Source organism: Bosea sp. 685, from assembly GCF_031884435.1.
Taxonomy (GTDB): Bacteria; Pseudomonadota; Alphaproteobacteria; order Rhizobiales; family Beijerinckiaceae; genus Allobosea.
In genome coordinates, this window is record NZ_CP134779.1 from 2,179,714 (window position 1) to 2,237,384 (window position 57,671).

43 protein-coding genes (2 of these 43 only partly in view) are annotated in these 57,671 nt (G+C 65.1%); 19 read left to right on the forward strand and 24 right to left on the reverse strand.

All coding sequences use genetic code 11. The annotated features are described in order from the left end of the window. Nucleotides 1-496 carry the 3' portion of a dienelactone hydrolase family protein gene (locus tag RMR04_RS11760; protein ID WP_311914799.1) on the forward strand. It extends 416 nt beyond the left edge of the window, so the window shows 496 of its 912 coding nt (coding positions 417-912); the start codon falls outside the window, past its left edge; it ends in the stop codon at nucleotides 494-496. A gap of 812 nt (nucleotides 497-1,308) precedes the next feature. Here RMR04_RS11760 and RMR04_RS11765 read toward each other — a convergent pair. Next, the gene (locus RMR04_RS11765) at nucleotides 1,309-2,151 is read right to left on the reverse strand and encodes an arylamine N-acetyltransferase family protein (RefSeq protein ID WP_311914800.1); all 843 of its coding nucleotides are present in this window, start codon (nucleotides 2,149-2,151) and stop codon (nucleotides 1,309-1,311) included. Nucleotides 2,152-2,447: 296 nt separating this feature from the next. On the opposite strand from RMR04_RS11765, the gene RMR04_RS11770 reads away from it, so the two are divergent. The 5 genes from RMR04_RS11770 to RMR04_RS11790 all read left to right on the forward strand — a co-directional run bounded on the left by RMR04_RS11770 (nucleotide 2,448) and on the right by RMR04_RS11790 (nucleotide 6,177). Further along, complete coding sequence (locus RMR04_RS11770) at nucleotides 2,448-2,726, forward strand: PsiF family protein (protein WP_311914801.1); 279 nt, start codon at nucleotides 2,448-2,450, stop codon at nucleotides 2,724-2,726. Between the two features lie 16 nt (nucleotides 2,727-2,742). Further along, nucleotides 2,743-3,168 carry a YidB family protein gene (locus RMR04_RS11775; protein WP_410492258.1) on the forward strand — a complete coding sequence of 142 codons (426 nt, stop codon included), beginning with the start codon at nucleotides 2,743-2,745 and terminating at the stop codon, nucleotides 3,166-3,168. A gap of 1,077 nt (nucleotides 3,169-4,245) precedes the next feature. After that, the gene (locus tag RMR04_RS11780) at nucleotides 4,246-4,695 is read left to right on the forward strand and encodes a hypothetical protein (RefSeq protein ID WP_311914803.1); all 450 of its coding nucleotides are present in this window, start codon (nucleotides 4,246-4,248) and stop codon (nucleotides 4,693-4,695) included. Nucleotides 4,696-4,712: 17 nt separating this feature from the next. Further along, entirely contained in the window at nucleotides 4,713-5,432 is a 720-nt protein-coding gene (locus RMR04_RS11785; protein WP_311914804.1) for a hypothetical protein, read from the forward strand. A 1-nt stretch (nucleotide 5,433) separates the two neighbouring features. Further along, entirely contained in the window at nucleotides 5,434-6,177 is a 744-nt protein-coding gene (locus RMR04_RS11790; RefSeq protein WP_311914805.1) for a hypothetical protein, read from the forward strand. A gap of 64 nt (nucleotides 6,178-6,241) precedes the next feature. Here the strand turns inward: RMR04_RS11790 and uvrA are convergent, their stop codons facing one another. The 3 genes from uvrA to RMR04_RS11805 form a co-directional block, all read right to left on the reverse strand. After that, entirely contained in the window at nucleotides 6,242-9,214 is a 2,973-nt protein-coding gene (gene uvrA, locus RMR04_RS11795) for an excinuclease ABC subunit UvrA (RefSeq protein WP_410492234.1), read from the reverse strand. A gap of 568 nt (nucleotides 9,215-9,782) precedes the next feature. Beyond that, the gene (locus RMR04_RS11800) at nucleotides 9,783-10,964 is read right to left on the reverse strand and encodes an MFS transporter (RefSeq protein WP_311914806.1); all 1,182 of its coding nucleotides are present in this window, start codon (nucleotides 10,962-10,964) and stop codon (nucleotides 9,783-9,785) included. After that, nucleotides 10,961-11,542 (reverse strand): GNAT family N-acetyltransferase, encoded by a 582-nt coding sequence (locus RMR04_RS11805; protein WP_311914807.1) that lies wholly within the window; start codon nucleotides 11,540-11,542, stop codon nucleotides 10,961-10,963. The genes RMR04_RS11800 and RMR04_RS11805 overlap by 4 nt, the downstream gene beginning before the upstream one ends. Before the next feature lie 395 nt (nucleotides 11,543-11,937). Between RMR04_RS11805 and RMR04_RS11810 the strand changes: the two genes are divergently transcribed. The 4 genes from RMR04_RS11810 to RMR04_RS11825 all read left to right on the forward strand — a co-directional run bounded on the left by RMR04_RS11810 (nucleotide 11,938) and on the right by RMR04_RS11825 (nucleotide 16,210). Continuing rightward, nucleotides 11,938-12,885: a LysR family transcriptional regulator gene (locus RMR04_RS11810; RefSeq protein WP_311914808.1), complete on the forward strand. Its 948-nt coding sequence runs from the start codon at nucleotides 11,938-11,940 to the stop codon at nucleotides 12,883-12,885. Between the two features lie 129 nt (nucleotides 12,886-13,014). Further along, on the forward strand, nucleotides 13,015-13,884 hold the full coding sequence (locus RMR04_RS11815; protein ID WP_311914809.1) for a helix-turn-helix domain-containing protein: 870 nt from the start codon (nucleotides 13,015-13,017) through the stop codon (nucleotides 13,882-13,884). A 126-nt stretch (nucleotides 13,885-14,010) separates the two neighbouring features. Beyond that, a complete protein-coding gene (locus RMR04_RS11820) occupies nucleotides 14,011-15,297 on the forward strand; it encodes an MFS transporter (RefSeq protein ID WP_311914810.1) in 1,287 nt (428 codons plus the stop codon). Beyond that, nucleotides 15,290-16,210, forward strand: a complete 921-nt coding sequence (locus RMR04_RS11825) for an amidohydrolase family protein (RefSeq protein WP_311915807.1) — start codon at nucleotides 15,290-15,292, stop codon at nucleotides 16,208-16,210. The genes RMR04_RS11820 and RMR04_RS11825 overlap by 8 nt, the downstream gene beginning before the upstream one ends. A 232-nt stretch (nucleotides 16,211-16,442) precedes the next feature. On the opposite strand, the gene RMR04_RS11830 is transcribed toward RMR04_RS11825, so the two are convergent. Continuing rightward, complete coding sequence (locus RMR04_RS11830) at nucleotides 16,443-17,624, reverse strand: pyridoxal-phosphate-dependent aminotransferase family protein (RefSeq protein WP_311914811.1); 1,182 nt, start codon at nucleotides 17,622-17,624, stop codon at nucleotides 16,443-16,445. Between the two features lie 475 nt (nucleotides 17,625-18,099). Here RMR04_RS11830 and RMR04_RS11835 point away from each other — a divergent pair, with 475 nt between their 5' ends. Further along, nucleotides 18,100-21,381 (forward strand): autotransporter outer membrane beta-barrel domain-containing protein, encoded by a 3,282-nt coding sequence (locus tag RMR04_RS11835; RefSeq protein WP_311914812.1) that lies wholly within the window; start codon nucleotides 18,100-18,102, stop codon nucleotides 21,379-21,381. Between the two features lie 53 nt (nucleotides 21,382-21,434). Here RMR04_RS11835 and RMR04_RS11840 read toward each other — a convergent pair whose 3' ends face one another. The 3 genes from RMR04_RS11840 to RMR04_RS11850 all read right to left on the reverse strand — a co-directional run bounded on the left by RMR04_RS11840 (nucleotide 21,435) and on the right by RMR04_RS11850 (nucleotide 24,319). Further along, nucleotides 21,435-22,574, reverse strand: a complete 1,140-nt coding sequence (locus RMR04_RS11840; RefSeq protein WP_311914813.1) for an ABC transporter substrate-binding protein — start codon at nucleotides 22,572-22,574, stop codon at nucleotides 21,435-21,437. A 188-nt stretch (nucleotides 22,575-22,762) separates the two neighbouring features. Further along, nucleotides 22,763-23,446 carry a GntR family transcriptional regulator gene (locus RMR04_RS11845; RefSeq protein ID WP_311915808.1) on the reverse strand — a complete coding sequence of 228 codons (684 nt, stop codon included), beginning with the start codon at nucleotides 23,444-23,446 and terminating at the stop codon, nucleotides 22,763-22,765. 36 nt (nucleotides 23,447-23,482) lie between these two features. Beyond that, nucleotides 23,483-24,319 (reverse strand): isocitrate lyase/PEP mutase family protein, encoded by an 837-nt coding sequence (locus tag RMR04_RS11850; protein WP_311914814.1) that lies wholly within the window; start codon nucleotides 24,317-24,319, stop codon nucleotides 23,483-23,485. Nucleotides 24,320-24,462: 143 nt separating this feature from the next. Between RMR04_RS11850 and RMR04_RS11855 the strand changes: the two genes are divergently transcribed. Together RMR04_RS11855 and ssb are read left to right on the forward strand one after the other, a co-directional pair. Continuing rightward, a complete protein-coding gene (locus tag RMR04_RS11855) occupies nucleotides 24,463-25,929 on the forward strand; it encodes an FAD-binding oxidoreductase (RefSeq protein WP_410492235.1) in 1,467 nt (488 codons plus the stop codon). Nucleotides 25,930-26,096: 167 nt separating this feature from the next. Next, nucleotides 26,097-26,639 (forward strand): single-stranded DNA-binding protein, encoded by a 543-nt coding sequence (ssb, locus tag RMR04_RS11860; RefSeq protein ID WP_311914815.1) that lies wholly within the window; start codon nucleotides 26,097-26,099, stop codon nucleotides 26,637-26,639. Between the two features lie 398 nt (nucleotides 26,640-27,037). Here ssb and RMR04_RS11865 read toward each other — a convergent pair whose 3' ends face one another. Both RMR04_RS11865 and motA read right to left on the reverse strand, forming a co-directional pair. Beyond that, nucleotides 27,038-27,907, reverse strand: coding sequence for a flagellar motor protein MotB (locus tag RMR04_RS11865; RefSeq protein ID WP_311914816.1), 870 nt, complete (start codon nucleotides 27,905-27,907; stop codon nucleotides 27,038-27,040). A 28-nt stretch (nucleotides 27,908-27,935) separates the two neighbouring features. After that, entirely contained in the window at nucleotides 27,936-28,793 is an 858-nt protein-coding gene (gene motA, locus RMR04_RS11870; protein WP_311914817.1) for a flagellar motor stator protein MotA, read from the reverse strand. Nucleotides 28,794-29,364: 571 nt separating this feature from the next. Here motA and RMR04_RS11875 point away from each other — a divergent pair. Beyond that, nucleotides 29,365-30,951, forward strand: a complete 1,587-nt coding sequence (locus RMR04_RS11875; protein ID WP_311914818.1) for an ABC transporter substrate-binding protein — start codon at nucleotides 29,365-29,367, stop codon at nucleotides 30,949-30,951. 214 nt (nucleotides 30,952-31,165) lie between these two features. On the opposite strand, the gene RMR04_RS11880 is transcribed toward RMR04_RS11875, so the two are convergent. Then, nucleotides 31,166-31,636 carry a VOC family protein gene (locus RMR04_RS11880; protein ID WP_311915810.1) on the reverse strand — a complete coding sequence of 157 codons (471 nt, stop codon included), beginning with the start codon at nucleotides 31,634-31,636 and terminating at the stop codon, nucleotides 31,166-31,168. Between the two features lie 188 nt (nucleotides 31,637-31,824). Here RMR04_RS11880 and RMR04_RS11885 point away from each other — a divergent pair, with 188 nt between their 5' ends. Then, a complete protein-coding gene (locus tag RMR04_RS11885; RefSeq protein WP_311914819.1) occupies nucleotides 31,825-32,940 on the forward strand; it encodes a M20 family metallopeptidase in 1,116 nt (371 codons plus the stop codon). Between the two features lie 189 nt (nucleotides 32,941-33,129). Here RMR04_RS11885 and gyrA read toward each other — a convergent pair whose 3' ends face one another. Further along, nucleotides 33,130-35,895: a DNA gyrase subunit A gene (gene gyrA / locus RMR04_RS11890; RefSeq protein ID WP_311914820.1), complete on the reverse strand. Its 2,766-nt coding sequence runs from the start codon at nucleotides 35,893-35,895 to the stop codon at nucleotides 33,130-33,132. A 258-nt stretch (nucleotides 35,896-36,153) separates the two neighbouring features. On the opposite strand from gyrA, the gene RMR04_RS11895 reads away from it, so the two are divergent. Then, the gene (locus RMR04_RS11895; protein WP_311914821.1) at nucleotides 36,154-36,786 is read left to right on the forward strand and encodes a MarC family protein; all 633 of its coding nucleotides are present in this window, start codon (nucleotides 36,154-36,156) and stop codon (nucleotides 36,784-36,786) included. A 124-nt stretch (nucleotides 36,787-36,910) separates the two neighbouring features. Here the strand turns inward: RMR04_RS11895 and RMR04_RS11900 are convergent, their stop codons facing one another. Then, complete coding sequence (locus RMR04_RS11900; protein WP_311914822.1) at nucleotides 36,911-38,698, reverse strand: peptide ABC transporter substrate-binding protein; 1,788 nt, start codon at nucleotides 38,696-38,698, stop codon at nucleotides 36,911-36,913. Between the two features lie 263 nt (nucleotides 38,699-38,961). Here RMR04_RS11900 and RMR04_RS11905 point away from each other — a divergent pair, with 263 nt between their 5' ends. Next, nucleotides 38,962-39,207 (forward strand): hypothetical protein, encoded by a 246-nt coding sequence (locus tag RMR04_RS11905; protein ID WP_311914823.1) that lies wholly within the window; start codon nucleotides 38,962-38,964, stop codon nucleotides 39,205-39,207. A 494-nt stretch (nucleotides 39,208-39,701) separates the two neighbouring features. Here the strand turns inward: RMR04_RS11905 and RMR04_RS11910 are convergent, their stop codons facing one another. Beyond that, nucleotides 39,702-40,367: a DJ-1/PfpI family protein gene (locus tag RMR04_RS11910; RefSeq protein ID WP_311914824.1), complete on the reverse strand. Its 666-nt coding sequence runs from the start codon at nucleotides 40,365-40,367 to the stop codon at nucleotides 39,702-39,704. A gap of 74 nt (nucleotides 40,368-40,441) precedes the next feature. On the opposite strand from RMR04_RS11910, the gene RMR04_RS11915 reads away from it, so the two are divergent. Beyond that, nucleotides 40,442-41,407, forward strand: coding sequence for a GlxA family transcriptional regulator (locus RMR04_RS11915; protein WP_311914825.1), 966 nt, complete (start codon nucleotides 40,442-40,444; stop codon nucleotides 41,405-41,407). A 175-nt stretch (nucleotides 41,408-41,582) separates the two neighbouring features. Here RMR04_RS11915 and RMR04_RS11920 read toward each other — a convergent pair whose 3' ends face one another. The 9 genes from RMR04_RS11920 to guaB all read right to left on the reverse strand — a co-directional run bounded on the left by RMR04_RS11920 (nucleotide 41,583) and on the right by guaB (nucleotide 55,691). Beyond that, nucleotides 41,583-42,776: an E22 family MetX-like putative esterase gene (locus tag RMR04_RS11920; RefSeq protein ID WP_311914826.1), complete on the reverse strand. Its 1,194-nt coding sequence runs from the start codon at nucleotides 42,774-42,776 to the stop codon at nucleotides 41,583-41,585. A 117-nt stretch (nucleotides 42,777-42,893) separates the two neighbouring features. Continuing rightward, nucleotides 42,894-44,648 carry an AsmA family protein gene (locus RMR04_RS11925; protein ID WP_311914827.1) on the reverse strand — a complete coding sequence of 585 codons (1,755 nt, stop codon included), beginning with the start codon at nucleotides 44,646-44,648 and terminating at the stop codon, nucleotides 42,894-42,896. 121 nt (nucleotides 44,649-44,769) lie between these two features. Then, nucleotides 44,770-46,449 (reverse strand): ABC transporter permease, encoded by a 1,680-nt coding sequence (locus tag RMR04_RS11930; RefSeq protein WP_311914828.1) that lies wholly within the window; start codon nucleotides 46,447-46,449, stop codon nucleotides 44,770-44,772. Beyond that, nucleotides 46,446-47,459, reverse strand: a complete 1,014-nt coding sequence (locus RMR04_RS11935; protein ID WP_311914829.1) for an extracellular solute-binding protein — start codon at nucleotides 47,457-47,459, stop codon at nucleotides 46,446-46,448. Before RMR04_RS11935 ends, RMR04_RS11930 begins: the two co-directional genes overlap by 4 nt. Before the next feature lie 264 nt (nucleotides 47,460-47,723). Continuing rightward, complete coding sequence (locus RMR04_RS11940; protein WP_311914830.1) at nucleotides 47,724-48,719, reverse strand: DUF2865 domain-containing protein; 996 nt, start codon at nucleotides 48,717-48,719, stop codon at nucleotides 47,724-47,726. Between the two features lie 295 nt (nucleotides 48,720-49,014). Further along, complete coding sequence (locus tag RMR04_RS11945) at nucleotides 49,015-52,158, reverse strand: efflux RND transporter permease subunit (protein WP_311914831.1); 3,144 nt, start codon at nucleotides 52,156-52,158, stop codon at nucleotides 49,015-49,017. Continuing rightward, on the reverse strand, nucleotides 52,158-53,240 hold the full coding sequence (locus tag RMR04_RS11950; RefSeq protein ID WP_311914832.1) for an efflux RND transporter periplasmic adaptor subunit: 1,083 nt from the start codon (nucleotides 53,238-53,240) through the stop codon (nucleotides 52,158-52,160). The genes RMR04_RS11945 and RMR04_RS11950 overlap by 1 nt, the downstream gene beginning before the upstream one ends. A 366-nt stretch (nucleotides 53,241-53,606) precedes the next feature. Next, on the reverse strand, nucleotides 53,607-54,017 hold the full coding sequence (locus tag RMR04_RS11955; protein ID WP_311914833.1) for an MAPEG family protein: 411 nt from the start codon (nucleotides 54,015-54,017) through the stop codon (nucleotides 53,607-53,609). Between the two features lie 180 nt (nucleotides 54,018-54,197). Continuing rightward, a complete protein-coding gene (guaB, locus tag RMR04_RS11960; RefSeq protein ID WP_311914834.1) occupies nucleotides 54,198-55,691 on the reverse strand; it encodes an IMP dehydrogenase in 1,494 nt (497 codons plus the stop codon). A 319-nt stretch (nucleotides 55,692-56,010) separates the two neighbouring features. Between guaB and RMR04_RS11965 the strand changes: the two genes are divergently transcribed. Further along, nucleotides 56,011-57,450, forward strand: coding sequence for an MFS transporter (locus tag RMR04_RS11965; RefSeq protein ID WP_311915811.1), 1,440 nt, complete (start codon nucleotides 56,011-56,013; stop codon nucleotides 57,448-57,450). 55 nt (nucleotides 57,451-57,505) lie between these two features. Here RMR04_RS11965 and RMR04_RS11970 read toward each other — a convergent pair whose 3' ends face one another. Then, nucleotides 57,506-57,671, reverse strand: the 3' portion of a protein-coding gene (locus RMR04_RS11970) for a pyridoxamine 5'-phosphate oxidase family protein (protein ID WP_311914835.1). 566 nt of this gene lie beyond the right edge of the window; 166 of the gene's 732 nt are visible here — the last part of the coding sequence; its start codon lies beyond the right edge, outside the window; the stop codon is at nucleotides 57,506-57,508.

Here is a 57,671-nt window from a genome sequence, read left to right on the forward strand (position 1 = left end):
ACAGATCGTGCGCGACGTGATCGCGAAGAAGCCCGACGCGGAGATGCTGTCGGATCTCGACGCGAGCGTGGCCTGGGCCGCGGCCAGCTCGAAGGGCAATATCCAGAAGCTCGGCGTCACCGGTTTCTGCCGCGGCGGGCGCGGCGTCTGGCTCTACTGCGCCCATAATCCGGCGCTGAAGGCCGGCGTCGCCTGGTATGGCCCGCTCGGCGGCAACCGCAGCGACATCCAGCCCAAGACGGCGGCCGATGTAGTCGGCGAGATCAAGGCCCCGGTGCTGGGGCTCTACGGCGCCGCCGACACCGGCATCCCGGTGGCGGATGTCGAGAAGCAGCGTGACGCGGCCAAGGCGGCCGGCAAGACGGTCGAGATCGTGATCTATCCGGACACGCCGCACGGCTTCCACGCCGATTACCGCCCGAGCTACCGCAAGGCGGCGGCCGATGACGGCTGGACCCGGATGCTGGCCTGGTTCAAGACCTACGGGGTGGTGTGAGCCTGGAGGCGGGCGGGCTTCTTCTCTTCCGTCCGTACCCTCTCGTCATGCTCGGGCTTGTCCCGAGCATCCACGTCTTGAACGCTGCCTTCGACCGGCGAAGGCGTGAATGGTCGCCACAAGGGCGACCATGACGGGAAAGTCGATGGTCAGTCCGCTTGCTCAGAAGCGAATCCTGCGGAGCGATCCGGCACCGCGTTCCGCTCCTCAGCGGGCGCCTCTCATGCTGGTGCAGTTCATGAACGCCATATGTGCCGGGCTGCCGCGCTTCGCCGACCGCCAGCGCATGTGGCCGGGACGGTGAGGGTCGGGGTAGACGCTCCCGCCATTCTCGAGCGCGCATGCGCATGAGACTCGGTCCCTGAACGTCCGGCATTCCTGAGGCGTCCCGCCGAACTGGGCGAAAGCCATTGACGACAGGCCGATGCTGCAAAGCGATGCGATGCCGAGCAATGAAATAGCATTCATTCTGAAGTCGTCCTTATCTTTAGATGAGGTCTACCGCATAAATGCAACCTTAGGGTGCTGCTGACACTTGCGCAAATTCGCAATTTCCTACCCCTGCCGCAAAGGCATCGCTGAATAATCTGGCTGCTATTTTGCACCGCTCCGGTGCTGCCCCACATCCTTGAACCGGGCTCGCGGGAACGTGGCGCGGTTCATCCCGGCCTGCACAGGCAAGGCGCTGCGTCCGCGCTCTTTCCGTCATGCTCGGGCTTGTCTCGAGCATCCACGTCTTGAACACTGCCTTCGACCAGCAAAGACGTGGATGGTCGCCACAAGGGCGACCATGACGGACGCGGCGCCCGCGCTCACCCCGCGATATTGCCCACTGCCTTCGCCCAGGCCTCATCCTCGACCTCAATCCCGAAGCGCTGCGCCAGCACGGCCCTGAGCGCGGCATCGTCCGCGATCTCCTGAATGACCGACGGTTCGCCCAGCCGATGCTCCGATAGGCGCCGGTTCAATAGGGCGAGCCGGCCTTGCGGCAGCACGCGGGCGGCGATCAGGCTGTGGGTGAAATGCGAGGCGGGGTGGGTCGCGACATAATGGTTGGCGAGCTGGTCGTCGATTGGCCAGGTTTCGTCGAGGGTGAAGCGGTAGATCAGGCGCCATTCGCCGGCGACCTTTGCGCGCAGCCACCAGATCTCGCCGCTGCGGTCGAGCCGGTAGGGCTCGTGTGGGGTCGGCTGCTCGATTTCGGGGACGAGCCGCATCGGGCCGGTCAGGACCTGGCCGCCAAGGCCGATATCGCAGAGCAGATCCTGTCCCTCGCAGGTCAGGCGCAGCAGCTTGTGGGTGCGCGCAACCTGAGCCTCCTCGGGCTTGCCGAGCATGACGCGACCCGACATCTGCGCGACCGTGAAGCCGAAGGCCTCCAGCACGGCCTTGAACAGGGTGTTCTGCTCGAAGCAATAGCCGCCGCGTTGGGAATGCACGAGTTTCGCGACGAGCGCCGGCAGGTCGAGCGGCGGCGTGCGGCCCGAAAGCGGGTCGAGATTCTCAAAAGGGATCGCCTGCGGGTGCAGGAGATGCAGCGCGTTCAGTGCGGCACGCGTCGGGGCGACCGCGCCGTCATAGCCGATCCGGGCGAGATAGGCGGCAAGGTCTGGGGCGGCAAGGTCTGAGGCGGAAAGGGCGGCGCTGTGAGGCATGGTTGTCTCGTCGGTTGCATCGTCCCCGGCTGCGGCGCAATGCCGAGTCGAGCTTCAGCGGGGAGAGTTGCGCCTTGTGGCGGCGCTGCGCAAATCGCGGGCGGGGTTCGCCGGCCGGGCTGGATCCGCGCAAATATCCGCCTGGCAAGTATCCGCCTTGTGAAAACTTCCGTTGCGGCAGCAAGGCGCCTGCGATGACTTCGTCCGGGCAAACCAATCGCGCCCGATTTCTGCCCTTATTAAGTCATTCCTTGGCATTCGCTGTCCGATATCGGGCAAGCCGAGCGAGGTTGATCATGAAACACGTCTCAATTCTCTCAGGTGCTGCCGGCCTGCTTTTGATGTCGATGTCGTTTGCCGGTGCGCAGACGACGCCCGCCACACCGGCAACGCCCGCCGCCAAGCCGGCGGTGACCGCGCCTGCCACCACCACGGCCCCTGCCGCTGCCAAGCCTACGGCTGCCGCTCCCGCGACGCGGACGGCGAAGTCCAAGGAATGCTCTGTACAGGCCGACCAGAAGGGTCTGCACGGCAAGGAGCGCAAGAAATTCCGCGACGCTTGCAAGAAAGCCTGAGTAAAATAGCCTGAGCCTGGCCCGCCCGCCATCTCCCGGCGGCGGGCCTTTCGAGGTTTCCAGAAAGGGGTGGGGCGAGATGAGTTTGCTTGATGGGTTGAAAGGCGCGCTTGGTGGCCTTGTCGAACAGGCGGAGGCGCAGCTGCTGCCCGAATTGCTGTCAAAAGCCCTGGCCAGCACCAGCCTCGGCTCGGTGCAGGGGCTGCTCGAGAAACTGCAAGCCTCGGGGCTGGGCCCGCAGGTCGCGTCCTGGCTTGGCAGCGGCGCCAACCAGCCTGTGACGGCTGATCAGATCGAGGCGGCGCTCGGTGACAATGTCATCGGCAAGATCGCCTCGACCTTCAACCGCTCGCCCGATGAGGTGGCCGGCTTCCTCGCCGCCCATCTGCCGACGCTGATCAACGCGCTGAGCCCGAACGGGGCCTTGCAGCCGCACGCTTGAGCCTGAGAATCCGACGTCCAGCTAACGCGGGGAACCCTCTCCCGGAGGGAGAGGGCAGGGTGAGGGGTCGGCCGTTTGACGCTTTGGCCGCGACCTCACCGCTGCTTCGCTGTGAGGACATCACGCCACTGGTCCAGGGGCCTACACCTCACCCCTACCCCTCTCCTTACAGGAGAGGGGTTCTCCGTTGCGGTTCCTGCGGCTGCGCGAAATCTCCGCCGGCGTTTCCGCTGCAGTTTTTTCCTTCCCCCCTCGCGGGAGAAGGTGGCGCGCAGCGCCGGATGAGGGGGCGCCGCGCCCTGTCCGGTTGGCGTCGCGTTCAGGCTAAATGGTGAGCTCACAGCGCCCCCTCATCCGTCTCGGCTACGCCGATCCACCTTCTCCCGCCAGGGGAGAAGGGAATCCCGCACTGCTTCTTTCTCCCCATCAAAGTGGGCTGTTGCCGACTTTGACACTTAGACCGCCCATCTCGGGTAAGCTCGAGATGGGCGGGAGAAGGTGGCGCGCAGCGCCGGATGAGGGTGTGCCCTTTCAGTAGAAGGCACGGCGGCGGCGTTGCACCCAAACAATCAATGGCACGCCCCCCCACCCCTGTCCCTCTCCCATCCGGGAGAAGGGTTCTCCGCGCGTGATCCTGTGAGTGCGGCGCCCCGAAGCTCTCGGGAGTGGGTCGTAACCCCACCCGCAGGCGCAGGCCCGTCTCTGGTACCTCAGGGTCTTTAAGCTTTCCGAGTTCTGATCTATAAAACAAATCGCAACGTACCGGATTTCTTTGCGGTTGTATAATTGCATACATTATCGCAAAAAACTGATATAAATCAATATTTTATGAGATACAAAATGTTCCCCAAATGGTACAGCTGCGAAGCGATCCGGTACGACGCGGTTATGTTTCCGACTCGGGCCACCTCTTTGGGGCAACTTTAGGCGCCAATTTCGGATGATTTGATTTCCGATAACCACATACGATGTGGCAATATTGATGTATGGATATTGACATGTAATTTTTTCGCGCTTAACTAGCCGATGGAACGTTAATCTAAGGGGGCGCCAGTGTCAGGTTCCGAGATCGAAGAGATGTTCAGCATAACCCTCACGGGGCCGGGGATTTCCATCGAGCGTGAAGTGAGTGCCAACAAAGTGGCGGCAATCATGGGCATTATTATAGGCAGCTCTCCGTCTGAAGCAGTAATCACCTCAACGTCCAATATCGGCGGCATTGCTAAACCGGAAAAGGTCTCTCTGCGCGAGTTTTTGGATGAAGCGAAGGCGATTACCAAGCCGGATCAGATTGTCGCCATCGGTCACTATATGGCCGTTCACGAGGGCAAAGACATCTTCTCTCGCGAAGATATCAAGGCGCGTTTTCAGTCAGCACGTGAGCGGCTGCCGTCTAATTTCCCCCGCGACTTCAACGTCGCAATTAGTAAGGCAATGATCGCGGACGATCACCTAAAGTCAGGTCACTACTACGTGACGAAGACTGGCATACAAGCTGTCGAGCGACATTTTGGTGCGAAGAATTAGCGAAGGGATTTTCGATCGTGGCTCTAAAGGACCTGGTTGCAGATCGCAGCAAGCTCACGGAGGCGGCGATTGAGGAAATCGTTCGCGACTACGTGCGGTATGATCCCGGCACTTATGAGGTCGTATTGACGCCTGCTGGTTTGGCGTTGGGTAATGACGCCAAAGTTCTGGTGCTGCTCGTTGCCATCGCTGGGTGGAAGTACGTAGTCGATGAAGTTCAAGCCGTCGATACGAAGCCCTCCGCCATGGAGCAGATGACGGGTATTGTCGGCGGCACTCTCCGTCCTGTGCTTAAGAAACTCAAGGACGCACATTTGGTGGTGGCGACGGGCGAGGGCTACGCTGTTCGGGTGGCCAATTTCGATGCCATTAGTCGTGTGGTCGCGGGCGAGAAAGCCATTGCGAGGCCCACCCCGCGCAAGACGAAGCGCGCTTCGTCGGAGGAGGACTTCAGGACGACGGAGCGCCCGCCATCCTCTCCCGAAACCGGCGCTACGAAAAAACGCCGGAGAGCCGGTGTCCCCATCGTGAGTTCGCTGCATCGGCTCGTTGATTCCGGATTCTTCGTAGAAGAGCGGACGCTCGGCAAAGTCGTCTCTCGGCTCCATGAGATGGCGATTACTGCCAAAACGACATCTTTATCAGGGCCAATCGCTGATCTTGTCCGCGCGGGAAAGCTCACGCGCAAGAAGGTCACGGAAGGGGGTAAGGATATTTGGAGCTACAGGAGCGGGTAGCATGCGTGACACCATCGTCGCTGATCTATCAACGAAGATTCCGGCCTCGCTCGCCACCGAGTTGGTAGAGGCGTACGAGCAACTTGTCGCTAAGCACCGCGGTGGGGATTTCGAGGGAGCGCTAACCAAAGCGGGCCGTTTTGTCGAACATGTGCTCCGGGTGCTCGAACATATCCGCACCGGTGCTGCCCCGACTGAAATCAAGCAGGTCGCAACAACCATACAGGCCATTGAGAAGGACGCTAACCTGCCTGAACCTCTGCGCTTCTTGATCCCGCGAGCCGCTGGGATGATCTATGGCATGCGGAGCAAACGAAACGCGGTGCATGTGAAAGAGACAGACCCCACGGCAATTGATGTTTCACTTGCTGTCGCAGCGGCCGGCTGGATCATGGCAGAACTTCTCCGTCTCTATCACAAGTCGGACGAAAAGGCTGTAGCCGACGCTATGCTTGCCTTAACCCGCGGTACCATCCCGATGGTGGAATCAATAAATGGGCAGGTCTTCGTGGGCAAGACAGTCCCGGCAAAGGTCGAGGTATTACTCTTGCTTGCTCATGCGAAGCCGAAAGGCATAAATCGCACTACTATAGGCAATTCAGCAAAATGTAGCCAGCCCTCCGTATCTACCGCCCTGAAAACGCTCGGGGCGGAGCGAATGGTTCATCTTGGAGCGGACCGATCTTACTACATAACCAGCAATGGAGAGCAGACTCTCGGTCAGTGGTTGCTCCGAGCGGGTTAACTCCCCATTCTATGTGGGCGGTTATCGGTCACGCTCGGTGTCCGTTGTTATCACTTTGACGCCCTCACTCCGCCGCCTGCCGCGCCCCCTTCTTGATCGGCCGCCGTGCCAGTACCTCCTTGAGGAAGCGCGCGGTGTGGCCCTTGCCGATGCGCACCACATCCTCCGGCGTGCCCTGGGCCACGACCTCGCCGCCGCCGTCGCCGCCTTCGGGGCCCATGTCGATGATCCAGTCGGCGGTCTTGATGACTTCGAGATTATGCTCGATCACCACGACGGAATTGCCCTGCTCGACCAGCTCGTGCAGCACCTCCATCAGCTTGGCGACATCGTGGAAATGCAGGCCGGTGGTGGGCTCGTCCAGGATGTAGAGGGTGCGGCCGGTGGCGCGCTTGGAGAGCTCCTTCGAGAGTTTGACGCGCTGGGCCTCGCCGCCTGACAGCGTCGTCGCCTGCTGGCCGACCTTGACGTAGTCGAGCCCGACACGGTGCAGCGTCTCCATCTTCTCGCGGATCGAGGGCACGGCCTTGAACAGGATTTTTGCCTCCTCGACCGACATGTCGAGCACATCGGCGATCGACTTTTCGCGGTATTTCACCTCAAGCGTCTCGCGGTCGTATCGCTTGCCCTTGCAGACGTCGCAGGTGACGTAGACATCGGGCAGGAAGTGCATCTCGATCTTGATGACGCCGTCGCCCTGGCAGGCCTCGCAGCGGCCGCCTTTGACGTTGAAGCTGAACCTGCCTGGTTGATAGCCGCGCGCCTTGGCCTCGGGCAGGCCGGCGAACCATTCGCGGATCGGCGTGAAGGCGCCGGTATAGGTCGCGGGGTTGGAGCGCGGCGTGCGGCCGATCGGTGACTGGTCGATGTCGATGACCTTGTCGAGCAGCTCTATGCCCTCGATGCGCTCATGCGGGGCAGGGTGGTCGATCGCGCCGTTGAGCTTGCGCGCCACCGCCTTGTAGAGCGTGTCGATGACGAGCGTCGACTTGCCGCCGCCCGAGACGCCGGTGATGCAGGTGAACAGCCCGAGCGGGATCTCGACCGTGACATCCTTGAGGTTGTTGCCGCGCGCGCCGACGATCTTGAGCGAGCGGCCCTTCTGGGCCTTGCGGCGCTTGTCGGGCACCGCGACCGAGAGCTCGCCGGTGAGATAGCGGCCGGTGAGCGAGTCCGGGTTGTCGAGAATGTCCTGTGGCGTGCCCTTGGCGACGATCTCGCCGCCATGGATGCCGGCGCCGGGGCCGACATCGACGACATAATCGGCGGTCAGGATCGCGTCCTCGTCATGCTCGACGACGATGACGGTGTTGCCGAGGTCCCTGAGACGGCGAAGCGTGCCGAGCAGGCGCTCATTGTCGCGCTGATGCAGGCCGATCGAGGGCTCGTCCAGCACATAGAGCACGCCGGTGAGCCCGGAGCCGATCTGGCTGGCGAGGCGGATGCGCTGGCTCTCGCCGCCCGAGAGCGTGCCGGAGCCGCGGGCGAGCGTCAGATATTCCAGCCCGACATCGAGCAGGAAGGTCAGGCGGTCGCGGATTTCCTTGAGGATGCGCGGGGCGATCTCGTTTTGCTTCTTCGACAGGCGCGAAGGCAGGGCGCTGACCCACTCCAGCGCGTCCTTGACCGAAAGCCGCGAGATCTCGCCGATATGGCGCATGTCGATCTTCACCGCCAGCGCCTCGGGCTTGAGGCGGAAGCCGTCGCAGGCCTTGCACGGCGTCTCGGACATGAAGCGGCCGATCTCCTCGCGGGCCCAGTCCGACTCCGTCTCCTTCCAGCGCCGCTCCATATTGGTGATCACGCCCTCGAAGGGCTTCTTCACCTCGTAGGCGCGCAGGCCGTCATTATAGGCGAAGCGCACGGGCTCGGTGCCGGTGCCGAACAGGATCGATGTCCTGGCCTTCTCCGGCAATTCGCTCCAGGGCTTCGTCATCGAGAAGCCGAAATGTTTGGCGAGCGAGTCGAGCGTCTGGCCGTAATAGGGCGAGGTCGACTTGGCCCAGGGCGCGATCGCACCCTTCTTCAGGGAGAGCGCATGATCGGGCACGATCATCTCGGGATCGATGCGCATCTCATGGCCGAGGCCGTCGCAGGCCGGGCAGGCGCCGAAGGGGTTGTTGAACGAGAACAGGCGCGGCTCGATCTCGGGGATGGTGAAACCGGAGACCGGGCAGGCGAATTTCGAGGAGAAGGTGACGCGCCTGGCCTCGCCATTCTCGTCCTTCTCATCGGCATATTCGAAGACGGCGATGCCGTCGGCGAGCTCCAGCGCCTGCTCCAGCGAGTCGGCGAGGCGGGCGCCGAGATCGGGCCTGATCACGATGCGGTCAACCACGACGTCGATGTCGTGCTTGAACTTCTTGTCGAGCGCGGGCGCGTCAGGGATCTCGAAGAACTCGCCATTGACCTTGACGCGCTGGAAGCCGCGCTTCAGCCATTCGGCCATTTCCTTGCGGTACTCGCCCTTGCGGCCGCGCACCACCGGCGCGAGCAGATAGCCGCGCGTCTTCTCCGGCAGTTCGGTCAGGCGGTCGACCATCTGCTGCACGGTCTGGCTCTCGATCGGCAGGCCGGTCGCGGGCGAATAGGGAATGCCGGCCCGGGCCCAGAGCAGGCGCATATAGTCGTGGATCTCGGTGACGGTGCCGACCGTCGAGCGCGGGTTCTTCGAGGTCGTCTTCTGCTCGATCGAGATCGCCGGCGAGAGCCCGTCGATCTGGTCGACATCGGGCTTCTGCATCATCTCGAGGAACTGGCGGGCATAGGCCGAGAGGCTCTCGACATAGCGGCGCTGGCCCTCGGCATAGATCGTGTCGAACGCCAGCGACGACTTGCCCGAGCCCGACAGCCCGGTGAAGACGACGAGCTTGTCGCGCGGAATCGCGAGGTCGACATTCTTGAGATTATGCTCGCGCGCGCCGCGCACGGAAATCACACGCGAATCGACCTTGCGGTTGGCGTCGAACATATCCTCAAGCGCAGCGGCCTGGTCGGCGAGGGAAGACTTGCTGACGAGGGAAGGATTGCGAGCCATGGGGGCGTCCGGTTGGGGTAAGCGGTAGAGATAGGGCAAATGCCGGGCCATACGAGGCCTGGCTTCGCGCGCCGGGCATGATTAGCATGCAAGGCCATGTTCCGCAGCCGTTCTCCTGACAACAGCTGTCAGCAGACCTGACCGCTTGCGTCTGGCCGTGCGTCGGAGCCGGTTTGGAGCCTCCAGCCCTCACCCTGAGGAGCCGCGAAGCGGCGTCTCCAAGGATGCTCCAGTCCGCATCGGAGCATCCTTGGAGACGCGCTCCTGCGGAATGCACCCCATCGGGCTCGAAATGAACCGAGCGATATCAGGGATTTCCGATCGGTTGACATCCCCCGCGCCGTCATCCCGGACAAGCCGCGCAGCGGCGCCGATCCGGGATCCATGCCGGAGCCTAACCAGGCAGCGCTCCGGCATGGATCCCGGGTCTTCGCTTCGCTGCGCCCGGGATGACGGCGTGTAGATGGTCAGGGCTGAGCCATTGAAATCTTTGGCTTCATTTCGGGCCTCTGAGGAGCCGCATAAGCGGCGTCTCGAAGGATAAGGGCTCAGATTTTCGAACTGCCTCTCAAACCGGCGGCGGCCGGAAACGCAGCCTGAGCAGAGCCGCCGCGATCAGCATGAGGACGGCGATGGCGATCGACAGGTAAAGCGCTCCCGTCTCGCCGAAATGCCGGATGACGGAGGCGTAGACGACGGGCGCGGTGGCGGAGAGGAAGAAGCTCGGTGCGAGCAGCCTGCCGACGAAGCTGCCATAGCTGCGATGGTCGAAGAGCAGCAAGGGCAAGGTGCCGCGCGTGATCGTCAGGATGCCGTTGCCGGCCCCGTAGCAGAAGGCGAAGGTGAATGCGGCAATGGTGGAGTGCCCGCTGGCGAGGCCCGCGACGAAGCAGAACGGCAGCAGCGCACAGGCCATGAGATTGAGGGTCAGCGGCTCGATCCGCCGGCCGAACAGGACCTCGCAGAGGCGCGCCAGCGACTGGCCGACGCCGCGCAGCGTGGCGATCCAGACCGAGATCGAGGCGGCGAGACCCAGGCCGGCCAGGATGCCGATCATATGGGCGGACATGCCGGCATTGAGGAAATTGGCGAGCGTCGCGATCGCCGCATAGAGCGCGCCGGCGATCGCGATGTCGCGCCGGCTGGTGGCGAGAGGGCGCTGCTCGCTCGCGGCGCCGCGCGAAACAGGGCTTTGGTAGCGGCGGTTCGGGATCGCCAGATAAAGCGGCGCGGAGAGCAGCGCGATGCCGGCATAGACCAGGAGCGCGCCGCGCCAGCCGAGATGCGCGGCGAGCTCGGCGCCAACAGGCCAGAACAGGGTGGAGGCGAGCCCGCCGAGCAGCGTGATCTGCGCTATCGGGCCGCGTGCCTGCGGCCCGCCGATCCGCGCCAGCGCCGCAAACGCGGCATCATAGAGCGTCAGGCGCATCGCCAGGCCGAGGCAGATCCAGGCGGCGTAATAGGCCGGGATCGTCTCAGCGAAAGCGAGGCCGGCGCAGCCGACGGCGTTGAGCAGCGCGCCCGCCATCATCACGGGCAGGCCGCCATGACGGTCGATCAGGCGTCCGACGATGGGCGAGGCCAGGCCCATCACCAGCAGCGCGGCGGAAAAGCCGCCATAGACGACAGTGCCCGACCAGCCGAGATCATTGGCGATCAATTCGCCGAAGCTGCCGATCAGGTAATAGGAGATGCCCCAGGAGACGAGCTGCGACAGGCCAAGGCAAAGAGTGGTCCGGCGCGGGATCAAGAGCTGGGTTCTGAGCTGAAGCCGATCGCGGGAAGCGTGCTGTCCCCCACGGTCAGGGGGCGCTGCATCAGGATGGTATCGACCCACTGGCCGAGCTTGAAGCCGACGGAGCGCAAGGTGCCGGCGGGCTCGAATCCGAAGCGCCGGTGCAGCGCGATCGACCCGGCATTGCCGCTATTGCCGATATTGGCGAGCATCTGCCGCCAGGGGCCGGCCTCGCAGCGGGCGATCAGTGCTGCGAGCAGCGCCGTGCCGATGCCGTGCCCGCTAAGTCCATCTGCGACATAGACGGAATCCTCGATGGTGTGCCGATAGGCCGCCCGAGGGCGATAGGCGGTGGCGTAGCAATAGCCGGCGACCTTGCCGTCGAGCTCGGCGACGAGATAGGGCAGGCCAAGCTCCAGCACGGCGGCCCGGCGCGCCAGCAACTCCTCGATGCCGGGCGGCGTCTCCTCGAAGCTCGCCAGCCCGTGCAGGACGTGATGGGCGTAGATCGCCTGCACGGCGGCCATGTCGGCCTCGACCGCGTCCCGAACGAGGATCGCCGGCCGGCTGGCCGTGGCTTCATGCAATTCCATATGTCTCACGGATTCTCCTCCGGCCGGGTGCGGCCGATCTTGTGGGGAAGGGGATGGCCTCAGGGGCTTGCCATGCTCGGCTTCGAGACGCGTGATACTGAGGTCAGCCAGGAACCGATCATCCAGCTCATACAGGGCCAGCACCTGGTGATGGTGCGACTGCGGTGAGTTGGCGAAGTGGTGGCCGAACTCGCGCAGGATGCGTCCGATCGAGAATGAGCTTGTTGGCATGGGAGGGCGGCCTGAACGAGCCCGGTTTGGCTCCGAGCGACCGGGTCACATTGCCGGAGCGCATTGGATAAAAGAAGCTTTTGCCAATTATGCGAAGCATGAGAAATTCTTTGGTAAGAGGATCGCTTGGCAAAGGCAGTTCTTGGCAAAGGAAGCCCTTGGGCATGCGCGACTTCAATCTCGACCAGCTTCAGACCTTCTGCGACGTCATCGCGCTCGGCAGTTTTACCGCCGCCGCCGAAAAGCTGAATCTGAGCCAGCCGGGGGTAAGCCTGCAGATCCGCCAGCTCGAGCGCCGTCTCGGCGTGGTGCTGATCGAGCGCATCGGGCGCCGTGCGCGGCCGACAGCGGCTGGCGTCGAATTGCTCGGCCATGCCGGCCAGATCGAGGCCGTGGTGTCGGCCGCGCTCGACGGCATGGCCCGGCACGCCACGGGGGCGATGGGGCGGGTGCGACTCGGCACCGGCGCGACTGCCTGCACCTTCCTGCTGCCGCCGATCCTGCGCGAACTGCGCCGGCGCTTTCCGACGCTCGAGATCACGGTCAGCACCGGCAACACCTCGGACATGATCAAGGCGATCGACGAGAACCTGCTCGATCTCGGCTTGGTCTCTCTGCCAGTCTCCGGCCGCATCTTCGAGATCACGCCGGTCCTGGAGGACGAATTCGTCGTGATCGCGCCGCCCGAAATGCGCCTGCCCACGCGCGTCACAGCGGCGGCGCTGTCGGGCCTGCCGGTGCTGCTCTACGAGCCCGGCGGCAACACAAGGCGGATCGCCGATGAATGGTTTGCGCGCGGCGGGGTGGCCTTGAAGCCGGTGATGTCGCTGGGCAGCGTCGAGGCGATCAAGGAGATGGTCGGCGCCGGGCTCGGCTGCGCCGTGCTGCCGGGCATGGCCGTGAGCAAAGACAGGAACCGGGACAGCTTTGTGGTGCGCCCGCTCTCGCCTCGCTTGCATCGCACGCTCGCGGTGGTGATCCGCCGCGACAAGCTCCTGCATCGCGGCCTCAGGGAAACGGTCAAGGCGCTGAAGGCGCTGTCGGAGGGGGCTCAAGGCGTCGAGGATGACCTCGCAGGGTATGGGAGCGCCCGTTCGAGGGAAAAGCTGTAGAAGCGGGGGCACCGCGGCCGTCTTCGCAGTGCTCTCTTGCGGTTGCGGCGCTTGTATGCGGAAAGTCGCCGATCATCTGAAGCCGGTTTGTTTCCCATGAGGCTAGATCCAGTTCGGCACGCGGAGTTCGTGACCGGCCGCAGGCAGTCGGCGCTCGTCGACCTGTGGTCGAAGACGGGGTTTGCAGCGGCGCTGAGCGACGTCACCGGCCCGCATCTCTATGATTATGGCGAGCTGCCCGTCGCGACCGTCGCGATCACCCTCTACGATGTGCGCCGTCATGTGCTGATCGAGGACGGCCGGGTCCGCCGCGACGGACGCGTCGCGGCCGGGCGCTTCCGCATCGGGCAGCCGGGACGGAAGGTCTTCGTCGACGCCGTCCCCGATGTCCCATCCGGAAAGCTGTTGCTGCTTTATCTGGGCGATGCGCTGCTCCGGGATGTCGGCGCTGGCCAGGGCAGGTCGACGCCGATCGAATTGATGGACAAGGCCTGGGATGTCGACGACCCGTTTCTGTCGCTGGCCGCCCAGCGGCTGGTCGAGGCGAGCGACGCCGCCCATTCCGGCCAATCCCTGCTGGCCGAGCAGCTCGCCTATACGCTGGCGCTGCACCTGTCCGATCGTTACGCCGCCCCGAGCAGCGCATCCGGCGAGCACCCTCGCGATCTCGACGCCGGCATGCGCATGCGGATCGCGGATTTCGTCCGCGCCGATCCGGGGCGGGACATCGCCCTCTCCGACATGGCGAAACTCTCAGGCCTCAGCCCCTCCGCCTTCATCCGCAGCTTCAAACGATCCACCGGCCAGACGCCGCATCGTTTCGTCGTCGAGCAACGGGTCGAGGCGGCCGGAGATCTGCTCCGCGATTCCGGGATGACGATTGCCGAGATCGCGCTTGCCGTCGGCTTCTCCTCGCAATCCCATCTCGGGACGGCGTTCAGGACGATCACTGGCTTGAGCCCAGCGCAGTTTCGGCGCCTCAAGCGTGGCGAAGAGTGATTTTCTGACAGAAGCGGCGGTTTCCGCGCGCCGCGCGCCTGTTTTCTGGCAGACATTCCCACCGGCATCGCAACATCGTCCCGCTTCAGCGCTCGCCCGACCGAAGGCGAGGCAAGGGAGGCAAGAATGTCGACGACACCAACAACGATCGTTCCGATCGAGGATACGAGCCTGACCGGCTTCTACAGGGACATGACCGTCCCGGAGAAGCGCACCTTCTGGGCTTGCGCCACCGGCTGGGCCCTCGATGGCATGGATTTCATGATCTATCCGCTGGTGATCGGCACGATCATCCAGCTCTGGAACGTCGATCCCGGAACCGCGGGGCTTGCTGGTACGGTGACCTTGCTGGCCTCGGCCCTCGGCGGCTGGGGCGCGGGCTATCTCGCCGACAGGATCGGCCGGGTGCGGACGCTCCAGTTCACGATCATCTGGTTCTCGTTCTTCTCGCTGCTCTGTGCCTTCGCACAGAATTTCGACCAGCTCCTGATCTGCCGCGCCTTGCTCGGCCTGGGCTTTGGCGGCGAATGGGCGGCTGGCGCCGTGCTGATGGGCGAGACCATCCGGGCGCAATATCGCGGCCGCGCCGTGGGCTCCGTGCAATCGGGCTGGGCTGTCGGCTGGGGGCTCGCGGTGTTGGCGCAGGCTGCCCTGTTCTCCTATTTGCCGCCCGAGCAGGCCTGGCGCTGGATGTTCGCGATCGGTGCGCTGCCGGCGCTGCTGGTGCTCTATCTGCGCGCCTATGTGAAGGAGCCCGAGGTCGCAGCCGAAACGCGCGCCAAGGTCGCCGCCAAGGGTGAGAGCCCCTCCATCCTCGAAATCTTTCAGGGCCCGATCCTGAAGGTCACGGTTCTGGCCTCCCTCGTCTCGATGGGCTGCCAGGGCGGCTATTACGCCATCACCTTCTGGGTGCCGCGCTTCCTGACGACCGAGCGCAAGCTTTCGATCGTGAGCTCGACCGGCTATCTAGCGGCGCTGATTGTGGGCTCCTTCGCCGGTTATCTCGTGGGGGCCTGGTATGCCGACAGATTCGGCCGCAGGAACCTCTTCCTCGTCTTCTCGCTCGGCGCGATTGCGATCGTCGCGGCCTATACGCAATTGCCGCTGTCGAACGAGGTGCTGTGGGTGCTCGGCTTCCCGCTCGGCTTCTTCGCCTCCGGTTACTTCTCCGGCATGGGCGCGTTCCTGACCGAGCTCTATCCCACAAGACTGCGCGGCTCGGGCCAGGGCTTCTGCTACAACTTCGGACGCGGCATGGGGGCGCTCTTCCCCTTCCTGGTCGGCTATCTCTCGCAGACCACGACGCTCGCCAACGCGATCTGCATCTTTGCCGTCATCGCCTATGTGGTGTTCTTCGCGGCGGCCTACGCCTTGCCCGAAACCCGCGGAAAAGTGCTCCATGCCGATGCGTGAGACCGATTCCAGCCACCATCCCGCCCCGGCTTGTCCGGGGCCGGACCCGCATCCACATGGGCCGAGGCGTTATCGCGTGCCGCCAGGCGCGGTCGACAGCCACGCCCATGTCATCGGCCTGCCGCCGGCCTATCCCTTCGTGGACAGCCGCAGCTACACCCCGCCGGAAGCCACGGTGGAACGCTATCTTGCCATGCTCGACGCCACCGGGATGAGCCATGGCGTGCTGGTCCAGGTCAGCGTGCATGGCACCGACAACCGATTGACCGTCGAGACCCTGAGGGCCCATCGCGACAGGCTGCGCGGCATCGCCGTCATCCCGCTCGGCCTGCCCGACCGCGATCTTGCGGAGCTGAAGGAAGCCGGCATTGTCGGCCTCAGGCTCAATATCCTCTATGGCGGCGGCATAGGCTTCGAGCAGCTCGATGCCTATGCGGCGCTCGCGCGGGAAATGGGCTGGCATCTGCAGTTCCTGATCGATGCGCGCGATCTTGTCCCGCTCGCACCAAAGCTGGGGAATCTGCCGGTTCCCTTCGTGGTCGACCATTGGGGCCATTTCCCGGTCTCGCGCGGCCTCGACGATCCGGGCTTCCAGACGCTGCTCTCGCTCCTGCGCGATGGCGGCTGGGTCAAGCTCTCGGGCGCCTATCGCAACAGCGTCGAGGGGCCGCCCTATGCGGACACCATTCCCTTCGCCCGGCTGCTGCACGAGGCGGCGCCCGAGCGCTGCGTCTGGGGCTCGGACTGGCCCCATGTCGCGCATTGGCAAGCGATGATGAATGTCGGCGATCTGCTCGACCTCCTGGCCGAGTGGGTGCCGGACGAGGCGGCGCGCAAGCGCGTCTTCGTCGACAACGCGCATAAGCTTTATGGCTTTGCGGGCGTGGTTCCGGGCGGGTCTGCTGGGGGTTGAGCCGCCGGGAGAAGGACCTGGATCGGTTCGGCCCCAGCGCTGGCCGAACCGATGAGGGATTTCTGTCTGAATACTCCCTGAGCCCTCATCCTGAGGAGCCATTCCGCAGGGAATGGCGTCTCGAAGGATGCTCCAGGAGGCTCCCCTGCAAGCTGGAGCATCCTTCGAGACTAAGCCTGCGGCGCTCCTCAGGATGAGGGCTTGGGGGGCGATGGGCTCTTAAAAAGCCTTTTCAGCGCACGCCTTCCGCCAGGAACGCCACCGCCGCCGCGACGCCGCCGCTGCCATGGGGGATGTCCTTGGCCTGCAGCGTCATTTCGACGGCGCCGAGCGCGCCCAGCACCATCGGCGCGTTGACATGGCCCATATGGGCGATGCGGAAGGCTTTTCCGGTCAGGTCGCCGATGCCGAGACCCAGCGTCACGCCGCAGATGTCGCGGGCATGGTTGGTGATCGTCGCGGCCTCGACGCCTTGCGTCAGGATCGTCGTCACCGAAGGCGCGCGCTGCGCGGGCTCCGGGATGTTGAAGGCGAGCGCCTGACCCTCGATCCATTTCGACACCGCGGCATGGGTCGCGCCGGCGAGCAGTTCATGGCGCTTCCAGACCGCTTCCAGCCCCTCAGCCAGGATCATGTCGAGCGCGGCGCGCTGGCCGAAGAGCAGGTGCTCCGGCGCTGTGCCGCAATGCTTCATATAGGCCAGCGTGTTCATACGGGAGGACCAGTCCCAATAGAGCGTCTTCATCGTGGCGGTCTGATGGGCCTGCATCGCCTTCTCATTGGCTGCGACGAAGGCGAGGCCGGGCGAGGACATCAGCCCCTTCTGCGAGGCCGACATCGCGACGTCGATGCCCCAGGCGTCCATCTCGAACGGCATGCAGCCGACCGAGGCGACACCGTCGACCATGAACAGGGCGGGATGCTTTGCTGCGTCCAGCGCCTTGCGCACCGCCGGCACGTCGTTGACGACGCCCGAGGCGGTGTCGATCTGGACCATCAAAACGGCCTTGATCTCGTGCCTTGTATCCTGCCGCAGACGCTCCTCGACGGCGGCGGGATCGACCGCGCGGCGCCAGGTACCGGCGAGAACCTCGACATCGGCGCCCATGAAGCGCGCCATCTCGCCCCAGCCAACAGCGAAGCGCCCGCTCGCCAGCACCAGCACCTTGTCGCCGCGCGAGAGCACATTGGTCAGCGCCGCCTCCCAGCCGCCATGGCCGTTGGCGGTGTAGATGAAGGTTTCGCCGGTGGTGCGGAAGATCTGCTTGAGGTCGTCGAGCACTGACTCGGTGAGGTTGACGATCGAGGCCGAGCTGAGCTCCTCGGCCGGGCGCATCATCGCCTGGAGAACCCGGTCGGGAATATTGGTCGGGCCTGGAGTCGCCAGGAAAGCCCGGCCGTTTGCGACGCTCATCTCGAAATCCCCAATATCTTGCCCGGCTGTCCTGGCGCGCAGGGCCGATGATTGGCGATGGCCTTAGAGCAGGATGCGGAAAAGGGGAAACCGGTTTTTTGCATCGATTTGCTCTCTTTTTGTGATGAGAGCCGGATTGCGCGCGGACGCCGCAGCGCAATTATTCGCGTCACGCAGGGCTGGAATGCCGGGACGGCAGGGGCGTCCGCATTCGCGAGCCGACGAAGGGACGCGGACGCGTGAGGATGGGCTGTTGCTGTGTGCTGCAAATGCAACAATTCGCAACAATGGGCTAACGGAAGAGCAGGCCTCCCGGGGTTCGCGGCGGTTTGTGTCTGTTTGTCATAAAACTCATGTCTGGCCCGGTCATGAGCCGGACTGACCTATCGGAATTTCCGATCGGGTTCGTCCCGAAGAGCTGCGCTGTTTGCTCGTCCGAAGAGCCGCTCTCTCAATTCGATCTGGAGCCTCTGCGATGAGTTCTGCCGCGATGTGTGCTGCCCGCAATGCGCGCGTTTCCTTCACATCACGTCGTCGCGCGCTGTTGTGCAGCACGGCGCTGGTCGCGGCCGCGCTGGCAATGTTCGAGGCGCCGGCGGCCATCGCCCAGACCTTCACGGTCACTACCGGGACGACCGACAACACCGCCAAGACGCTGAACGGAACGCAGACCGGAACCGTCGAGGCGGGCGGCACCCTGAGCATCTCGGGCGCGACCGCGGCAGTGACCTGGAACAACACCGTCTCCCCCAATGTGATCCTGACCAACCGGGGCACCATCGAACAGACCGGCACCGGGCGCGCCTTCGATTCCTCGGGCGGCACCCTGACGCCGCGCAACCTCACCTTCACCAATGAGGCGGGCGCGATCCTGCGCTCGGCCCAGAACGACGCCTTCCGCATCAACACGGCGGTGACCGGCAGCACCATCCTGATCGACAATGCCGGGCTGATCCAGGCGGGCGGGACCGGCTATGCGGGGCTCGGCCAGGCGCTCGATTTGCGTGCGATCACCGCGACCTCGGGCAACAGCATCAGCATCGTCAACCGCGCGACCGGTATCATCGAATCCCTGACCGATGACGCGGTCAGGCCGGGCCAGGCGACCTCGATCAGCAATTCCGGGATCATCCGCAGCTTCGGGGCCAACACCTCCGGCGGCGCCAACGGCACGGCTGATGGCATCGACGCTGGCGGGCGCACCGGCATCGTGGTCACCAACAATGCCGGCGGGCTGATCTCGGGCGCGCGCCACGGCATCACCGCCGATACCGATATCACGGTGGTCAACCTGGCCGGCGGCACGATCATCGGGCGCAACGGTTCCGGCGTCGGCTCGGACGGCACCGGCACGGTGACGAATTACGGCACCATCACCGGGGCCTATGCCGGGGTCGGCAACATCTTCAATTCGGACGGCACCGCTTCGGTGAACGGCGATGGCGACGGCGTCGATATCGACCTGATCGGCACGGTCCGCAATTTCGGCATCATCCAGGGTACCGGTGCCGGCGGCGTCGATTCCGGCGGCCGCACCAACGGTTCCGAAGGCATCGCGATGGGCGGGGGCCTGATCGAGAACGCGGCCGGCGCGCTGATCTCCGGGGCGACCAGAGGCATCCTCATCGATGACGGCGCCAATGGCTCGGCCTATGGCGCGATCACCATCAACAATGCCGGCACGATCCAGGGCCTTGCCGGTTCGGGCGTGACGATCGTCGGTAATTTCGCCAATTCGGTCACCAATTCCGGCCTGATCTCGGGGACGGGTTCGGAGCCGGCGCTGTTCTTCAACGGCAATGGCAACAACACCGTCGTCAATACCGGCACGATCTCGGCAAGCGGCAGCGGCCCCGCCATCCAGTTCGGCGACGGCAACAACAGCCTGACCAGCTCCGGCAAGATCACGGCCGCGAGCGCGGCCGGCACGGCGGTGCTGTTCGGCAACGGCAACAACAGCGTCACCATCCAGGGTGGCAGCATCACCGGCAATCTGACGGCCGGCAGCGGCAGCAACACGCTGAATTTCGCGCTGGGCCAGGGTGGGGTTTTCACCCTCAACGGCAATATCAGCGGGTTCGCGACGACGGCGATCCAATCGGGCGAAGTGCATGTCAACGGCACGATCAGCGGCTCGTCGGGCCTAAGCGTCGGCGCGGGCGGCATTCTCGGCGGCAACTCCACCTTGCCGAGCGTCACCATCGCCAGTGGCGGCACGATCTCGCCCGGCAACTCCATCGGCACCATCACGATCAACGGCAACCTGACGCTGAGCGCGGGCTCGACCACCGTGATGGAAATCCAGGGCGCGGCCGCCGACCGCATCAACGTCAGCGGAACCGCGGCAATTGCCGGCACGTTGCGGCTCGTACCGCTGGCCGGCCCCTATGCCTTCCGGACGAACTACACGCTGATCTCGGCGCAAGGCGGCCGTTCCGGCAGCTTCGCTACGGTGGACACGCAAGGCTCGTTTGGCCCCGCGATCCGGACGAATGTGACTTATACCGGCACGGATGTGGTGCTGAGCCTTGATCCCAACGCCATTCTCTCGGTGGTCGGAGCTACGCCGCTCAGCCGCAATGCGCTCGGCGTCGCTGCGGCCTTCGACCGGGCCGTCGCCGGCGGGGCCGATCCGTCGGCCTATTTCAACCTCTACAACACCCAGGCCGGCGCCCTTCCGGGTGCGTTGAATTCGCTGTCGGGCGAGGTCCACACCAGCGCCAACACCATGGCGGTCCAGGCGTCCGGCCAGTTCCTGGGCATGATGCTCGACCCCTTCGCCAATGGCCGCGACGGCACGCTGGTCTCGGCCGCTGAGGCCGGCCTCGGCGCGGCTGCGTTCTCCGCCAGCCGCAGCGCAGTCGAGCTGCCGAGTGGCAAGGGGCCGCGGCCTGTCCTGCGCGAGGCGCCCAGGACCTATCGCGTCTGGGGCGCTGTGGCTGGCGGCTCAGCCCGTCTCGATGGCGACACTGTGGCGGGCTCGGCCCGCAACAAGACCTCCGACGGGCATGTCGCTGTTGGCGTCGATGTCGCGATCCTGCCCGGGACGATCGCCGGCATCGCGGTCTCGGGCGGCCAGTCGGATGCGACGCTCGGCAACGGCATGGGCTCGGCCACGGCCGATGTCTATCAGGCCGGTCTCTACGGCATGACCCGGTTCGGGGCGTTCAGCCTCAATGCGTCGGGCGCCTATTCGTCCCTGCAGGTCGAGACCAAGCGGGCGGTGCCGGTGCTCGGCGTCAATTCGGTCAAGGGCTCGTATCGGGCGGAAAGCTGGAGCGGGCGGCTGGAAGCGGCCTGGGCCGCCGCGACCTTCGCCGGCGTCACCTTGTCGCCCACAGCCGCGGTCCAGGCGCAGAGCGTCAGGACGCCGGGCTTCACCGAGACGAATGGCTTCACCGGCGCGGCCTTCGGCGTGACCTCGCTCGGGCGCACCAACAGCACGGTGCGCAGCGAATTGGGCGCGAAGCTCGACCTCGATACCGTGCTGGCCGGAGCGCAGGTCAATCTCTACGCCAAGGCGGCCTGGGCGCATTACTATGTGCGCGATGCGGGCTTCTCGGCTGGTCTTGTCGGCCTGAGCGGCGCGAGCTTCGTCACCGAAGGGGCAAAGCCCGCGCGTGACGCGGCGCTGCTAAGCGTCGGCGCGGATGTGAAGCTCAGCTCGCAGATGAGCCTGGGCGCGCGCCTCGACAGCGAATTGTCGTCGAGCACGACCAGCTATGCCGGCTCGCTGAGGCTGCGCTACGCTTTCTGAGGGTTCGGAACTGCGGCCCGGGCCGGTTACGCGACCGGCCTGGCCGTGCAGCCTCAGTTGCTGATCTTCGGCAGGCGGCCGATGATCTTCTGACGGCCATCGACGACCTCGGCGAGGAAGCTCTCGCGCTGGACGTCGCCATTTTTGTCGAAGGTGGTCTCCATCAGGATGCCGGGCTCGTCGGCGGGCGTGATGGTGGCGCCGTGCAGCGTCGCGGCGAGCTTGGTCGGCTCGAACTTGCCTTGCTTCTCGGTTGCCCATTTCACGGCATGGACCGCCATATAGCCCTTGATGCCGTTATGGTCGGGCAGGAAGTTGAAGCGCGCCTGGAAGCGCTTGCCGAACTCCTGCAGGGCCGGGATCGGGGCGTCGATGGTCTGGCCGACATGGCCGCGCACGCCCTCGGCCGCTTTGCCGGCGAGCTCGATCACCTTGGAGCTCAGGATCGTGGTCTCGCCGATGATCGGTTTGCCGACCTTCTGGTCGTTCAGGGCGACGAGCAGGCGGGCGCTCTCCTCCTCGTTCAGATAGACGAAGACGGCATCGGCCTGGATGTTCTTGATCTTGATCGCGTCATTGGTGAAATCGGCCTGGCCTTGCTCGGTCGAGAGATCGACGGCGACCTTGATGTCGCGGCTCGCCAGCTCCTTGACGATGGCATCATGGCCGCCCTTGCCGAAGTCGTTGTTGACCCAGACCACGGCGACCGACTTCGCCTTGACCACGTCCTTGAGATAGGCCGCGATCTTGGGCATCGCCGCCGTCTGGCTGAGCGAGGTGCGGAAGATGAAAGGGTTGCCCTGCTGGGTGTAGGCTGCGCCGTCGCCGGCCGCGAGCTGGGCGATCTCGGCGCGCTGCGCCACCTGCATCGAGGCCAGGATGGAGCCAGTATAGACCGGGCCGAGCACGGCATGGGTGCCCTCGTCGATGGCGCGTTGGACGGCTGCGCGCGCATTGGCCGGATTGGTCTGGGTGTCGTAGGCGACGAAGTCGATCTTGCGGCCGAGAATGCCGCCCTTGGCGTTGATCTCCTCGACGGCGAGCTCGATCCCGCTCTTCCAGTTGACGCCGGCCGTGGCGCCGGGGCCGGAGAGCTCGGCGATGGTGACGAGCTTGACCTTGTCCTGGGCGAGCGCCGGCGATGCGGTGGCGAGCACAGCCGCCAAAGCGGCCGCCTTCAGCATGAGCTTCATTGGATCCTCCCGAGATCACAGTGGCCTTGAATGGCTCTGGTCACGATCATAATCGGTAGGACACTGTATGCAAGATGGATCTGCGTATAGTTGGTGTCGTTGGTGGTGCGATTGGGCTAGTCAGACCGTCGCTTGCCGATTGGGGTAGGGCGATTGCAGTGAGGCGCTGTGTCTGGGAGCGCGTGCCCTCAGCCGGCGCTCGCGCGGCGCAGGACATCGCCATAGGCGTCCCGGGCGCGCAGGATGTGCTGGCGCAGGAGGCCGTCGAGATCCGCCAGGCGGCCATTGGCGAAGGCCTCGACCATCAGGCGGTGCTCGCTCATCGAGCGGGCCTGCTCGCCTTCAAGCGGCACCGAGAGATGCGTGCGTAGCGCCGCGACCCGGCCCGAGACGCTGCGATAGGCATTGCCGAGATAGCGGTTGCCGCAATGCAGGAAGAAGATCTCGTGGAAGCCGGTATCGGCGCGGGCATAGTCATGGCGCGTGCCGCTGGCCTGGGCTGCATCCATGGCCGCGATCGCACTCGTCATGCCGTCCAGCGTCGCCTCCCGCGCCGTTGCCAGGCATTCGCGCAGCGCGTTGGTCTCCAGCATGAAACGGAAGGTGCAAAGCTCGGCGACATCGTCTGCCGTCGGCGCAAAGACGAAGGTGCCCTTCTTCGGCACGATGGTGACGAGGCCCTGGAGCTGGAGCCGGGCCAGCGCCTCGCGCACCGGCGTGCGGCTGACGCCGAGCGCGCTGCTCAGCGCATCCTCCGAGAGGGCCTCGCCGAAGCGCATCTCGGCATCGATGATCGCCTTGCGCAGGCGTTCCTCGACGATGGTGACCAGCGATTTCGGCTGCTGGACCTTGAAACGCCTGATCGCCTTCATGCTCGTCACGTTTCCCTCCGCGATTCGACGCCGGTATCAGGCATAATGCTCGCGGCCGAGAAAGGCTTCATAGCTCGGCAGGTCGAGCATGTTGGCCTCCAGGCCGCGCGTGGTGCCGCTGCGCTTCAATTCGCGGGCGAAGGCGGTCATCATATGGGCGTAGGCGAGGGTGGAGGAGACGGGATAGCTGAGGAGTTTGAATCCGATGCGGCCGAACTCTTCGGCGTTAAGTGAAGGCACGCGGCCCTCGACATAGTTGAACATCAAGGGCGCCTCGATCTCGCGCAGGGCCTGGCGCATCTCGTCTTCCGATTGCAGCATCTCCAGCAGGACGAGATCGGCCCCGGCCCGCGCATAGGCCTTTCCGCGGGCGATCGCCTCGTCGAGGCCCAAAGGCAGGCGCGCATCCGAGCGGCCGATGATCAGGAAATCGGGATCGCGCCGCGTCGCGACCGCGATGCTGATCTTTTCGGCGTGCTCCTCGCGCGAGACCAGGGCAAGGCCGGCCATGGCGCCGCAGCGCTTGGGCGTGACCTGGTCCTCGAGATGGATCGCGGCGACGCCGGCGGCCTCGTATTCGGCGACCGTGCGGGCGACGTTGTTGAGATTGCCATAGCCGGTGTCAGCGTCTGCGATGACCGGAACCGGGACGGCGGCGGCCAAGGCGCGTCCGCGCGCCACCATTTCGGTCATGGTCAGGAGGCCGATATCGGGCGCGCCGATCAGGCTGGCGGAGAGGCCGTTGCCAGTCATGTAGACCGCCTCGAAGCCGGCCTGCGCGATGGCCCGCGCGCCGATCGCATCATGGCAGCCGGGGGCGACGATGAGGCCGGGCTGGCGCAGCCTGTCGGCGAGGGAATGGCGAGGGCTCACGGCAATCTCCGTCCTGTATGCAAGATACAGAACCTTGCACGAGACGGGCTTGTATGCCAGTCCTCGGTGACGCCGGGACGGGCTGCAGCCGCGCCCGCCCGCGCCCGTTTCGACCCAAGCCCGTTTCGATCGGAGACGCCGCCGTGACAGCCGCCCTGCCAGCCTCGCGCTCCCTCGATACGGCTCCTGCGGCGGGCGGGCTCGCTCCGGCGCTGGCGGAAGCGCTGCACGCGCTGCTCGGCCCCCGCTTCTCGACCTCGCTGGCCGAGCGCGAGCATCATGGCCGGGGCGAATCCTACCATACCAGCTGCCCGCCCGACGCCGTGTGCAGGGCGCAGTCGACGGAAGAGGTGGCTGCGATCGTGCGGCTTTGCGCTGAGCACGAGACCCCTGTGATCGCCTTCGGCGCAGGCACCTCGCTGGAGGGCCATATCGCGGCCTTGCATGGCGGGGTGAGCCTCGATCTCTCCGGCATGACGCGCATCCTGGCGATCCGGCCGGAGGATTTCGACGCGACGGTCGAGGCCGGCGTCACCCGCCAGCAGCTCGATGCGGCGCTGCGCGATGTCGGGCTGTTTTTCCCGGTCGATCCGGGAGCCGAATGCACGCTGGGCGGCATGGCGGCGACGCGCGCCTCGGGCACCAATGCGGTGCGCTATGGCACGATGCGCGAGAATGTGGTGACGCTCACCGTGGTGATGGCCGATGGGCGCATCATCAGGACCGGCGGGCGGGCGCGCAAATCCTCGGCCGGCTATGATTTGACCCGGTTGTTCGTCGGTTCGGAGGGAACACTCGGGATCATCACCGAGGTGACGCTGCGCCTGCACCCGCTGCCCGAGGCCGTCTCGGCGCTGGTCTGCTCCTTCGCCACGGTGGCGGGCGCGGTCGAGGCCGTGACGGCGGTGATCCAATGCGCCGTGCCGGTGGCGCGGGTGGAGCTGGTCGATGCACGGGCGATCGCGGCGGTGAACCGGCATTCGAAGCTGGAGCTGGCGGAGACGCCGACCTTATTTTTCGAATTGCATGGCAGCCCCGCCGAGGTCGAGCAGCAGGCCAGGGCGGTGGAGGGGATCGTCGGCGAGCATGGCGCGACGCATCTCGCCTGGGCGACCGACCCTGATGAGCGGCGCCGGCTCTGGCGCGCCCGTCACAACATCCATTACGCGCTGCAAGCGATGCGTCCGGATGCGCGGATCTGGAGCACCGATGTCTGCGTGCCGATCTCGCAGCTCGCGCCATGCCTTGCGGCGACGCAGGCCGATATCGAGGCGGCGAGCTTCTATATCGGCACGGTCGGCCATGTCGGCGACGGCAATTTCCATCTCGGCCTGGTGATCGATCCGAATTCGCCGGCCGAGCTGGCCGAGGCGAAGCGCTTGAACGAGCGCCTGATCGAGCGTGCCATCGCCTGCGACGGCACCTGCACCGGCGAGCACGGCATCGGCTATGGCAAAGCGCAGTTCATGGAGCGCGAGCATGGCGAGGCGGTCGACGTCATGCGCGCGATCAAGCAGGCGCTCGACCCGCTCGGCATCCTCAATCCTGGCAAAGTCCTGCCTGGCAAGCTCCTACCCGGCAAGGTCTTGCCGGCGGCGGTGCGAATCTGAACGGGGCGGCTGCGGGCCCCGGTAAAATCGAATCACGAATTCCGGGGACAACCCTAGTGAAGGCTCTTGAACAAAACAAGAACATCGTTGATAGTGGCGTCACGGATCGGTAGGGTCCGGCTCCGGTCGATGGCCGGTTTCGATGTGCGCAGGAAATGGAGCCTCTCATGGCTGGTAGCGTCAACAAGGTCATTCTGGTCGGCAATCTCGGGCGCGATCCCGAAGTGCGGCGTCTCGGCAGCGGCGAGCCCGTGGTCAATCTGCGGATCGCCACCTCCGAAACCTGGCGCGACAAGCAGTCGGGCGAGAAGAAGGAGCGCACCGAGTGGCACTCGGTCGTGATCTTCAACGAGAACCTCGCCAAGGTCGCCGAGCAATATCTGAAGAAGGGCTCGAAGATTTATATCGAGGGCCAGCTCCAGACCCGCAAATGGCAGGATCAGTCGGGTGTCGAGAAATACACCACCGAGATCGTGCTGCAGCGCTTCCGTGGCGAACTGACCATCCTCGACAGCCGGGGGCAGGGCGGTTCGGACGAATATGGCGAAAGCGGCGGCGCGATGGAGGATCGCTCGGGCGGCGGCAGCTCCTTTGGCCGGTCGAGCCCGATGGGCGGCGGCAATGCACCGCGCCAGCCCGCCATGGCGGGCGGCGGTGGTGGCGGTGGTCGCTCATCTTCGACCCATCTCGACGACGATATTCCGTTCTAGCGAATACCTATGCCGAGTATGTAAGGAATAAGGCACTAAGGCGTTGTTTTACAACGCCTTTTTGCTTTTTTACGAACATCTGTCGTTTAGAGCCGGTTTCAGATCGTGCGGAACTTTCGCATTTGTATGAAATTTCAGCAGTGTCGCACGTTGTCTGCGGGTCGAAATTGATTGGGAAGAGCGATTGGTTCGTCCGATCCGACCCACGGCGCGCAGCGGGATCATGGCGCGCTTGAAGCTTGCTTCGCCGGTCAGGAATTGTGCATAGGCGGCCCGTGACTTCGGGCAGCACATCGACGTCTCCGAGGCCATGATCCACGTCGCAATGGTCAGCCTCGCCGTGTCAGCCAATGAGCTCAATCTCAAACGGACTCTGAGGCGGCCGAGGCGCCTCGCCGTCAGCGAAAGGCGCTCGGAGGCAGCGGCGGCGCCTCATTGAGCAGCGTGATCGCCACCCGTCGGTTCGGCGAGAGGTAGGGATTGTCGGGGAAGACCGGCTCGGTGTCGGCGCGTCCCACCACGGAGATGAAGCGGTCGTTGGGGAGCCCGGCAACCGACAGGATCTCGCGCACGGCGAGCGCACGCCCGGCGGTAAGGCTCCATGGATCGACACCCCGCTCCGAGCCCGGGCGCGCCGCGGCCGTGTGGCCGGTGACAGACAGGCGGTTGGGCAGCCGGCGCAGGGTGGGCGCGATCGCCGCCAGCACGCGACGGGTGCGCTCGTGCGGCTGGACCGAGCCCTCGGCGAACATGGAGCGGCCGTCCTGGTCCATGAGGGAAACGTTCACCCCCTCCTTGGTCGGCTCGATCATGATGTTGCGCGAGAGCTCGGCAATTTCGGGCATGTTCTGGAGCGCCTGCCGGAGGCTGGCTATGGCGCTCTGGTTGTCCTGCTCGCGGGCAGCCGGGCGGTTGACCTCGCGGTCGCTGGTGCGGCCCGAATTGGCCTGACGCGCTCCGTCCTCCTTGGTGGGGCCCATCGCCGCGTCGCGGGGCGCCGACGACTTGCTGCCTGACGTGTCCAGGGCGGTGCCCCACAGCATGCCGCCAGCGCCACTGGTGCTAGGACTCACGGCCGTCGGCGCGAAGTATTCCGCCAGGCCGATCTTCTGCTCCTGGGTCGTCATGCTAATCAGCCACATCAGCAGAAAGAACGCCATCATGGCGGTCACGAAGTCCGCATAGGCGATCTTCCAGGCCCCGCCATGGTGCGCATGAGCGGCCTTCTTGACCTTTTTGATGATAATCGGCTGGACGGGGTTGGACATCGGTTCCCTACTGGAGATTGGGTCAGATCTAGGCGGGCAGACCGGCGGTTGCCGCTTCCACTTCGCTGAAGCTCGGCCGGACGTCGCTAAACAGAGCCTTGCGGGCAAATTCTACCGCCATCACCGGCGGCTGGCCGCCGATATGGGCGAGGAGACCCGCCTTGAGTGAAAGGTAGTATTTGGATTCCGCCTCGAAGAGGCTCCTAAGCGACTGCGCCATGGGCCCGAAGAAGCCGTAGGCGACGAAGACGCCGAAGAAGGTGCCTACGAGCGCGCCGCCGATCAGATGTCCCAGCACCTCCGGCGGCTCTTTGATCGCCCCCATCGTCTTGATCACGCCGAGCACGGCGGCGACGATGCCGAGCGCCGGTGTTCCGTCGGCGAGCGACTGCATGGCCGCAACGATACGCTCCTGCTCCTGGTGGTGCGTCTCCAGTTCCTCGTCCATGAGAGCGTCTATCTCGTGGACGTTGTTGGCGCCCTGCGTCAACATGCGCATGTAGTCGCAGACGAACTCGACGGCGTGATGGTTCGCTGCAAAAGTCGGGAAGGCGTTGAACAGCGTCGATTCGCTCGGATTTTCAATGTGCTGCTCGACCGCGAGCATGCCCTTCTGCCTCACAAGCTTGTATAAGGAATACTGCATCCCCAGCAGTTCGACATAGCATTCCTGCTTGTATTTTGGGCCCTTCACGAGCGTGCCGAGCATGGCAGGTACGGCCTTGAGCACCGGCCCGGTGTTGCCGATGACGAAGGCGCCCATCGCAGCACCGAGGATGATAACAAACTCGAATGGCTGCCAAAGGACCTCGAGGTGGCCACCCATAGCCGCGTAGCTGCCGAAGACGCAGGCGAAGACGATGATTGCGCCGACGATGAGCCGCATGATTTGCCATCCTTGCGCCGCAGCAAATACAGCCAGCGCGAAGCCACTACTGGTCTGGCGAATTAACCGATCAAGGTTAACGGCGAGTTCAGAGCCATGGGCCGCAGTTCTGTAAGCGTCTTCCGCCGGCCACTGCTTTGAGGCTTGGGGCGGCAGAGCAGGCCCAGGGGAGAAATCGGCGAGTCATGAGCTTCCCCCCAATCCCGGGGATCGGCGTCCAAGACGAGGTCCGTTTCTCGGGCTTATCGACGCTGCGCCGCTTTTGCGCTCGTTGGATCGGCCGGCGGGAGCGCTTATGTCGTTGCCGATACATGCCTTTTCGCCTTCCTTGCGATTTTCCGTTCGTCTCTTCCCTTCTAGGCCGGTCCAGTCTCCGAGCGGCGTGCGAAGTCGGCTTTTTGCTTAGGCAAGCATTCAAAACGGGCGGTTCGGACGAGGTCCGGTCCGCTCGTTTTTTTTGATCGTCTCCCCCGGTGGGTTGCCGCGCATTGGCATGCCGCTTGCCTGATTCCAGCTGCAGGATAGGCTCTCGCTTGTGCTGCGCTTTCGGTTCAGCGAGAGGAGGTCGATCATGCCGACACGGCGTAGGTTCATCCAGCTTGGCGCCGCGGCGCTGGCCTTGCCCGCTCCGCATATCGGGCGTGCGGCCGATCGCAGCGTGCTGAAATTCGTGCCGCAGGCCGATCTCGCCGTGGTCGATCCGATCTGGACGACGGCGACGGTGACGCGCAACCACGCCTTCATGGTCTACGACACGCTGTTTGGGCAGGACGAGACCTACAAGGCCCAGCCGCAAATGGCCGAGGGCGCGGTCGCCGATGCCGACGGCAAGGTCTGGACGATCAAGCTGCGCGACGGCTTGGTGTTCCATGACGGCGCGCGCGTGCTGGCGCGGGACTGCGTGGCGAGCCTGAAGCGCTGGGGCAAGCGCGATTCCTTCGGCCAGACGCTGCTGGGCCTGACCGACGAGCTCACGGCCGTCGACGACAGGACGCTGCAGTTCCGCTTGAAGAAGCCGTTCCCGCTCCTGCCTGATGCGCTCGCCAAGATGACCGCCTTCATGCCGGTGATCATGCCGGAGCGGCTGGCGAACACGGACGCCTTCACTCAGGTCACCGAGGTCGTCGGCAGCGGCCCGTTCCGCTTCGTTACGGCGGAGCGCCAATCGGGCAGCCGTGCCGTCTATGAGAAATTCGCCGGCTATGTTCCGCGCAGCGGTGGCGTGCCCGGCCGCACCGCCGGGCCCAAGATCGTGAATTTCGACCGGGTCGAATGGCACACGCTACCCGACCCTGCGACGGCGGCGGCCGCGCTGCAGAGCGGCGAGATCGACTGGGTCGAGCAGCCCTTGCCCGATCTGCTGCCGATGCTGGCGAAGAATCCCGCGATCGAGGTCGTGATCAAGGAGACGACTGGCGCGGTTGCGATCATGCGGATGAACCACCTGCATCCGCCCTTCGACAATCCGGCGATCCGCCGGGCGATCCTGCTGGCGATCGACCAGTCCGAGTTCATGGAGGCGGTCGGCGGGCCCGATAAGAGCTTGTGGCGCCCCGGCGTCGGCGTGTTCCCGCCGGGAACGCCGTTGGCAAGCGATGCCGGCATGGAGGTGCTCAACGGCCCGCGCGATGTCGGCAAAGTCAAGCAGGCGCTGGCGGCGGCCGGCTATAATGGCGAGAAGGTCGTGTTGCTCGGCGTCACCGACCTCGCCAACCTCAAGGCGGAATGTGAGGTCGCCAACGAGATGCTGATGCGCATCGGCATGAATGTCGATTATCAGGCGATGGATTGGGGCACCGTCGTCGCGCGGCGCGCCAAGAAGGAGCCGCCGGCGCAGGGCGGTTGGAACTGCTTCTTCACCGGCTGGGCCGGGCTCGACATGTTCGACCCTGTCGGCCATCTCTCGCTGCGCGGCAATGGCGCCAATGCCTGGCCGGGCTGGCCGGTGGCGCCCAAGATCGAGGCGCTGCGCGATGCCTGGATCGAGGCGCCCGACCTCGCCGCGCAGAAGGCGATTGCGGCCGATATCCAGAAACAGGTCTTCGAGGACGTGCCTTATGCGCCGCTCGGCCAGTATTTCCAGCCGACGGCCTATCGCAAGACGCTGACCGGCGTGCTGGCGAGCTTCCCGACCTTCTGGAACGTCAAGCGGGTGTGAGGGGAGAGGCCTCGAGCTGGGAACATTGCGGTACAACGAAAAAACGCGCCGTCATCCCGGACAAGCCGCGAAGCGGCGCCGATCCGGGATCCATTCCTGAGCCGTTCCGGCATGGATCCCGGGTCTTCGCGGAGTTTATCCTTGGGCCGATCGAAGATCGGACCCGAGGGCTGCGCCCGGGTTGACGCGCGTTTCTACAAGCTAAGGAGATCGCTCACCCCGCCGCGGCGCGCTCCAGCGCGGCGATGTCGATCTTGGTCATCTGCATCATCGCCTGCATGACCCGGCCGGCCCTGGCGGGGTCCGGATCCATGTTGAGTTCCAGGAGGCGGTCGGGCGTGACCTGCCAGGACAGGCCGTATTTGTCCTTGAGCCAGCCGCATTGGCTGGTCTGGCCGCCTTCGCCGAGCTTCTCCCAGAAATAATCGACCTCCTCCTGCGAGCCGCAATGGATCAGGAGCGAGATCGCTTCGGTGAATTTGAAATGCGGCCCGCCATTCATGGCGGTGATCTGCAGGCCTTCGAGCTCGAAGGATGCGCAGAGCACGCTGCCCTTGGGGGCGGGACCCGCATCGCCGCAGCGCATCACCGGGCCGGGCTTCGCATTCTTGAAGATCGAAAGGTAGAAGGCGACCGCCTCCTCGGCCTGATTGTCGAACCACAGGAACGGCGTGATCTTCTTGATGCTGGGCATGTTGTCCTCCATCGGGGCTGTCGCGGCTGGGTTGGTCACCGTCTCTACTTAACCATATGGTTAAGTAGAGACGGTGGGCCGTGTCAACCCGCAATCGCAGCTCGCCATGCGGTGTGGACAAGGCGGCCTCGGCGCAGTGCGTCCTTGCTCGCGCCATGCTTCTTGGCGAAGCTCGCGACATGAGCAGCATCGATCCCACCGTTTCCGCCCTGTCCGTCTGGCTTGCCCTGGAGAGCCCGACCCATCATGCGCCCGGCGTGAACGGGATGATGGACCTCGTCGCCAAGGAGGTCGAAGGGCTGCCGATCGCGGTCGAGCGCCTGCCGGGTCGCGACGGACTCGGCGACAGCCTGATCCTGCGCGCCGGTCCCAATAATGGCGAGCTTGCTGTTGCGGTGATGTCGCATCTCGACACGGTCCATCCGGTCGGCACGAGCGCCAAGGATCTGCCGGTACGCGTCGAGGGCGACAAGCTCTATGGGCCGGGCGCCTGCGATATGAAGGGTGGAGCCTGGCTTGCGCTGCAGGCCTTCAAGGAGGTCGCGGTCGCGGGCTCGGCCAAGCGGCCGATGGTCTTCCTGTTCACGCCCGATGAGGAGATCGGCTCGCCGACGACACGCGGCGTGATCGAGGAGATCGGGCGCAAATCGGCGGCCGTTCTGGTGACGGAGCCGGCGCGCGACGGCGGCCGGATTGTCACCGCGCGCAAGGGCGTCGGCCGCTTCGACGTCAGGCTCGAAGGTAGGCCCGCCCATTCCGGCACGCGCCATGCCGATGGCCGCAGCGCCATCCGCGAGGCGGCGCATCAGATACTAGCGATCGAGGGCATGACCGATTATGCCCGCGGCATCACGACCTCGGTTGCGCTGGTCGGCGGCGGCACCGCGGCCAATGTGATTCCGCAGCACGCCTGGTTTTCGGTCGATTGCCGCGTCACCAGCCTCGCCGACGGCGTGATGATGGAGAACCGCATCATCGGTCTGACGCCGCGCGATCCCGATGTCGTGATCAAGGTCACGGGCGGGATGAACCGGCCGCCTTACGAGAAATCGACCGCTGTGGCCGGGCTGTTCGAGACGGCGCGCGGCATCGCGGCGGGGATCGGCTTCGACCTGCAGGATGTGCCGATGACCGGCGGCGGTTCGGACGGCAATTTCACCGCGGCGCTGGGCATTCCCACGCTGGACGGACTCGGCATCGATGGCGGCGGCGCCCATACGCTGAGCGAGTATGGGCTGGTCCCCTCGATCGCGCCGCGCCGGGCGCTGATCAAGGGGCTGCTGGAGACGATCTGAGGTATTTCCGCCTGCTTGGAGAAGCGCGTGTCATCCCGGGCGCCCCCATCGGGCCGGCTTTGAACCGGCCCGATGGCAGGCTCTGCGAGATCCGGGATGACCTGTAGTGTCGAGGGCCAATAGAGAGCCAAGAAGAAAGGGGCTGCAGCGATGCAGCCCCTTTCTGTTTCGTCGCCTCCGGCGAGGGGATCACTCCCCGCCGTTCTCCTCCGGTGCCGAGCCGGCCTCGGCCTCGCCTTCGCCCTCGTCATCTCCGCCATCGTCGCTGACGCGTTCGACCGAGACGACCTTCTCGCCGTCGGCGGTGTTGAAGATGGTGACGCCCTGCGTCGAGCGGCCCTTGACGCCGATCTGGTCGACCGGGCAGCGGATGAGCTGGCCGCCGTCGGTCACCAGCATGATCTGGTCGCTCTCCTCCACCGGGAAGGAGGCGATCAGATTGCCGTTGCGCTCGGTGGTGGCCATGGCGACGATGCCTTTGCCGCCGCGCCCGGTGATCCGGTACTCATAGGCCGAGGTGCGCTTGCCATAGCCGTTCACCGAGATGGTCAGAATGACCTCCTCGGCCTCGGAGAGCTCGACATAACGCTCCTGGCTGATTTCGGCATTGCCGGTTGCCTCTTCGCCGTCGCTCGCCGTGGTGTCCTCGCCGATCTCGCCGGCGATGGCACGGCGCAGCTTGAGGTAAGCCTGGCGCGTCTCGCCGTCGGCCTCGACATGGCGCAGGATCGCCATCGAGATGACGATGTCGCTGGAGGCCAGGTTGATGCCGCGCACGCCGGTGGAATCGCGGCCCTTGAAGACGCGCACCTCCGGCACCGGGAAGCGGATGCATTGCCCCAGCGCCGTGGTCAGCAGCACGTCGTTGTCCTCGGTGCAGATCTGCACGTCGACGATGGCGTCGCCCTCGTCGAGCTTCATCGCGATCTTGCCGGCGCGGTTGACGTTGACGAAGTCCGACAGCTTGTTGCGCCTGACCCCGCCCGAGGCGGTGGCGAACATCACGTCGAGCTTCTCCCAGCTCTCCTCCTCCTCCGGCAGCGGCATGATCGTGGTGATGCGCTCGTTCAGTTCGAGCGGCAGCATGTTGACCAGCGCCTTGCCGCGCGCGTTCGGCGCCGCCAGCGGCAGCCGCCAGACCTTCTCCTTGTAGACCTGGCCATGCGAGGAGAAGAACAGCACCGGTGTGTGCGTGCTGGCGACGAACAGACGCGCGACGAAATCCTCGTCGCGGGTCGCCATGCCGGAGCGGCCCTTGCCGCCGCGCTTCTGCGCCCGATAGGTCGAGAGCGGCACGCGCTTGATGTAGCCGGCGTGAGACACGGTGACGACCATGTCCTCGCGCGCGATCAGATCCTCGTCGTCGAGGTCGGAACCCCAATCCTGGATCACCGTGCGGCGCGGCGTGGCGAAAGCGGCCTTCACCTCGACAAGCTCGTTCTTGATGATCGTCTGGATGCGGAGGCGCGAACGCAGGATGTCGAGATAATCGGCGATCTCGGTGGCGAGCTTCGACAGCTCCTCGCCGATTTCGTCGCGGCCCAGAGCCGTCAGGCGGGCAAGGCGCAGTTCGAGGATCGCCTTGGCCTGAGCGTCCGACAGTTTGTAGGTGCCGTCGGCGTTCATCGGATGGCGCGGATCGTCGACCAGCGCGATCAATGGCGCGATGTCCTCGGCCGGCCAGTTGCGCTCCATCAACGAGGCATGGGCGGCGGCGGGCGTCGGCGCGGTCCGGATCAGGCGGATGACCTCGTCGATATTGGCAACCGCCGTGGCGAGGCCGCAGAGCACATGGGCGCGTTCGCGAGCCTTGTTGAGCAGATAGCGGGTGCGTCGCGAGACGACCTCCTCGCGGAACTCGACGAAGGCCGCGATGAAGTCCTTGAGGTTCAAAACCTCCGGCCGGCCGCCGGTCAGCGCCACCATATTGGCGCCAAACGAGGTCTGCAGCGGGGTGAAGCGGTAGAGCTGGTTCAGCACGACATCGGCGACGGCGTCGCGCTTGATCTCGATGACGACGCGCACGCCCTCGCGGCTCGATTCGTCGCGCAGGTCGGAGATGCCCTCGATGCGCTTTTCACGCACCAGATCGGCGATCTTCTCGACCATCGAGGCCTTGTTCACCTGATAGGGAACCTCGGTGACGATAATCGCCTCGCGCTCCTTGCGCAGTTCCTCGATATGCGTCTTCGAGCGCATCACGATCGAGCCGCGGCCGGTGTGATAGGCGGAGTGGATGCCGCTGCGGCCCATGATCGAGGCGCCGGTCGGGAAATCGGGTCCGGGCACGATCTCGATCAATTCGTCGATCGAGATCTCGGGGTTGTCGATCAGTGCGACGCAGGCGTCGATGACCTCGCCAAGATTATGCGGCGGGATATTGGTCGCCATGCCGACGGCGATGCCGCCGGCGCCGTTGACGAGCAGATTGGGGAAGCGTGCCGGCAGAACCTTCGGCTCGAGCTCCTTGCCGTCATAGTTCGGCTGGAACTCGACCGTATCGAGGTCGAGGTCCTCCAGCAGCGACATCGCCGCCTTGTCGAGCCTGGCCTCGGTATAACGATCGGCCGCCGCGCTATCGCCGTCCATCGAGCCGAAATTGCCCTGGCCGTCGATCAGGGGCAGGCGCAGCGAAAAGTCCTGCGCCATGCGCACCAGTGCGTCATAGACCGCGAGATTGCCGTGCGGATGGTATTTACCCATCGTATCGCCGACGATGCGGGCGCATTTGGTGTAGGACCGGTCGGGCGTGTTCTTGTTCTCGTGCATCGAGAACAGAATGCGCCGGTGCACGGGCTTCAGACCGTCGCGGACGTCTGGCAGAGCGCGGCTCACGATCACGCTCATGGCGTAATCGAGATAGCTCTTCTTCATCTCGTCGGTGATCGCAATCGGCTTGATGTCGCCGCCGAAATGCGGCTCGTCCGGGCGCTTGTCGTCTGTGTCGTCGCTCAAGGGATTGGGTCCCGATTCCTGCTATTTTTCAAGCCTCTGGCTACCCGATTCCGGCCGGGGAAGCCAGTGCGGCGATTGGCTTTTCAGGGGAAAAATAAGCCATTTAAATCAAATGGTTGCGGGGCTCTGAGATGCGGTGGCGTCGCTCGTTCCACAATGCTGCCTTGATTGGCGGCGGAAGCGGCCTTGCGCAGCCCTGTCCAACCCGTTCCACCTTCGCGCTGGCGGTCGCCTCTGCGGCATGGCTTACTGCCCGCGATGAACCTCGATTTCCTCACCTCTGCGCTGGTGACGCTTCTGGTCACGCTCGATCCGCCGGGGCTCGCGCCGATCTTCCTGTCGCTGACGCGCGGCATGACGGGTGACGAGCGCAGGCAGGTCGCGGTTCGCGCCTGCATCATCGCGTTTGGCATCATGGCTTTCTTCGGCGTGGCGGGAGACGTCGTGCTGAAGGCGCTCGGCGTCTCGCTGCCGGCCTTCCGCATCGCCGGCGGTTTGCTGCTGTTCTGGATTTCGTTCGAGATGGTGTTCGAGCGTCGCAACGAGCGCAAGGCGCAGACCGCCGAGATTGCGATCACGCAGGACCATATCCGCAATGTCGCGGCCTTCCCGCTGGCGATCCCGCTGATGGCGGGGCCGGGCGCGCTGACGGCGATGATGCTGCTGGCCGGCAGGGCCGAGGGCAACCCGCTGATGCTGGCCTCGCTCGCCGTGATCTGCGGCCTGGTGATCCTGTCCTGCCTCGTCGTCTTCCTGCTGGCGGTGCCGATGGCGCGCCTGCTCGGCGTCACCGGCAATGTCGTGCTGACGCGCCTGCTCGGGGTGATCCTGGCGGCGTTGGCGGTGCAGTTCGTGATCGATGGCGTGAAGGCGGTGATCACGGCGGGGTAGGGCGGTTCGCTCTGTCCCGGCGCCGGCCAAATATGAAAAGCCCGGCGGGTCAAACCCGCCGGGCATTCTTATTGCGAAGCAGCCCCTCGCGCAGACGGTGTCTCCGCGAGGGGCTTGCCGATGCTTAGCTGCGATACCAGGCAGCAAGGTTCCAGGTGTCGACGTCCCAGCCGCTATGGTCGTGCGAAAGGCTTTGCGCCGCCGCCACGACCTTGGTTCTGGAAAGGACCGGGAGGATGACATTGGCCTCGCAGAAGATCTCGTTGACCTTGATCAAGAGCGCTGCACGCTTGGCCGGATCGAGCTCCTTCTGGGCGGCCTTATAGGCCTCGTCGGCTGCCGGATCGGAGTAGCGCGAGACGTTGCGGCCCAGCCATTTGTTCTCCTTGTTGGCGATCTCCCAGGAGGTGAACTGGTTGAGGAAGCGCTCCGGATCGGGCTGCGGCTGTGTCGTGGTGTACATCTCCATGTCGACATAGAGCTTGGTGTAGGTGTCGGGGTTGGCGACATCAGACGAGAAGAACACCGAAGCGGTGACCGACTTCAGCTCCAGCTCGATGCCGGCGCGCTGGCAGGCCTGCTTGACGATGGCCTGGACCTTCTGGCGCGGGGCGTTGATCGAGGTCTGGAAGACGAATTTGAGCTTCTTGCCATCCTTCTCGCGGACGCCGTCGGCGCCCTTCTTCCAGCCGGCCTCGTCGAGGACCTTGTTGGCCTTCTCGATGCTGAACTCGTATTTCAGCTTGCTTGACTTGAACTGCTTGGGCTCGTTGACGAAGCTCGCCGTGGCGGTGCCGCCGCGGCCATAGATGAACTTCTGGATCGAGTCGCGGTCGATTAGCAGGTTGATCGCCTGGCGCACCGCCGGATCGGACAGCGTCGGGTGCTTGGTCTTGACGCTGGAACGCTCGCCATCGACCTCGGTCCACGGGTCTGTCGTGTTGAGGGTGATGAACTCGACATCGCCTGCGGGCGCCGCGCTGATCTTGCCGCGGCCGCCGGTCTCCAGGCGCTTGAGGACCTCGTCCTCGACCAGCGTATCCCAGGCATAGTCGTACTCGCCGGTCTGCAGCACCGCGCGTGCCGCCGAGACCGCGTCACCGCCGCCCTTCACCTCGAGCGTGTCGAAATGCGGCTGGTTCTTGACGTGATAATCCTCGTTGCGCGTGCCGGTGAGAATGTCGCCGGGCTTGAAGTCGGCGAACTTGTAAGGGCCGGTGCCGACGGGCTTGAGATTGGCCGGGGCTTCGCGCGATTTGGTGCCCTTGTAATCGGCGAAATGATGCTTCGGGATGATCATGCCGGCGACGCCGACGAAGGGGTCGGCCCAGAACGGCGTCGGCTTGCTGAAGATCACCTTGACGGTGAGATCGTCGACCTTCTCGACCTTGATGTCCTTGTAGGCGCCGGTGGTGTAGGCAGCGGTCGCCGGGTCGGCGGCGTATTCCCAGGTGAAGACGACGTCGTCGGCAGTGAGCGGCTTGCCGTCATGCCACTTCACGCCAGGCTTCAGCTTCCAGGTGACGCTCGTGCCGTCTTCCGAAAGGCCGCCATTCTCCTTGCTCGGAATCGCGGCGGCAAGCTGCGGGATCAGGTTGCCTTCCTTGTCCCAGCCGGCCAGCGGCTCATAGAAGATGCGCGAGGCGATCTGGTCCTTGGTGCCCGAGGCAAAATGCGGATTCAGCAGGGTCGGGGCCTGCCAGAGCAGGAGCTTCAGCGGCCCGCCGCCGCCGGCCTTGGTCGGCTTGTATTCGAGCGTGGCGTTGGCCATCGCAACGTTGTTCCAGGCGAGAATCTGGCTCGCGATCGGGGCGCCAATGCCAAATGCCGCCATCTTCTGGATGAAGGAGCGTCGCGATAGGCGTCCCTCTTTCAGATTTTGCACCATACCCTGGATATGCTGACTATTCATAACTTGCCTTCGCATTGCATCGACAAGATACCGATCGACAGATTGACCGGATCTAGCCTCAGTTTATTAAATCCAAAGCATGGCTATGCTTTGGTCGCGGCTCTTCTCGTAAGAGCCACAATCTTAAGCCCGCCTTAAGGCGGCTGAAGAGGACGCGGCGTTAAAGTCCGCTTGCCAGTCCATTGCGGAGATCGGCTAAATCGCGCCCATCTATCGGGCGCCGTCGGTCGGCTCAGAAGGAGCCTTTCCGGGGCTGACGACGTATGATTTTCATGTTGAACGGAAACTGGACGGAGCTCTCGATGACCAGAGGCGGTTGGATTGCCAAGGTTTTGCTTGCGCTCGTTGGAGTCTTCGCCGCGGCGTTTGTCGTCGACGAATTGATCGGCGGCGGCGCGCTGGGATGGATGGCAGGCGGGGCCATCATCGCCGTAACCGCAGGGCCGCTATTCATTTCCCTGATCGCCTGGCGCCGGGAGCGGGAGCAAGACAGGCGCGCGGGCCGATAAAGCTGTTTGCGATACTGCCTGCGGCTCTGGCCGGGTGGGGGAACCCCTTTCCCGCATGGCTCAGAAAGCGGCGCCTTCTTCCCTTCTCCCCTGGCGGGAGAAGGTGGCGCGCAGCGCCGGAGAAGGGGGCGCCTTGCCCTGTCCGGTTAGCGTCGTGTTCAGCCAGGCGGAGAGCTCACGGCGCCCCCTCATCCGTCTCGGCTGCGCCGAGCCACCTTCTCCCACCCATCTCGGGCTTGCCCGAGATGGGCAACCTAAGTGTCAAAGTCGGCAACAGCCGCCCTTGATGGGGAGAAGGGAGAAAGCGGCGCAGCCTTCCAGAAACGGGGGATAACGTCCTCACCTATTGCCCGAAATGACGGTGCGATCGGTCGAAAAAGGACGAGCCTATTTCTCCAGAAACGCCCGGATCGCACCCTCCGCCTGCTTCATCGAGATGACGCCGTCGAGATGGCCGCGCGTGCCTTGGATGAAGGCCTGGGCGAGCGAAGCCGTCACAAGTTCAGCAGGATCTCCTCGCGTGCCGCCCGCGATCCGGCCAGGCGGCGCCTCGTTTCCGCCAGCACCGCCGGCGAAGCCTCCTTCGGCGTGCCGGAGTGGAAGGGCGGCTGCGGCGCATATTCCAGCGAGAGCTGGACGATCTCGGCCTCGGCCTGCCCCATCAGCTCCGCGATTACAGCCAGCCCGAAGTCGATGCCCGAGGTGACGCCGCCCGCGGTGATCAGGTTGCCGTCCTGCACGATGCGCTCGTCGACCGGAATGGCGCCGAAGCGGCCGAGGAAATCATGGGCGTTCCAGTGGGTGGTGGCGCGCTTGCCCTGCAGCAGCCCGGCCGCGCCGAGCACCAGGGAGCCGGTGCAGACCGAGGTGACATAGCGCGCCTTCGCAGCCTGCTCGCGCACGAAGCCGAGCACGGTGTCGTCGCGCAGCAGCGCATTGATGCCGCCTCCGCCGGGTATGCACAGGACATCGAGCGCCGGGCAGTCGGCGAAGGTCGCGGTCGGCGTCAGCGACAGGCGGGTCGATGCCAGCAGCGGCTCGCGATCCTTCCAGACGAGATGGACCTCCGTATCGCACGCCGATGCAAAGACCTCGTAGGGGCCGGTGAGATCGAGCTGCTGCACGTTCGGGAAGACGAGGATACCGAAGTGAAGGGGCATGGGGAAACTCCTGATTGACGTGGGCCAGCCTAGCGGAGCAATCTCTGGCCGTATTGCCAATCATCCCTCGCTTCATGCCAAACCTGCCGCGCCGCGTCGAAATCCTGACCTTCCCGAAAGCCCAGCTTCTCGATGTCGCCGGGCCGCTGCAGGTCTTCGCCACGGCAAACGACCTCGCCAGGGTCGAGCGCGGTGCGCTGCCCTATGAGCCGGTGGTGGTGGCCGATGGCGAGCGAGTGATGACGACGGCCGGGCTCGAACTCGCCACAGTCCCGCTGCCGGCGGTCGATCTGCCGCTGCACACCCTGATCGTTGCCGGCGGCTGGGGCGTCAACGCGGCCTGCGACGATACGGGCTTTGTCGCCTGGATCAGCCGGCGCGCGAAGGCGGCGCAGCGCACCGCCTCCGTCTGCAGCGGCGCCTTCCTGCTGGCCTCGGCAGGGCTTCTCGACGGGCGGCGCGCTGTCACCCATTGGCAGCGTTGCGCCGAATTCTCGAAACGCTTTCCCGATGTGCGCCTCGATCCCGATCCGATCTTCATCCGGGACCGCGAGATCTGGACCTCGGCCGGCGTGACGGCGGGAATTGATCTCGCTCTGGCGCTGGTCGAAGTCGATCTCGGGCGGGCGACGGCGCTTGCGATCGCACGGCAGCTCGTCGTCTTCCTGAAGCGCCCGGGCGGGCAGGCGCAATTCAGCGCGGCGCTGGCGCTTCAGGAGCGCGACGGCCGCTTCGACCGCCTCCATGCCTGGATCATCGCCAATCTGCGCGGCGATCTGTCGTTGGGCGCGCTGGCGGAGGCCGCGCATATGAGCGTGCGCAGCTTCGCGCGCCACTACCATCAGGCGACCGGCCGAACGCCGGCGCGCGCCGTCGAGGATCTCCGGATCGAGACGGCCCGGCGTCTGCTCGAGCAAGGCCTGCCGGTAGCGCGGGCCTCGACCCGCTGCGGCTTCGGCTCGGAGGAGACGATGCGGCGCGCCTTCCTGCGCAGGCTCGGTACCAGCCCGCAAAGCTATCGCGACAGGTTCGCCGGATAGGACGCGTTGTTCGCGGGCCGCGAATCTCGCGCGATGGGCAACCTAAGTGTCAAAGTCGGCAACAGCCGACTTTGACGGGGAGGAGGGAAGAGGGCGGCGCAGCCTTCCGGAAACCGGGATAACGCCCTCACTTGTTGTCCAGAATGACGGCGCGGTCGGTCGAAAAAGGACGAGCCTATTTCTCCAGGAATGCCCGGATCGCGCCTTCGGCCTGCTTCATCGAGATGACGCCGTCGAGATGGCCGCGCGTGCCCTGGATGAAGGCCTGGGTGACGTTGACGCCGCCCTTCCTGAGCGTCTCGGCGGTGCGCTCGATCGCGTCGGCGGTGAAGACGAGGTCCTTGGGCTGGCTGATCAGCAGCACCGGCGCCTTGATCTTGCTGGCCGCGTCCGCGAGCGAGATGCCGCCGGCGGCATAGAGCTGGTTCGCTTTGACCAGATAGAGGAAATGGTTGGCGTCCGAGACTTTTGCGCGGGCCTCGCCGGCAGTGTCCAGGATGCTCTGGACCTGGAACTTGTTGGCGAGCGCCTTGCCCGGGGCGTCGCCTTCCTTGGCGGGACGGCGGCCGAAGGTGCCGTTGGTCCAGTCGCCGTGATTGGCCTGGAGCGTGACCACGGCCAGCGCCTTGGCCAGGCCGGCATTGGGTGGGGTCTTGCCGTAGTAGTCACCCTTGTTCCAGTTCTGGTCGACCAGGATGGGCGCGGCCCAGACATCCAGCCAGGCGATGAGCTGCGCGTCAGCCTCGGCTGCGCCGATCACCGGCATCGCCTTGGCGACCATCTCGGGATAGCTCGCCGCCCATTCATAGGTCTGGAGGGCGCCCATCGAGGGGCCGGCGACCAAGGCGAGCTTCCTGATGCCGAGACTTTCGACCAAAGCCTTCTGGACATTGACGAAATCGCCGATGGTCACGATCGGAAAGTCGAGCGCGTAGGGCTTAGCGGTATCGGGGTCGAGCGAGGCGGGGCCGGTCGTCGTGGTCTTGGGGTCGCCGGTGTTGAGGTTGACCAGCGTATCGGAGGAGAGGACGAAATATTTGTTTGTATCGATCGCCTTGCCGGGCCCGACAATGGCGTCCCAATAGCCGGGCGCAGCGTCCGCAGCCGCATATTTTCCGGCGGCATGCGAGTTGGCCGAGAAGAAATGGCAGATCAGGATCGCGTTCGACTTGTCGGCGTTGAGCGTGCCGTAGCTCTCCCAGCCGACCTTGACGTTCTTGAGGGTTCGGCCGCCTTGCGTGGTGTAGCTCGGCAGTTCGAAGATCTTCTTTTCGACGATCAGCTCCTGCGCTTCGGCCGTGCCCGCCGTGATCATGCCCGTCATCATCAATCCCACGACGCCGACCGCGCCCGCAATCCAGTGCTTCATGCCGGTATCCTCCCCTTGAACGGCCGTCAGGCGGCCTTGGGTGGCATGAGAGCGGAATTCCACCGGCAATGAAAGCCGTAAAAAGCGGCGCGTCAGACCTTGCTCGCCAGGCCCGGCTCAGCGCAGCAACTGCGTCGGAAAAGCCGTGGCTCCGCGTGACAGCGCCTCGGTGTCGAGTTCCAGCGTGGGGTTGTCGAGCGGGCCCTTGAAGATGAAGGGTAGGCGGAGCGGGCCATTGCTGGGCGAGAGCAGGAGGCCCATTTCATAGTTGCGCCCAGGCAGCGAGATTTGGCCGGCGAGCGTCAATTGGTAGCTCGGTCCGGTCATCTGTGCATCGGTCACCATCGCGACGCCATTGGCGATGCTGAGATTGATGGCCGCTGTGTCGAACGGGGTCTTGCCCTGCCGCCAGTCGCTCTGCACGAGGCTCGGATTGCGCTCCATCCGGCGCAGCAACTCGCCGAAGGCGATGCCGCCGAGCTCGCCCTGGCGCAGGTTCAGGCCGGCCTTGCCGCTGAGCGAGGCGACGACCTCCTCGAAGGACGCGCCGAGACCGTCCAGCGCGATTTGCAGCGTGCCGGTGCCGCTGAGCTTCGCCAGATCCGGCACATCGCCGGCAGCCTTGCCGAGATTGACCTTGTCGAAGCCCCCCTGGAGCTTGACGTCGACGCCGCCCGGCGCCGCCAGCGCCAGGAACCGGCCCTTGACGCTGCCGCCATAAGCGCCTGCGCGCAGCAGCCCGGCCTCGAAGCGCCCCTTCTTGACCAGGAGATAGGTCGCGACATCGTCGAGCCGCGCGCCATTGATCTTGGCTGCATCGACGGAGATGCGCAGGTCGATGTCATGGGCGGTCCAGGCGTCGAAATCGAGCGGGGCGTTCTCGTTCTCCGGCGCGGTGGCGGGCAGCACGCCGAGGCGACCGTAGAGTCGGCCGAGATCGAGCGTCGCGCCCGCCAGCGTGCCGGACAGGGCCAGCCGCCCGCCGGCGTCGCCGAGCTTGATCGCGCCTTCGAGCCGCTCGCCCTCGAGGCTGACGGCGACATTGCTCAGCGAGGCCTCATGCGGCTTGATCTGCGCGTCGGCGCTCAGGTGCAGCGGGCCGATGGCGGAGGCCAGACGCGGCTTCTCGCCGAACCAGCCGAGCAGCTCGGGCAAGGCCTTGGTCGCAAGCGAGAGACGGCCGTTGACGACGGGGTCGTTCAGGCCGCTGCGAGTGCCCTCGAATTGCAGGTTCATCATGGGCGAGGCCGCCGTCAGCGCCAGCCGCGCATTCGCGCCTGCCATGGGCCAGAGCAGGCTGATTTGCGTCGGCACGCCGCGCCAGGTCAGCGAACCCGACAGGCTCAGCGGCTCGCCGGCGTCGCGGTCCTGGAGGACCAGGTTGACGTCGCGCAGGATGGTCTGGATCGCGCCCTGAGCCCGCATGAAGACCGAGCCGGCGGTGATGATGATCCGGCCCTGGGCCTTCAGCTTCTCGAGATAGGTCAAGGGCGGCGTGAGCCAGTCGCCGAGCCCGTCATCCGTGCCTGCGACGGCGACGTCGATCTGCGGCACGACCAATTCGATGCGGTCGAACCTGAACTGACCGATGAGCAGCGGCAGAATGCGCGCGCGCGCCTTGATCCGCAGGGCCGAGCCCGTCAGGAGATCGTCATGCTGCCGGAAGGTGACCTTCGACAGGCTGATGCGTGGCAAGGGCAGAAGTGCGATCTCGGCGCGTTCAAGCCCCGTGACCTCGAGCCCGGTGCGTTGCTCGATGGCCGCGATCACGCGCTGCTCCACCCGCCCGACCGCGATGCTCCAGGATTGCAATCCGAGCAGCACGACGGCGATGACGAGGCCGTAGGCGAGAATGGAGGCGCGTCTTGTCATGAGCCTTTGCGTGGCGGGAATCCGGCCCGAAACCGGTTTTCGACCGGTGACCGGTTTATGACGATGCCAGGACCTTGTCGAGACGGCCGACCTTGTCGAGATGACGGACCTTGTCGTGATTTCAGGCGGGCTTACCGTCAGCCCGCGCCAGGATGATGGCGGGATAGAGGCCGGCCAGCACGATCAACAGGCTGGCGAGCGCACCGTCCTCGAAGCTGCCGCGCGAGGCGTGGCCGTAGACGATCGTCGCCAGGGTATCGAGATTAAGCGGCCGCAGCAGCAGCGTCGCCGGCAGCTCCTTCAGGCAATCGACGAAGACGAGCAAGGCCGCAGCCGCGATCGCCGGGCGCATCAACGGCCAATGCACGCGCCGCAGCAATTCGGGCGCTCCGGCGCCGAGCAGTCGGGCGGCGTCGTCGATGCGCGGCGAAACCCGCGCGAACCCGCTTTCGATACCGGCAATCGCGATCGAGAGAAAGCGCACGGTATAGGCGATGACGAGTGCGGCGCCGGAGCCGATCAGAAGCAGGCCCGGATTGACGCCGAGCCAGGTCTGGGCGGCGTCGGCGAGCCTGTTGTCCAGTGCCGCGAGCGGCACCAGCAAGCCCAACGCCAGCACCGTGCCGGGCACGGCGTAGCCGAGCGAGGCCGTGCGCGCCAGAGCCTGGAGCCAGGCCTCGCGCCCAAGCCGGCTGGCCGCCGCGATGGCGAGGCCGAGCGCGACGACGAGGCCCGAGGCGAGGCCCGCGAGCAGTAGCGCATTGGCGAGATTTCGCAGCAAGGCGGCATCGAACTGCTCCAGCAGACCGCGCGACAATACCTCACTGATCAGGAAGCCAATCGGCAGGAGCGCGCCGAACAGGACGGGCAGGACGCAGACGAGCGCGGCGCTGAGGGACGCGCGGCCTGTGAGCCTGATGCGTCCGACCGGGCGCGGCTGGCGCACCGAGAGCGCGAAGCGGCGCTGGCCGCGAAGGCGTTTCTCGACGAGGATCAGCCCGATCACCATCGCCAGCATGACGCAGGCGATCTGGGCGGCGCCCGGCAGCGAGCCGCGATTGACCCAGGTTGTGTAGATCGACAGCGTCAGCGAGCGCACGCCGAGATATTCGGTGGCGCCGACGTCGTTCAGGGTTTCCAGCAGGGCGAGCGTCAGGCCGGCCGCCAGGGCCGGGCGCGCCATCGGCAGGCCGATGCGCCAGAACAGGCGCCGACGCGAGGCGCCAAGCGTGCGCGCCGCCTCGACCATCGCCGCGCCCTGCAGGCCGAAGAGCGCTCGCACGCTGAGATAGACGTAAGGGTAGAGCACGAGCGCCATGATCACGATCGCGCCGACGAGATTGCGCGGGTCGGGAAACCAGTAGTCGCGCAGCGAGCGCCAGCCGGTGAGGGCCCGCAGACCCGTTTGGAGCGGCCCCTGAAAGCCTAGGAATTCCACGTAGATATAGGCGGTGATGTAGGTCGGCATCGCCAGCGGCAGGACCAGCAGCCATTCGAAGGCGCGCCGACCCGGAAACTCATATTGCGTGACGAGCCAGGCGGTTGCGACGCCGATCACTGCGCAGAGGGCACCGACGCCGATCAGAAGCCGCAAGGTGTCAGCGAGCGCCCGGGGAATGACGTTGGTGGCGAGATGCGGCCAGATCTGTGTGGCCTCTGGCGAGAGCGCGGTCAGCGCCAGTGCGATCAGCGGCGTGGCGACGAGCCCCGCGCCGAGCAGCGACGCCCAGGCAAAACACGTCGACGGCCGCCATGGAAATGACGGCCGTCGCAGCGATCTGGCGGGAGCGCCCAGGCTCAATTGTCGAAGCCGACCTTGTCGACGAGATCGGCCGCGGCCTTGCGGTTCCTGGCGATGTCGGTCAGCGGCGTCTTGTCGGGCGTGATCGCGCCGAGCAGCTTGACGGCGGCGCTCTCCTTGACCTCGGCATTGACCGGGAATTCGAAGTTGCCGTCGCCATAGAGCTCCTGCGCCTTCGGGGTGAGCATGTATTCGATCAGCTTGACCGCATTGTCCTTGTTGGGCGCATTCTTGGCGATCGCAGCGGCTGAGACGTTCACATGCGTGCCCCCATTGGCAAAGCCAGTCTTCAGCGGCTTGATCGCGTCATACCAGCCCTTCTGCTCGTTCTTCGCCTGGCTCATCAGGCCGATATAATAGGTGTTGATCAAGGCGATATCGCACTGGCCCGAGAGGATGTCGCGGGCGACGTCGCGGTCGCCGCCGCCGGGCTTGCGGGCGGTGTTGGCCTTCAACGCCTTGAGATAGCCTTCCGTCTCCTCGGCGCCGTTGCGGGCGAGGTAGGCCGCGAAGAAGGCGTTGTTATAGGGGTGTTGGCCGGCGCGGATGCAGAACTTGCCCTGCCATTTCGGGTCGGCGAGATCCTCATAGGTGATCGCGTCCTGCTGCACCCGGTCCTTCGAGACGATGACGATGCGGGCGCGCTTGGTCAGGGTGATCCAGTTGTCGTCGGGGCCGCGCAATTGCGCCGGCACGATCTTGTCGACCGCAGCCGACTTGACCGGCTGGGTGATGCCGGCGTCCACGGCCGCGTTGATCTCGCCGACATCGACCACCAGCATCACGTCGGCAGGGCTGTTGGCGCCTTCCGCCTTGATGCGCTCCTGCAAACCGTCCTTCAGGAACACGGCGTTGACCTTGATGCCGGTGTCCTGGGTGAAGGCGGCGAGCACCGGATTGAGCAGGCCGGGCTCACGCGTGGTGTAGAGGTTGACGCTCTGGGCCATGACCGGCGTCGCCAGCAGGCCAGCGGCCAGAGTCAGCGCGGACAGACGGGCGGAGTGGATCATGGGTCGCTCCCTCTCGATTGATGGCCCGCTTCTGGGGCTTGAGGCCGGGAGGGGTAGTGGCAGGCTAGCGCCGCGTCAACAAAAAATGGAGCAAGATCAGGTACTTGAAGGTGTTCTAATCTGACATTACTTTAGGACAATTCTAAGGAATGGAAGAGCCGCCGAACCCGCCGTTTTTCGGCGGGAAGGCCAGAGCAGGATGCGAAAAAGTAGGAACCGGTTTTTCGCATTGATCCTGCTCTAACTCTTAGATGAGAGACGGATTCAGGGCTGTGTCGCGGAGGTGGCGATCGGGATGATGCGGGCCTGCCCACGCGCGGTGGGGTCGAGCGTGCCGCGAAGGGGAACCGCGTCGCTGACGACGCTGTCATCATGCAGGCTGGCTTCGCGCAGGAGCATCTGCCGACGCAGACCGCGCGCCTGCGCCTCCATGCGCGAGATGCCGACGCGCTCGTCGATCTGCTGGCGCTGCCCCTTGCTGAGCTCGGAAGCGCTGCGGAAATCACGGAAGTCGCTGGTGCTGTAAGGCCAGCGCGAGCCGCCCGTGAAGGTGCGGACCTTACCGTCGAGCACGACGCTGTCGCCGGGGCGCAGGGTGAAATCGCGCAAAAGCGAGACCCGGCGCTCTCCTGCCTGGACGATCGCGGGCCGGCAAGCGGGATCGGCAGAGGTCTCATGGCCATGGGCGACTGGCAGGGCGGAATAGCGCTTGCCGTCCGCGGCCTGGGCTTCGTCGATGGTTGCTGCACCAGCGGCGACCCGGAAGACCTTGACGGGGATGCCCGGATTCATCGCCTGGCAGAGCGCCTCATGCGCCTTCATGTCGGACTGGCTGCGCAGATAGCCGAGCGGCGCGTGAAAGCCGTCGCACAAGCGCACGCAGATGGTGCGGGCGACATCGGCTGCGCCGGAGACCGTATCGAGCCGGACCGCCTGCTGGGTCCTGGCCTGTTGTGTTCTGGCGTGCTGGCGCTTCGCCACGCCAGCGGGAGCGTCATGCGGCCGGAACGGGTTGAGGCTGATCGTGGGTTGGGCGATGCGCCCATCGGCCTGCGTGCGCCAGAGCGGCAATTCCCAGCGGCTGCGAGCAGGCGCATAGGCGGTCGGTGGGGCGGGTACAGAGGCCGCGTGCTGTGCGGCGCGGCGATTGGCGCCTTCCTGCAGCAGAAAAGCGCGGGCGCCCGCGTCGTCCTCGGCCTGGACGAGGGAGATGGTGAAGATCGCACCGCCCGCACCGAGCGCCAGGCCCAGCCCCGTCATGGCGATAAGCTTGGTTGCGCGTGGGCCTCGTGACGCAGATGGCGCGGCGGCGCTTACGGCGACAAGACTTTCGCTGCGGGAAAAACCTCCCGCCGGGACTTCACGGACACGCAACATCGCGTCGACTCCACCCTACGCTTGTTTACTCGTCCGCCGCCGAATGGGTGTAATTCACTTTTTGTTAAGCTTCAACGCCGCCGCGGCGCAGCGCACGGAAAATGGGCGCGATGCTTAACGCAGCGCGCCCTTCGGATCGTGGGAGGCAGGCAAACAGAGGCGAATATCGCCTTTTGCCTCAGAGTTCCGGCTTGTGGACGGCCTGGGGCACCGCCACGGGGACGCCAGGTACGAGCATGTCCTGCTGGCTTTCCCGCCGATCGCGGCCAGAGAGCCAGCTGTCGACCTTGTCGAGATAGAAATAGACGACGGGGGTGATGTAGAGCGTCAGCAATTGCGAGACCATCAGGCCGCCGACGACGGCGATGCCGAGGGGCTGGCGCAATTCGGCGCCGGCGCCATGGCCGAGCGCGATCGGCAGCACGCCGAAGATCGCCGCGAAGCTCGTCATCATGATCGGCCGGAAACGCACAAGCGCCGCCTCGCGGATGGCGCTGAGCGCGTCGTCGCCCATCTTGCGCCGCTCGATCGCGAAATCGACCATCATGATCGCGTTCTTCTTGACGATGCCGACGAGCATCAGGATGCCGATGATCGCGATCACCGAGAGGTCCAGGTCGAAATACTGGAGCGCGAGCAGGGCGCCGAGACCGGCTGAGGGCAGGCCGGACAGGATCGTGATGGGATGGATGAAGCTCTCGTAGAGGATCCCGAGGATGATGTAGATCACCAGGATCGCGGCGAAGATCAGCAGGCCCTGGCCCTTCAGCGCATCCTGGAAGAGCTGGGCGGAGCCTGCGAAGCTGGTGACGATGGTGCTGGGCAGGTTGACGTCGCGCTCGGCCGCCCGGATGGCGTTGACCGCGTCGCCGAGCGAGATGCCCGGCGCGGTGTTGAACGAGATCGTCACCGCCGGCTGTTGCGAGATGCGGTTGACCGCCAGCGGGCCGACGCTCGGCTTGATCGTCGCGACCGATTCCAGCGGCACGTTGAGGCCGTTTGCGGCCTTGAGCTGCAGGCGCGAGAGCACGCCTGGGTCCTGCTGGTAGATGCGGTCGGCCTCCATGATGACCTGATAATCGGTCGCCGGGGTGAAGATCGTCGCGATCTGGCGCGAGCCGAAGGCGTTGCCCAGCGCTTGCCGGATCTGGTCGCTGGTGATGCCGAGGCTGGCGGCGCGCTCGCGGTCGATGTCGATCGAAAGCTGCGGGTTGCGCAGTTGCAGGTCGATATTGGCGTCGCGCAATTGCGGGATCTGGGAGAGCCGCTGCTGCATCATTGGTGCGTAGGTGAAGATCTGGTTCAGATCCGGACCTTGCAGCGAATAGAGATATTGCGCGCGCGAGGAGCGGCCCGAATTCAGGTTGATATTCTGGACCTGCTGGAACACCGCGGTGATGCCGGGGACCTCCGAGGTCGCACGCCTGAGCCGGGCGATCACGACATCGGCCTTGTCGCGCTCCTGCTTCGGCTTCAGCGAGATGAACATGAAGCCGTTGCTGGTGGCGTTGAAGCCGCCGATATTGGAGTTCAGATAGTCGACCGCGGGATCGGCCTTGACGATCTCGGCGATGCGCTGCTGGCGCTCGGCCATGGCCTCGAAGGAGGTATCAGGCGGACCTTCAGTCGAGCCGCGCAACAGCCCGGTATCCTCGGTCGGGAAGAAGCCCTTCGGGATCGAGGCATACATTTGTGCCGAGATGTAGACCGTCGCCAGGGTGAAGACGAGCATCAGCACGCGCGCCCTCAGGACCCAGTCCAGGGTCCAGCGATAGCCGTTCAGCATGCCCTGGAACCCGGCCTCGAAGACGCGTTCGACGATATTGGGCTTCTTGTGGTGGTCATGCGCCTTGAGGAAGCGCGCGCACAGCATCGGCGTCAGCGTCAGTGAGACGAAGCCCGAGACGATGATCGAGGCCGAGATCGTGCCGGCGAACTCGACGAAGACCTTGCCGACGATGCCGCCCATGAAGAAGACGGGAATGAAGACCGCGACCAGTGAGATAGTAATCGACAGGATGGTGAAGCCGATCTCGCGCGAGCCGTCGAGCGCCGCCTGGAACGGCTTCTTGCCCATCTCGATATGCCGGATGATGTTCTCCAGCATGACGATGGCGTCGTCGACGACGAAGCCGACGGCGAGCGTCAGCGCCAGCAGCGAGATGTTGTCGAGCGAATAGCCCAGCGCATACATCACCGCGAAGGTGCCGACGAGCGAGATCGGCAGCGCCAGCGTCGGGATGACGGTTGCAGCCAGACTCTTCAGGAAGAGGAAGATCACCATGATCACCAGGGCGATGGCGACGACGAGCGAGAACTCGACGTCTTCCACCGCTTCGCGGATCGGGATCGAACGGTCGTTGAGGGCGTGGAGTTCGATCGCGGCGGGAAGCTGGGAGCGGTAGCTCTCGATCCGGGCCTTGATGCTGTCGACGACATCGACGGTGTTGGCATCCGACTGGCGGAACACGGCGAGCAGGATCGAGCGCTGGCCATTGTACCAGCTCGCGGTCTGGTCGTTCTCGACGGAGTCGTAGACGGTCGCCATGTCCGAAAGCCGGATCGGTGTGCCGTTCTTCTGGGCGACGATCAGATTGCCGTATTCGTTGGCGCGTTCGAGCTGGCCGGTGGCCCCCAGCGTCAGGCGCTGGTTCTCGCCGTTCAGCGTGCCGACCGGCGAATTCGAATTGGCGGCGGCGACGGCGTTGCGGACATCGGAGAGGGCAAGCCCGCGCGCCGAGACGGCGTCGGGATTGACCTTGATGCGGACGGCGTATTTCTGCGCGCCGAAGATGTTGACCTGGGCCACGCCCGGCAATTGCGAGATCTGCTGCTGCAGCACGTTCTCGCCGAACTCATGGACTTCATAGAGCGGCTTGGTTGCCGAGGTCAGCACCATGAACAGGATCGGCGTGTCGGCCGGATTGACCTTCCTGAAGCTTGGCGGCGTCGGCAGTTCCGGCGGCAGGCGCCGGGCGGTGGCGCTGAGCGCCGCCTGCACATCGAGCGCCGCACCGTCGATATTGCGGTTGAGGTCGAATTGCAGCGTGATCGAGGTCGAGCCCTGCTGTGAGACCGAGGACATCGAGTTGATGCCGGAGATCGAGGCGAATTCGCGCTCGAGCGGGGCCGCGATCGAGGAGGCCATCGTCTCCGGGCTTGCGCCCGGCATGCGGGCGCTGACATTGATCGTCGGGAAATCGACCCGCGGCAGCGCCGCGACCGGTAATTGCTTGAAGGCGAAGAAGCCGAAGATCAGGAAGGTCGCCATGATCAACGTCGTCATCACCGGACGACGAATGCAGGCCTCGGGCAGGTTCATCAGCCGGCACTCCCGCGCTGAGAGGTCTGGTTGCTCGGCACTTGCTGGCCGCCGCGATTGCGCTCGATCGTGCGGGCGCCGTCGGTCAGCAGCAGCGCGCCGTCGACGACGATAGCCTCGCCGCCCTTCAGGCCCGAGGCGAGCACGACGCGCCCGTCCACGGTGCGGTCGAGCACGACGGTGCGCGCTTTGGCGATGTTGTCTTCGACGACGAAGACGAAGGGACCGTTCTGGCCGTTCTGGACCGCCTCGCGCGGTACGGTCAGCGCCTCGGGCTCGACGCGCAAGGTGACGCGGACCTGGCAGAGCGCGCCCGGCCAGAGCATCTCGGCTGCATTGTCGAAGATGGCGCGCAGCTGGATCGTTCCGGTGGTGGCGTCGACCGTGTTGTCGACCACCGCGATCTTGCCCTCGACGCCCTTGGCCACGCCCTGCTGCGTCGCCAGGACCGTGGCCGTGTTGGCGTTCATCGCGGCGCGGATTTCCGGCAGATAGCGCTGGGGCAGGGCGAAGCTGGCATAGATCGGGTCGATCTGGTTGATCGTCGCCAAGGCGCCGGAGGTATCGCCGACCTTGGCGATATTGCCTTCCTTCAGCGCCGCGACGCCGATGCGGCCCGAAACCGGCGAGATGATGGTGTAGTAGCTGAGCTGGACTTTCAGCCCGTCGACTGCCGCCTCGCCGCCGCGGATCGAGGCCCGCAAGGTCGCGGCCGCGGCGCGCGCCGTCTCGAGCCGCTGGTCGGTGGCGAAGTCGCGCTTGGCGAGTTCCTCGGCGCGGCGCAGATCGGCCTCGGCCGAGACCAACGAGGCCTTGTCGCGCACGACATTCGCCTCGGCCTGCCTGAGCTGCGTTTCGAGCTGGCGGGAATCAAGCCGGAAGAGCAGGTCGCCCTTCTTGACGTAATCGCCGTCCTTGAAGCCGACCTCCATGATCTGGCTTTCGACGCGGGAGCGCACCGTGACGGCCGAGAGCGTCTGCACCGTGCCGATGGCATCGAGCCGCACGGGCATCGGCATCCGCTCGGCCTTGGCAGTGACGATCGTCACCGGCGGCCGTTGCGGGGCTGCTGCGCGCTGCACGGGCTGCGTGGCTTCCGTCAGAGGTGGTATGACCTTGCCGTAAGGTATCTTGTCGAGAGGCCATGGTGCTGGCTTGCCGGCATAATGAAGACCCGCGCCTGCGCCAACGGCGCCGACAACGGCCAAAAGAGCCACGCGCCCAAAAGTCAGAACTGCCATGTCAAGCCTTGCGCCAGAGGGAGGACGAGCCTCTGCACCCAACCAAACGGTTGTCCCCAAACCGCTACCGCCGCAAGCATTTAGCATGCCGACGCTGGGTCAGGTGCGCAAGCTGTAAACACGGTTTATCGCGGCATGTAGCGAGGATGTGACAGGCGTCCAAGCGGGATATATCAGGCTCGCGGATCGCCTCTGGCGTGCGTCGTCTCAGACGACGGCGAGGACCACCCCGATCCACATCAGGAACAGGATCAGCACGCCGAGCGCGAACACGCCGGCGCGCGGCTTCATCGCGTTCGAGCCGACATGGATCAATGTGTGGACGATGCGGGTGGCGACGAAGGCCCAGGCCAGCCCCGCCATCGCATAGCCGCTCGCGCCGACCTCCATCGCCAGCATGATCAGCGCGAAGAAGACGACCGGCGTCTCGAACTGGTTCGAGAAGTTCGCCGCCGCCAGCCGGGCGGGCTCGGGATAGCCCTCGGCGGAGACGGCGATATCGGCCAGGCGCACCTGCTTGCTCTTGAAGGCGGCCTGGCGGCGCAGGAAGACGATGACGAGCACGACGAAGATCCACAGGATCATCGCCAATGTGGGGTAGACCAGTTTCAACGTCATCGCGCGCTCCCGTTCCCGGTTTTCATGAGACTACGGCACAGGCTGTGCCAGGGCCGGATGATTTCAGCTGGGATCACAGAGCGATCCCAGCTGAAATCTGAATCCGTCTCTCATCCAAAAGTGAGAGCAGGATCGATTGCGAAAAACCGGTTCCCACTTTTTCGCATCCTGCTCTTGCGCTCAAGAACGGGTCGGATAGTTCGGGCTCTCGCGCACGATGGTGACGTCGTGGACATGGCTCTCGCGCAGGCCCGCGCTGGTGATGCGGATGAAGCGGGCCTTCGCCTGGTAGTCGGCGAGATCCTTGCCGCCGACATAGCCCATGGCGGCGCGCAGGCCCCCAGCGAGCTGGTGCAGGACGCTGGAGACCGGGCCCTTATAGGCGACCTGGCCCTCGATGCCCTCGGGCACGAGCTTGAGCGCGTCCTTGATGTCCTGCTGGAAGTAGCGGTCGGCCGAGCCGCGCGCCATCGCGCCGACCGAGCCCATGCCGCGATAGGATTTGTAGGATCGGCCCTGATAGAGGAAGGCTTCGCCGGGCGTCTCGTCCGTGCCCGCCAAGAGCGAGCCGACCATGGCGCAAGAAGCCCCTGCCGCCAATGCCTTGGCGAGATCGCCTGAGTATTTGATTCCGCCATCGGCGATGACCGGGATGCCCAGCTTCTGCGCGGCGGAGGCTGCGTCCATCACGGCGGTGAGCTGGGGCACGCCGACGCCGGCGACGATGCGGGTGGTGCAGATCGAGCCCGGGCCGATGCCGACCTTGATCGCATCAGCGCCGGCGTCGATCAGCGCCTGGGCGCCGCCGGCCGTGGCGACGTTGCCGGCGATGATCTGCACGGCGTTGGAGAGCTTCTTCACCCGCGTCACCGCCTGCAGCACCTTGGCGGAGTGGCCATGGGCGGTGTCGACGACGATGATGTCGACGCCTGCGTCGATCAGCATCTCCGAACGCTCGAAGCCGAGATCGCCCGTCGTCGTCGCAGCCGCGACCAGAAGGCGGCCATGCGAATCCTTGGCAGCGTTGGGGTGGGCGACCCGCTTCTCCATGTCCTTGACGGTGATCAGGCCGATGCAGCGATAATGGTCGTCGACGACCAGGAGCTTCTCGATGCGGAACTGGTGGAGGAGGCGGCGCGCCTCGTCCTGATCGACGCCCTCGCGCACCGTGATCAGCCGGTCCTTGGTCATCAATTCGGCGACGGGCTGCTCAGGGTTGGCGGCGAAGCGGACATCGCGGTTGGTCAGGATGCCGACGAGCTTGCCCTTGTGACCCTGCGGCCCGCGCTCGACCACCGGAATGCCGGAGATGCCGTTCTGCTTCATCAATCCGAGCGCGTCGGCGAGCGTCTCGTCGGGATAGATCGTGATCGGATTGGCGATCATCCCCGATTCGAACTTCTTGACGAGGCGGACCTGGGCGGCCTGCTGGTCGGCCTCCAGATTGCGATGGATGACGCCGAGGCCGCCGGCCTGCGCCATCGCGATCGCCATCCTGGCTTCCGTCACCGTGTCCATGGCCGAGGCGATGATCGGCAGGTTCAGCGAGATCGTCTTGGTGAGCTTGGTCGAGATATCGACATCGGCCGGCATGACCTCGGACGGGCCGGGTTCAAGCAGCACGTCGTCGAAGGTCAAACCGTCGCGAATGAGGCCGTCAGTCGGGAATGCCATCGTCAACTCCGGGGCCGGATCGAGCGGCCTGTTTTCAAGATCGGGCGGGGGAGCCGTGATCGGGTTGACGAGGCCCGTTATCATGCGTGTGACGCCGCCGCTAGGGCCGTTGTTGAAAAACACCCGGACGGCGACGCAAGGCAGCGATGCGTCGCCGTCAGTCGAGGCTCGGCTGCCACCTTGGCCGGGCGCGCCGTTATGACCTGAAAGCAATTCGGCTTCCCACCAATCCGGCTCCTCGGGAGCTATGTTTCCGTTGCGTTCTGCTCCATATGGTTCCCGAAATCGTCCGGCCTCCTCTTGAGGGTCTTCCGTCTTGATTCAGCGCGCCAAGCTCCTGCCCCTGATCGTCGCTTGTGCGCTGTTCATGGAGAACACCGACTCCACGGTGATCGCGACCTCGCTGCCGGTGATCGCGCAATCGCTGGGCGAAGATCCGATCGCGCTGAAGCTGGCCCTGACCTCCTATCTCGTCAGCCTCGCCGTCTTCATCCCGATCTCGGGCTGGATGGCAGACCGCTATGGCGCGCGCACGGTCTTCAGGGCGGCGCTTTGTGTCTTCATGGTCGGCTCGGTGCTGTGCGCCTTGTCGAATTCGCTCGGGGCCTTCGTCGGAGCGCGCTTCATCCAGGGCATGGGCGGGGCGATGATGGTGCCAGTCGGCCGGCTCGTGATCCTGCGCAGCGTCGAGAAATCGGAGCTCGTCAGCGCGCTTGCCTATCTCACCGTGCCGGCGCTGGTCGGCCCCGTCGTCGGCCCGCCGCTGGGCGGCTTTATCACCACCTATTTTGACTGGCGCTGGATCTTCTTCATCAATATCCCGATCGGTCTCGTCGGCATCGTGCTGTCGAGCCTGTTCTTCGAGGATATACGCGAGGAGGATGTCGCGCCGCTCGACATTCGCGGCTTCATTCTGTCCTCCTTCGGCTTTGCCAGCCTGATGCTGGGCCTGGCCACGGGCGGGCGCCATCTGGTGCCGGAGGCGGTCTCCTATGCCTGCATCGCGGGCGGAGTCTTGGCGCTGACCGCCTACTGGTTCCACGCGCGCAAGGTCGCCTATCCCGTGCTCAATTTGTCGCTGCTGCGGATTCCGACCTTCCGCATCGGCGTGATCGGCGGCTCGATCTTTCGCACTGGCATAGGCGCAATTCCCTTCCTGCTGCCGCTGATGCTGCAGCTCGGCTTCGGTCTCGACGCCTTGCAATCGGGATTGATCACCTTCGCCTCGGCCGCCGGTGCGCTGATCATGAAGACGCTCGCCAGGACGATCCTGGCGCGCTTCGGCTTCCGCAACGTGCTGGCGGTCAATGCGCTGTTCGGGGCGGCCTTTCTGGCGGCGTCGGGTCTGTTCACACCGCTGACGCCGCATTGGCTGATGCTCTCGGTCCTGCTGATCGGCGGCTGCTTCCGCTCGCTGCAATTCACCGGCATCAACGCGTTGAGCTATGCCGACGTCTCCAATCGGGAGATGTCGAGCGCGACCAGCCTCTCCAGTGTCGCCCAGCAATTGTCATTGAGCGTCGGCGTCACCATCGGGGCCTTCGCGCTCGAGACGGCCAATGCCTTCAATGGCGGCAAGGCGCTCGGAGCGGGCGATTTCTGGCCGGCCTTCGCGCTGGTCGGGCTGGTTTCGGCCTCGTCGGTGTTCTGGATGGCGCGGCTCGCGCCCGACGCCGGTGCGGAGGTCTCGGGCCACGCTCCGTTCAGCGCGCGCAAGGCGACGGCGGAGGTGATGGCGGACCAGAAGTCGCTGGAGTAGCGAGGTTCACCGCCGGGGGCTTCGCTCCGGGCGTTCGCGACAAGAACGCTTCCTCCTAATGCTCGGGCTCGCGCTCATAGAGACGTTGGGTCTCCGCGAGAGCTTCGTCCAGCCGCGCGCCTTCGCCGTAGGCTGACAGGCTCTCCGGCCGCGACAGACCCGGCAGCAATCGCGGGCAGGGCTCCTCGGCGCCGACAACTGTTCTGACCGGGATCACGCCT

What these genes read in the sequence shown, in the direction of transcription:
- RMR04_RS11895 (WP_311914821.1), top strand. Translation starts at nt 36,154, where the DNA reads ATGAACCTCGATTTCCTCACCTCTGCGCTGGTGACGCTTCTGGTCACG.
- RMR04_RS11865 (WP_311914816.1), bottom strand. Translation starts at nt 27,907, where the DNA reads ATGTCCAACCCCGTCCAGCCGATTATCATCAAAAAGGTCAAGAAGGCC.
- RMR04_RS11835 (WP_311914812.1), top strand. Translation starts at nt 18,100, where the DNA reads ATGAGTTCTGCCGCGATGTGTGCTGCCCGCAATGCGCGCGTTTCCTTC.
- RMR04_RS11910 (WP_311914824.1), bottom strand. Translation starts at nt 40,367, where the DNA reads ATGCCCCTTCACTTCGGTATCCTCGTCTTCCCGAACGTGCAGCAGCTC.
- RMR04_RS11875 (WP_311914818.1), top strand. Translation starts at nt 29,365, where the DNA reads ATGCCGACACGGCGTAGGTTCATCCAGCTTGGCGCCGCGGCGCTGGCC.
- motA (WP_311914817.1), bottom strand. Translation starts at nt 28,793, where the DNA reads ATGCGGCTCATCGTCGGCGCAATCATCGTCTTCGCCTGCGTCTTCGGC.
- RMR04_RS11905 (WP_311914823.1), top strand. Translation starts at nt 38,962, where the DNA reads ATGATTTTCATGTTGAACGGAAACTGGACGGAGCTCTCGATGACCAGA.
- RMR04_RS11885 (WP_311914819.1), top strand. Translation starts at nt 31,825, where the DNA reads ATGAGCAGCATCGATCCCACCGTTTCCGCCCTGTCCGTCTGGCTTGCC.
- RMR04_RS11940 (WP_311914830.1), bottom strand. Translation starts at nt 48,719, where the DNA reads ATGACGGGGCTGGGCCTGGCGCTCGGTGCGGGCGGTGCGATCTTCACC.
- RMR04_RS11915 (WP_311914825.1), top strand. Translation starts at nt 40,442, where the DNA reads ATGCCAAACCTGCCGCGCCGCGTCGAAATCCTGACCTTCCCGAAAGCC.
- uvrA (WP_410492234.1), bottom strand. Translation starts at nt 9,214, where the DNA reads ATGGCTCGCAATCCTTCCCTCGTCAGCAAGTCTTCCCTCGCCGACCAG.
- RMR04_RS11830 (WP_311914811.1), bottom strand. Translation starts at nt 17,624, where the DNA reads ATGAGCGTCGCAAACGGCCGGGCTTTCCTGGCGACTCCAGGCCCGACC.
- RMR04_RS11765 (WP_311914800.1), bottom strand. Translation starts at nt 2,151, where the DNA reads ATGCCTCACAGCGCCGCCCTTTCCGCCTCAGACCTTGCCGCCCCAGAC.
- RMR04_RS11845 (WP_311915808.1), bottom strand. Translation starts at nt 23,446, where the DNA reads ATGAAGGCGATCAGGCGTTTCAAGGTCCAGCAGCCGAAATCGCTGGTC.
- RMR04_RS11825 (WP_311915807.1), top strand. Translation starts at nt 15,290, where the DNA reads ATGCGTGAGACCGATTCCAGCCACCATCCCGCCCCGGCTTGTCCGGGG.
- ssb (WP_311914815.1), top strand. Translation starts at nt 26,097, where the DNA reads ATGGCTGGTAGCGTCAACAAGGTCATTCTGGTCGGCAATCTCGGGCGC.
- RMR04_RS11810 (WP_311914808.1), top strand. Translation starts at nt 11,938, where the DNA reads ATGCGCGACTTCAATCTCGACCAGCTTCAGACCTTCTGCGACGTCATC.
- RMR04_RS11935 (WP_311914829.1), bottom strand. Translation starts at nt 47,459, where the DNA reads ATGATCCACTCCGCCCGTCTGTCCGCGCTGACTCTGGCCGCTGGCCTG.
- RMR04_RS11780 (WP_311914803.1), top strand. Translation starts at nt 4,246, where the DNA reads ATGTTCAGCATAACCCTCACGGGGCCGGGGATTTCCATCGAGCGTGAA.
- RMR04_RS11920 (WP_311914826.1), bottom strand. Translation starts at nt 42,776, where the DNA reads ATGAAGCACTGGATTGCGGGCGCGGTCGGCGTCGTGGGATTGATGATG.
- RMR04_RS11925 (WP_311914827.1), bottom strand. Translation starts at nt 44,648, where the DNA reads ATGACAAGACGCGCCTCCATTCTCGCCTACGGCCTCGTCATCGCCGTC.
- guaB (WP_311914834.1), bottom strand. Translation starts at nt 55,691, where the DNA reads ATGGCATTCCCGACTGACGGCCTCATTCGCGACGGTTTGACCTTCGAC.
- RMR04_RS11900 (WP_311914822.1), bottom strand. Translation starts at nt 38,698, where the DNA reads ATGAATAGTCAGCATATCCAGGGTATGGTGCAAAATCTGAAAGAGGGA.
- RMR04_RS11820 (WP_311914810.1), top strand. Translation starts at nt 14,011, where the DNA reads ATGTCGACGACACCAACAACGATCGTTCCGATCGAGGATACGAGCCTG.
- RMR04_RS11945 (WP_311914831.1), bottom strand. Translation starts at nt 52,158, where the DNA reads ATGAACCTGCCCGAGGCCTGCATTCGTCGTCCGGTGATGACGACGTTG.
- RMR04_RS11840 (WP_311914813.1), bottom strand. Translation starts at nt 22,574, where the DNA reads ATGAAGCTCATGCTGAAGGCGGCCGCTTTGGCGGCTGTGCTCGCCACC.
- RMR04_RS11770 (WP_311914801.1), top strand. Translation starts at nt 2,448, where the DNA reads ATGAAACACGTCTCAATTCTCTCAGGTGCTGCCGGCCTGCTTTTGATG.
- RMR04_RS11805 (WP_311914807.1), bottom strand. Translation starts at nt 11,542, where the DNA reads ATGGAATTGCATGAAGCCACGGCCAGCCGGCCGGCGATCCTCGTTCGG.
- RMR04_RS11955 (WP_311914833.1), bottom strand. Translation starts at nt 54,017, where the DNA reads ATGACGTTGAAACTGGTCTACCCCACATTGGCGATGATCCTGTGGATC.
- RMR04_RS11790 (WP_311914805.1), top strand. Translation starts at nt 5,434, where the DNA reads ATGCGTGACACCATCGTCGCTGATCTATCAACGAAGATTCCGGCCTCG.